This window comes from Streptomyces sp. NPDC058470 (genome assembly GCF_042721055.1).
GTDB lineage: Bacteria > Actinomycetota > Actinomycetes > Streptomycetales > Streptomycetaceae > Streptomyces.
In genome coordinates this window covers 1-57,671 of record NZ_JBHXMF010000049.1, presented here as the reverse complement: position 1 = coordinate 57,671, position 57,671 = coordinate 1, and the positions used below count along the sequence as shown (strand labels likewise).

The 57,671-nt window shown below is 69.8% G+C and carries 48 protein-coding genes and 1 pseudogene (1 of these 49 running past the window's edge); 31 read left to right on the top strand and 18 right to left on the bottom strand.

Features of this window, described 5'->3' with window-relative positions:
- On the bottom strand, positions 1 to 837 hold the 5' portion of the coding sequence (locus ACFWP7_RS30730; protein ID WP_384387891.1) for an ATP-dependent DNA ligase. 234 nt of this gene lie to the left of the window's left edge; only the first 837 of its 1,071 coding nucleotides appear in the window; its start codon is at positions 835 to 837; its stop codon lies off the left edge, out of view.
- 74 nt (positions 838 to 911) lie between these two features.
- Here ACFWP7_RS30730 and ligD point away from each other — a divergent pair, with 74 nt between their 5' ends.
- Positions 912 to 1,928, top strand: a complete 1,017-nt coding sequence (gene ligD, locus ACFWP7_RS30725; RefSeq protein ID WP_384387889.1) for a non-homologous end-joining DNA ligase — start codon at positions 912 to 914, stop codon at positions 1,926 to 1,928.
- A gap of 38 nt (positions 1,929 to 1,966) precedes the next feature.
- On the opposite strand, the gene ACFWP7_RS30720 is transcribed toward ligD, so the two are convergent.
- Both ACFWP7_RS30720 and ACFWP7_RS30715 read right to left on the bottom strand, forming a co-directional pair.
- Entirely contained in the window at positions 1,967 to 4,183 is a 2,217-nt protein-coding gene (locus ACFWP7_RS30720; RefSeq protein ID WP_384387886.1) for an OmpL47-type beta-barrel domain-containing protein, read from the bottom strand.
- Positions 4,183 to 6,702 carry a ThuA domain-containing protein gene (locus ACFWP7_RS30715; protein ID WP_384387883.1) on the bottom strand — a complete coding sequence of 840 codons (2,520 nt, stop codon included), beginning with the start codon at positions 6,700 to 6,702 and terminating at the stop codon, positions 4,183 to 4,185. Before ACFWP7_RS30715 ends, ACFWP7_RS30720 begins: the two co-directional genes overlap by 1 nt.
- 184 nt (positions 6,703 to 6,886) lie before the next feature.
- Between ACFWP7_RS30715 and ACFWP7_RS30710 the strand changes: the two genes are divergently transcribed.
- From ACFWP7_RS30710 to ACFWP7_RS30695, 4 genes are all read left to right on the top strand, one after another.
- Positions 6,887 to 7,840, top strand: a complete 954-nt coding sequence (locus ACFWP7_RS30710) for a multicopper oxidase domain-containing protein (protein ID WP_384387880.1) — start codon at positions 6,887 to 6,889, stop codon at positions 7,838 to 7,840.
- 234 nt (positions 7,841 to 8,074) lie between these two features.
- A complete protein-coding gene (locus ACFWP7_RS30705; protein WP_384387877.1) occupies positions 8,075 to 9,121 on the top strand; it encodes a LacI family DNA-binding transcriptional regulator in 1,047 nt (348 codons plus the stop codon).
- 268 nt (positions 9,122 to 9,389) lie between these two features.
- Positions 9,390 to 10,181, top strand: a complete 792-nt coding sequence (locus ACFWP7_RS30700; protein WP_384387874.1) for a VOC family protein — start codon at positions 9,390 to 9,392, stop codon at positions 10,179 to 10,181.
- Positions 10,182 to 10,391: 210 nt separating this feature from the next.
- Positions 10,392 to 10,652: a WhiB family transcriptional regulator gene (locus ACFWP7_RS30695; protein WP_384387871.1), complete on the top strand. Its 261-nt coding sequence runs from the start codon at positions 10,392 to 10,394 to the stop codon at positions 10,650 to 10,652.
- A gap of 313 nt (positions 10,653 to 10,965) precedes the next feature.
- On the opposite strand, the gene ACFWP7_RS30690 is transcribed toward ACFWP7_RS30695, so the two are convergent.
- From ACFWP7_RS30690 to ACFWP7_RS30680, 3 genes are all read right to left on the bottom strand, one after another.
- The gene (locus tag ACFWP7_RS30690) at positions 10,966 to 11,943 is read right to left on the bottom strand and encodes an acyl-ACP desaturase (RefSeq protein WP_384387868.1); all 978 of its coding nucleotides are present in this window, start codon (positions 11,941 to 11,943) and stop codon (positions 10,966 to 10,968) included.
- Positions 11,944 to 12,190: 247 nt separating this feature from the next.
- A complete protein-coding gene (gene ddaH, locus ACFWP7_RS30685; RefSeq protein WP_384387866.1) occupies positions 12,191 to 12,967 on the bottom strand; it encodes a dimethylargininase in 777 nt (258 codons plus the stop codon).
- 151 nt (positions 12,968 to 13,118) lie between these two features.
- Positions 13,119 to 14,753 carry an ABC-F family ATP-binding cassette domain-containing protein gene (locus tag ACFWP7_RS30680; RefSeq protein WP_384387863.1) on the bottom strand — a complete coding sequence of 545 codons (1,635 nt, stop codon included), beginning with the start codon at positions 14,751 to 14,753 and terminating at the stop codon, positions 13,119 to 13,121.
- A 356-nt stretch (positions 14,754 to 15,109) separates the two neighbouring features.
- On the opposite strand from ACFWP7_RS30680, the gene ACFWP7_RS30675 reads away from it, so the two are divergent.
- Positions 15,110 to 15,790: a GPP34 family phosphoprotein gene (locus ACFWP7_RS30675; RefSeq protein WP_384387861.1), complete on the top strand. Its 681-nt coding sequence runs from the start codon at positions 15,110 to 15,112 to the stop codon at positions 15,788 to 15,790.
- Between the two features lie 259 nt (positions 15,791 to 16,049).
- Here ACFWP7_RS30675 and ACFWP7_RS30670 read toward each other — a convergent pair whose 3' ends face one another.
- Positions 16,050 to 16,466, bottom strand: a complete 417-nt coding sequence (locus ACFWP7_RS30670; protein ID WP_384387858.1) for an SsgA family sporulation/cell division regulator — start codon at positions 16,464 to 16,466, stop codon at positions 16,050 to 16,052.
- Positions 16,467 to 16,717: 251 nt separating this feature from the next.
- Between ACFWP7_RS30670 and ACFWP7_RS30665 the strand changes: the two genes are divergently transcribed.
- The 4 genes from ACFWP7_RS30665 (at position 16,718) to mmpA (ending at position 19,312) form a co-directional block, all read left to right on the top strand.
- Complete coding sequence (locus ACFWP7_RS30665; protein WP_384387855.1) at positions 16,718 to 17,842, top strand: WD40/YVTN/BNR-like repeat-containing protein; 1,125 nt, start codon at positions 16,718 to 16,720, stop codon at positions 17,840 to 17,842.
- Positions 17,843 to 17,933: 91 nt separating this feature from the next.
- Positions 17,934 to 18,263, top strand: a complete 330-nt coding sequence (locus tag ACFWP7_RS30660; protein WP_384387852.1) for a plasmid stabilization protein — start codon at positions 17,934 to 17,936, stop codon at positions 18,261 to 18,263.
- 129 nt (positions 18,264 to 18,392) lie between these two features.
- On the top strand, positions 18,393 to 19,082 hold the full coding sequence (locus ACFWP7_RS30655) for an endonuclease V (RefSeq protein ID WP_384387850.1): 690 nt from the start codon (positions 18,393 to 18,395) through the stop codon (positions 19,080 to 19,082).
- Positions 19,083 to 19,165: 83 nt separating this feature from the next.
- Positions 19,166 to 19,312 carry a morphogenic membrane protein MmpA gene (gene mmpA, locus ACFWP7_RS30650; RefSeq protein ID WP_384387847.1) on the top strand — a complete coding sequence of 49 codons (147 nt, stop codon included), beginning with the start codon at positions 19,166 to 19,168 and terminating at the stop codon, positions 19,310 to 19,312.
- Between the two features lie 16 nt (positions 19,313 to 19,328).
- Here mmpA and ACFWP7_RS30645 read toward each other — a convergent pair whose 3' ends face one another.
- Complete coding sequence (locus ACFWP7_RS30645) at positions 19,329 to 20,573, bottom strand: saccharopine dehydrogenase family protein (protein ID WP_384387845.1); 1,245 nt, start codon at positions 20,571 to 20,573, stop codon at positions 19,329 to 19,331.
- 343 nt (positions 20,574 to 20,916) lie between these two features.
- Here ACFWP7_RS30645 and ACFWP7_RS30640 point away from each other — a divergent pair, with 343 nt between their 5' ends.
- From ACFWP7_RS30640 to ACFWP7_RS30625, 4 genes are all read left to right on the top strand, one after another.
- Entirely contained in the window at positions 20,917 to 22,056 is a 1,140-nt protein-coding gene (locus tag ACFWP7_RS30640) for a CaiB/BaiF CoA transferase family protein (RefSeq protein ID WP_384387842.1), read from the top strand.
- Positions 22,053 to 23,195: an acyl-CoA dehydrogenase family protein gene (locus ACFWP7_RS30635; protein ID WP_384387840.1), complete on the top strand. Its 1,143-nt coding sequence runs from the start codon at positions 22,053 to 22,055 to the stop codon at positions 23,193 to 23,195. The genes ACFWP7_RS30640 and ACFWP7_RS30635 overlap by 4 nt, the downstream gene beginning before the upstream one ends.
- 21 nt (positions 23,196 to 23,216) lie before the next feature.
- Positions 23,217 to 24,431, top strand: coding sequence for an acetyl-CoA C-acetyltransferase (locus tag ACFWP7_RS30630; protein WP_384387837.1), 1,215 nt, complete (start codon positions 23,217 to 23,219; stop codon positions 24,429 to 24,431).
- 115 nt (positions 24,432 to 24,546) lie between these two features.
- Positions 24,547 to 26,778, top strand: a complete 2,232-nt coding sequence (locus tag ACFWP7_RS30625; RefSeq protein WP_384387835.1) for a 3-hydroxyacyl-CoA dehydrogenase NAD-binding domain-containing protein — start codon at positions 24,547 to 24,549, stop codon at positions 26,776 to 26,778.
- A 294-nt stretch (positions 26,779 to 27,072) separates the two neighbouring features.
- Here ACFWP7_RS30625 and ACFWP7_RS30620 read toward each other — a convergent pair whose 3' ends face one another.
- Positions 27,073 to 27,768: a MerR family transcriptional regulator gene (locus ACFWP7_RS30620; protein WP_384387833.1), complete on the bottom strand. Its 696-nt coding sequence runs from the start codon at positions 27,766 to 27,768 to the stop codon at positions 27,073 to 27,075.
- A gap of 138 nt (positions 27,769 to 27,906) precedes the next feature.
- Between ACFWP7_RS30620 and ACFWP7_RS30615 the strand changes: the two are divergent.
- A pseudogene (locus tag ACFWP7_RS30615) lies at positions 27,907 to 28,389 on the top strand (Appr-1-p processing protein).
- 192 nt (positions 28,390 to 28,581) lie between these two features.
- Positions 28,582 to 29,523 carry an adenosine kinase gene (locus tag ACFWP7_RS30610; protein WP_384387831.1) on the top strand — a complete coding sequence of 314 codons (942 nt, stop codon included), beginning with the start codon at positions 28,582 to 28,584 and terminating at the stop codon, positions 29,521 to 29,523.
- Here the strand turns inward: ACFWP7_RS30610 and ACFWP7_RS30605 are convergent.
- Entirely contained in the window at positions 29,517 to 31,028 is a 1,512-nt protein-coding gene (locus ACFWP7_RS30605; RefSeq protein ID WP_384387829.1) for a M1 family metallopeptidase, read from the bottom strand. The two genes, ACFWP7_RS30610 and ACFWP7_RS30605, sit on opposite strands and share 7 nt — an antisense overlap.
- Positions 31,029 to 31,211: 183 nt before the next feature.
- Here ACFWP7_RS30605 and ACFWP7_RS30600 point away from each other — a divergent pair, with 183 nt between their 5' ends.
- The 3 genes from ACFWP7_RS30600 (at position 31,212) to ACFWP7_RS30590 (ending at position 36,210) form a co-directional block, all read left to right on the top strand.
- Positions 31,212 to 33,173: a Xaa-Pro dipeptidyl-peptidase gene (locus ACFWP7_RS30600; RefSeq protein ID WP_384387826.1), complete on the top strand. Its 1,962-nt coding sequence runs from the start codon at positions 31,212 to 31,214 to the stop codon at positions 33,171 to 33,173.
- Positions 33,170 to 34,453, top strand: a complete 1,284-nt coding sequence (locus tag ACFWP7_RS30595) for a M14 family metallocarboxypeptidase (protein WP_384387823.1) — start codon at positions 33,170 to 33,172, stop codon at positions 34,451 to 34,453. The genes ACFWP7_RS30600 and ACFWP7_RS30595 overlap by 4 nt, the downstream gene beginning before the upstream one ends.
- Positions 34,454 to 34,533: 80 nt before the next feature.
- Positions 34,534 to 36,210, top strand: coding sequence for a BCCT family transporter (locus tag ACFWP7_RS30590; RefSeq protein WP_384387821.1), 1,677 nt, complete (start codon positions 34,534 to 34,536; stop codon positions 36,208 to 36,210).
- A 100-nt stretch (positions 36,211 to 36,310) separates the two neighbouring features.
- On the opposite strand, the gene ACFWP7_RS30585 is transcribed toward ACFWP7_RS30590, so the two are convergent.
- Positions 36,311 to 37,261, bottom strand: a complete 951-nt coding sequence (locus ACFWP7_RS30585) for an FAD-dependent oxidoreductase (protein WP_384387818.1) — start codon at positions 37,259 to 37,261, stop codon at positions 36,311 to 36,313.
- A gap of 66 nt (positions 37,262 to 37,327) precedes the next feature.
- Between ACFWP7_RS30585 and ACFWP7_RS30580 the strand changes: the two genes are divergently transcribed.
- Together ACFWP7_RS30580 and ACFWP7_RS30575 are read left to right on the top strand one after the other, a co-directional pair.
- Positions 37,328 to 38,347, top strand: a complete 1,020-nt coding sequence (locus tag ACFWP7_RS30580; RefSeq protein WP_384387815.1) for an oxidoreductase — start codon at positions 37,328 to 37,330, stop codon at positions 38,345 to 38,347.
- A gap of 85 nt (positions 38,348 to 38,432) precedes the next feature.
- Positions 38,433 to 40,073 (top strand): ABC-F family ATP-binding cassette domain-containing protein, encoded by a 1,641-nt coding sequence (locus ACFWP7_RS30575; protein WP_384387812.1) that lies wholly within the window; start codon positions 38,433 to 38,435, stop codon positions 40,071 to 40,073.
- Between the two features lie 163 nt (positions 40,074 to 40,236).
- Here the strand turns inward: ACFWP7_RS30575 and ACFWP7_RS30570 are convergent, their stop codons facing one another.
- The 3 genes from ACFWP7_RS30570 to ACFWP7_RS30560 form a co-directional block, all read right to left on the bottom strand.
- Positions 40,237 to 42,630, bottom strand: coding sequence for a Tex family protein (locus tag ACFWP7_RS30570; RefSeq protein ID WP_384387809.1), 2,394 nt, complete (start codon positions 42,628 to 42,630; stop codon positions 40,237 to 40,239).
- Positions 42,631 to 42,752: 122 nt separating this feature from the next.
- A complete protein-coding gene (locus tag ACFWP7_RS30565; RefSeq protein ID WP_383688820.1) occupies positions 42,753 to 42,884 on the bottom strand; it encodes an LPFR motif small protein in 132 nt (43 codons plus the stop codon).
- 52 nt (positions 42,885 to 42,936) lie between these two features.
- Positions 42,937 to 43,803: a hypothetical protein gene (locus tag ACFWP7_RS30560; protein WP_384387805.1), complete on the bottom strand. Its 867-nt coding sequence runs from the start codon at positions 43,801 to 43,803 to the stop codon at positions 42,937 to 42,939.
- Between the two features lie 113 nt (positions 43,804 to 43,916).
- Here ACFWP7_RS30560 and ACFWP7_RS30555 point away from each other — a divergent pair, with 113 nt between their 5' ends.
- Both ACFWP7_RS30555 and ACFWP7_RS30550 read left to right on the top strand, forming a co-directional pair.
- Entirely contained in the window at positions 43,917 to 44,870 is a 954-nt protein-coding gene (locus ACFWP7_RS30555; protein ID WP_384387803.1) for a GlxA family transcriptional regulator, read from the top strand.
- 11 nt (positions 44,871 to 44,881) lie between these two features.
- Positions 44,882 to 45,517 (top strand): DJ-1/PfpI family protein, encoded by a 636-nt coding sequence (locus tag ACFWP7_RS30550; protein WP_384387800.1) that lies wholly within the window; start codon positions 44,882 to 44,884, stop codon positions 45,515 to 45,517.
- On the opposite strand, the gene ACFWP7_RS30545 is transcribed toward ACFWP7_RS30550, so the two are convergent.
- On the bottom strand, positions 45,504 to 46,259 hold the full coding sequence (locus tag ACFWP7_RS30545) for an enoyl-CoA hydratase/isomerase family protein (protein WP_384387797.1): 756 nt from the start codon (positions 46,257 to 46,259) through the stop codon (positions 45,504 to 45,506). The genes ACFWP7_RS30550 and ACFWP7_RS30545 overlap by 14 nt on opposite strands.
- Before the next feature lie 259 nt (positions 46,260 to 46,518).
- Here ACFWP7_RS30545 and ACFWP7_RS30540 point away from each other — a divergent pair, with 259 nt between their 5' ends.
- The gene (locus tag ACFWP7_RS30540; protein ID WP_384387922.1) at positions 46,519 to 47,040 is read left to right on the top strand and encodes an ATP-binding protein; all 522 of its coding nucleotides are present in this window, start codon (positions 46,519 to 46,521) and stop codon (positions 47,038 to 47,040) included.
- Positions 47,041 to 47,100: 60 nt separating this feature from the next.
- On the opposite strand, the gene idi is transcribed toward ACFWP7_RS30540, so the two are convergent.
- The 3 genes from idi to galE all read right to left on the bottom strand — a co-directional run bounded on the left by idi (position 47,101) and on the right by galE (position 50,145).
- Complete coding sequence (gene idi / locus ACFWP7_RS30535; protein WP_384387794.1) at positions 47,101 to 47,694, bottom strand: isopentenyl-diphosphate Delta-isomerase; 594 nt, start codon at positions 47,692 to 47,694, stop codon at positions 47,101 to 47,103.
- 371 nt (positions 47,695 to 48,065) lie between these two features.
- On the bottom strand, positions 48,066 to 49,004 hold the full coding sequence (locus ACFWP7_RS30530) for a cation diffusion facilitator family transporter (protein WP_384387792.1): 939 nt from the start codon (positions 49,002 to 49,004) through the stop codon (positions 48,066 to 48,068).
- Positions 49,005 to 49,164: 160 nt separating this feature from the next.
- Complete coding sequence (gene galE, locus ACFWP7_RS30525; protein ID WP_384387790.1) at positions 49,165 to 50,145, bottom strand: UDP-glucose 4-epimerase GalE; 981 nt, start codon at positions 50,143 to 50,145, stop codon at positions 49,165 to 49,167.
- Between the two features lie 326 nt (positions 50,146 to 50,471).
- On the opposite strand from galE, the gene ACFWP7_RS30520 reads away from it, so the two are divergent.
- The 7 genes from ACFWP7_RS30520 (at position 50,472) to ACFWP7_RS30490 (ending at position 57,560) form a co-directional block, all read left to right on the top strand.
- Complete coding sequence (locus tag ACFWP7_RS30520) at positions 50,472 to 52,283, top strand: DUF5941 domain-containing protein (RefSeq protein ID WP_384387919.1); 1,812 nt, start codon at positions 50,472 to 50,474, stop codon at positions 52,281 to 52,283.
- Positions 52,280 to 53,032 (top strand): sugar phosphate nucleotidyltransferase, encoded by a 753-nt coding sequence (locus ACFWP7_RS30515; protein WP_384387787.1) that lies wholly within the window; start codon positions 52,280 to 52,282, stop codon positions 53,030 to 53,032. Before ACFWP7_RS30520 ends, ACFWP7_RS30515 begins: the two co-directional genes overlap by 4 nt.
- Positions 53,020 to 54,081, top strand: a complete 1,062-nt coding sequence (locus tag ACFWP7_RS30510; protein ID WP_384387784.1) for an iron-containing alcohol dehydrogenase family protein — start codon at positions 53,020 to 53,022, stop codon at positions 54,079 to 54,081. Before ACFWP7_RS30515 ends, ACFWP7_RS30510 begins: the two co-directional genes overlap by 13 nt.
- On the top strand, positions 54,059 to 54,841 hold the full coding sequence (locus ACFWP7_RS30505; protein WP_384387782.1) for a CDP-alcohol phosphatidyltransferase family protein: 783 nt from the start codon (positions 54,059 to 54,061) through the stop codon (positions 54,839 to 54,841). Before ACFWP7_RS30510 ends, ACFWP7_RS30505 begins: the two co-directional genes overlap by 23 nt.
- A 44-nt stretch (positions 54,842 to 54,885) precedes the next feature.
- Positions 54,886 to 55,758, top strand: a complete 873-nt coding sequence (locus ACFWP7_RS30500; RefSeq protein WP_384387916.1) for a glycosyltransferase family 2 protein — start codon at positions 54,886 to 54,888, stop codon at positions 55,756 to 55,758.
- A gap of 100 nt (positions 55,759 to 55,858) precedes the next feature.
- Entirely contained in the window at positions 55,859 to 56,788 is a 930-nt protein-coding gene (locus ACFWP7_RS30495; protein ID WP_384387779.1) for an ABC transporter permease, read from the top strand.
- Positions 56,781 to 57,560: an ABC transporter ATP-binding protein gene (locus tag ACFWP7_RS30490; protein WP_384387777.1), complete on the top strand. Its 780-nt coding sequence runs from the start codon at positions 56,781 to 56,783 to the stop codon at positions 57,558 to 57,560. The genes ACFWP7_RS30495 and ACFWP7_RS30490 overlap by 8 nt, the downstream gene beginning before the upstream one ends.
- Positions 57,561 to 57,671 lie beyond the last annotated feature (111 nt).

Below are 57,671 nucleotides of genomic sequence, written 5' to 3'. Positions count from 1 at the left end.
CCGTGCCGTCTCGTGCGCCGACTCGTCCGCCCAGGCCGCCCACGGATGCTTCCCGACGTCCGCAAGACGCAACGGTTCCAGCTCCTCCACCAGCTCCGCGCGCCGTTTCATCGGGAACGCGGCGCTCACCCCCACGTGCTGAAGGGTGCCCGTGTCGTCGTACAGCCCAAGGAGAAGTGAACCGACGATCGGCCCGCTCTTGTGGAAGCGGTAACCCGCGACGACGACATCCGCCGTCCGCTCGTGCTTGATCTTGAACATGGCGCGCTCGTCCTGCCGGTAGAGCAGGTTGATCGGCTTGGCGATCACGCCGTCAAGACCCGCGCCCTCGTACTGCTCGAACCACTGGCGCGCCACGTCGATGTCCGTCGTCGCCGGGGCGACATGCACCGGGGCGGTGGCGCCGGCCAGCGCCATCACCAGCAAGGCACGCCGGTCGCCGAGCTCGACGTCGAGCAGCGCCCTGTCGGCCAGCGCCAGCAGGTCGAAGGCCACGAAGGAGGCGGGCGTCCGCTCGGCCAGCGTCCGCACCCGCGAGTCCGCCGGATGGATCCGCTCGGTGAGCGCGTCGAAGTCGAGCCGCCCGTCCCGGGCGATCACGATCTCGCCGTCCATCACACAGCGCCCCGGCAGCCGCTCCCGCAGCGCCTCCACCAGCTCGGGGAAGTACCTGGTCAGCGTCTTCCCGGTGCGGCTGCCGATCTCGACCTCGTCGCCGTCGCGGAACACGATCGCCCGGAAGCCGTCCCACTTCGCCTCGTAGTGCATGTCGGGCGGGATCCTCGCCACGGACTTGGCGAGCATCGGCTTCACGGGTGGCATCACCGGCAGGTCCATGGTTCGATTCTGCGCGGTTCCCGGGCCGTCCGCCCGGTGTGCGCGGCAGGCATCTCGGGCCTACCGTGGCTCGCATGGCAGAAGCGGTGGAACTGGAAGCAGCCGGGAGGACCGTACGTCTGTCCAGCCCGGGCAAGGTCTTCTTCCCTGAGCGCGGCTTCACGAAGCTGGATCTCGCCCGGTACTACCTCGCCGTCGGCGACGGCATCCTCCGCGCACTGCGCAACCGCCCCACCACCCTGGAGCGGTACCCCGACGGCGTGACCGGCGAGAACTTCTTCCAGAAGCGGGCGCCCAAGAACATGCCCGACTGGATCCCCACCGCCCACATCACCTTCCCCAGCGGCCGCAGCGCCGACGAGATGTGCCCCACCGAACCCGCGGCCGTCCTGTGGGCGGCCCAGTTCGGCACGCTCACCTTCCATCCGTGGCCGGTACGCCGTGACGACGTCGACCATCCCGACGAGCTCCGTATCGACCTCGACCCGCAGCCCGGCACGGACTACGCCGACGCCGTCCGCGCCGCCCACGAACTGCGCGCCGTCCTCGACGAGTTCGGCGGCCTGCGCGGCTTTCCCAAGACCTCCGGCGGCCGGGGCTTGCACGTCTTCGTGCCGATCGAGCCACGCTGGACGTTCACGCAGGTTCGCCGGGCCGCCATCGCCGCCGGGCGCGAACTGGAACGCCGGATGCCCGACGGCGTGACCACGAAGTGGTGGAAGGAGGAGCGCGGTGAGCGGATCTTCGTCGACTACAACCAGACCGCCCGCGACCGGACCATCGCCTCCGCCTATTCCGTACGACCCCGCCCGCACGCCCCGGTCTCCGCGCCGCTGCGCTGGGACGAGGTGGACGACGCCGTGCCCCGCGACTTCGATCTCGCGACCATGCCGGCGCGCTTCGCCGAACTCGGCGACGTGCACGCCGACATGGACGACCACGCCTTCTCGCTGGAAGCGCTGCTGGAACTCGCCAACCGGGACGAGAAGGATCACGGCCTGGGCGACCTGCCGTACCCGCCGGAGTATCCGAAGATGCCGGGCGAGCCCAAGCGGGTGCAGCCGAGCCGGGCCAGGCACGAGGCCGACTGAACGGGGAGGCTCCGGAGCCTCCCCGTACAGAGCGTCGGCTACAACTCCTTGATCCGGATGTCCCGGTACGAGACCACATCCGTCGTGCCGTGTACCTGGAGCCCGACGTAGCCGGAGGCGAAGCGTCGCCCGTCCGTGCCCGGGTCGTCCGAGCGCGGCGGGGTGAAGGCCTGGCCGCCGGTGTTGTCGAACTCGTTGATCAGCACGCCGTTGCGGAACACCGAGTAGTGCTGGTCGACCACCCGGATCTCGTAGTCGTTCCAGGTGCCCTTCTGGGTGACACCCGCACCGGCGAGGCCCACCCGGTCGAAGCCGTAGACCGATCCCGTCTTGTACATGTCGCCGTCGGGCTTGTCGAACACCTGCACCTCGTGCCCGTACTTGATGGCGACCCACTCCGGACGCGACTCCTCCGGGTGGTCATGGACCCACGGGAACCGCACGAATACACCGGAGTTGGCGTTCCCGGTGCCCGGAGCGTCGTCACGCCACTGGAGCTTCAGTGAGAAGTCACCGTACTTGCGCTGCGGGAACCACAGCATGCCAAGGCCCTGGACCGTGCTGCCGCTGGTGATCGACCCGTCGGCGTTGAGACCGAACGAACCGCCGCCCACCTGCGACCACTTGGCGAACGACTCCGGAGAGCCGTCGAAGATCGTGCTGTAGCCGTCGGTCTGACCCGGCTTGCCGATGCCGGACTCCTTGGCCGCCTCGGTGACCGTGTCGTACTCGCGCTGGTCGATGACCCCTTCCTTGAAGAGCTTGTCCAGGACGGTCTTCACGTGCTTGAGGAAGAGGGCGTGGGAGGTCCAGTCCTTCTCGTCCTCGATCAACTCGTTGATACGGCAACGGCTGTTGGTCACCCGGTTCGGAACACCCGAGTCGACCGTGCCGACGATCACCGTCAACCGTTCGTCGTACTCGGGGCAGTTGGGTGCGGGCACGCCACCGCCCGACGCGACCGTGAAGCTCACGGTACGCGCGGCGGACGTGTTGCCCGCCTTGTCGCTGGCCCGGTACGCCACGGTGTGCGCACCGACGCGGTCGACCAACACCGGTGCGGTGTAGGCGAGATAGGGCCCGGCATCGAGTGAGTACTCGATCGCGGCGACTCCCGATCCGCCCTCGTCACTCGCGCTCACGGCCACCTTGGCGCTGTTCACATACGCACCGTTCGAGTTCTTCGTCCCGTCGACGGTCACCCCGGTCACCGGTGGTGTCGTGTCCTCCGTCGGTGGTGCCACCACGGTGAACGCGACGCTCTTCTCGGCGGCCGTGTTGCCCGCCTTGTCGGTGGCGCGGTAGCGCACCTGGTGGGCGCCGAGCGCGTGCACCATCACGGGTGCCGTGTACGGCTGCCAGGCGCCGGAATCCACCGCGTACTCGATGGTGTTGACGCCGGAACCGGTGTCGGAGGCGGAGACAGTGACAGTCGCCATGTCGATATAGGCACCCGCGGGATCGCGCTCACCGCTCACCGTCGCCGAGGTCTCCGGTGGTGTCGTGTCCTCCGTCGGCGGCGCCACCACGGTGAACGCGACGTCCTTCTCGGGCGCCGTGTTGCCCGCCTTGTCGATCGCACGGTAGCGGAGCCGGTGATCACCGACCTGGTCGACCACGACAGGCGTGGTGTACGGCTGCCAGGCACCCGTGTCACCGAGCGCGTACTCGACCCGCTCGACACCGGAGCCCGCGTCCGTCGCACTGACGGTGACCGTCGCCGAACCCACGTACGCGCCCTGCGAGTTCGGCGACCCGGTCACGGAGGCCGAGGTCTCGGGCGCGGTCGTGTCCTCGCCGCCGCCCTCGGTGACCACGAGGATGCCCTGCATCGAGCCATGGCCCGGAATCGTGCAGTGGTAGAAGTACCGGCCGGGCGTGAGCGTGACCTCGGCGGTGTGCAGGCCGCCCTGGTCGTCGAACGGGTTGGCCAGGATGTTGAGTTGGACGTCGTTGTTGAACTCGGGGTCGGAGGTCACGAACGTCAGCGTGTGCGGCATCCCGGTCGTGTTGCCGGTCGCCGCGCTGTTCTCGAAGACGATCGTGGTCGCTCCCGCCACGGCCGTCGTCGGCGTGGAGATGTACTTGGTGATGTCGTCGCCCGCCGTCCAGGTGAGCGTCTGGGCGGCCGCGGTGTTCTGGGGAGCGTCGTCCGTACGCCCGAACGCCGACGTCGACGTCAGCCCGAGCACCATCAGCAGGGACGCCAGCAGGGCCGTCCACAGGCGTTCTGTTCTTCGCCTTCGTCCGCGCATCACTCCGCCTTCCCGGCAAGCTCGGCGGCGGCGGGAGTCGGTCCGCCGCCCGTGTAAGTCACCTTCCACAGCGCCGACTTGGCGTCCGAGGTGAAGAAGCCGCGGCCGTAGTCGAGGACGTACAGCGCGCCGTCCGGCCCGAACTTCCAGTCCATGAGGTTCTTGATGCCGTCGTTGCCGATGGGCACGATCTTCTTCAGGGACTCCGAGTGGACCGGGAGCCCGCCGTCGCCGGCGGTCTTCGGGTCGGTGATCACGGCGTTGCGCGGCTGGTCGGCGTCGTAGAAGTCACCGACGAACCACTTGCCGTCCCAATAGGCGGGCCATTGACCGGAGTTGGTGGCCGCGGCGTCGTACCGGTAGACCGGCCCGTTCATCGCCGCCTGGCCCCCGCCCTTCAGCCACGGCAGCAGATAGGTGGCCTCCTCGTTCTTGTACGAAGGGATGCCGTTGGCGTTGCGCGGGAAGTCCGGGGCGCCGCCCTGGGGTGAGTACCAGATGTTGTTGCCGGTGACTGGCGGGATGTTGACGAGACCGTCGTTGTTCGGGGACTCGTTCTTCGGGTGGTCGCAGTCGTACCAGCCGAGCGGCTGCGTCGGGTCCGGCAGATTGCGGTCGCGGTAGGGCTGCTTGTTGCCCATGCAGTACGGCCAACCCCGGTTGCTCGCCTTGGTGATGACGGCGAAGGTGTCGTACTTGGCCGGGCCCCAGGTGGTCGAGGGCGTGCCTGCGTCGGGGCCGACCCATCCGGCGTACAGGGTGTCGGTGTTCTTGTCGACGGAGATGCGGGCGGGGTTCCTGACGCCCATCACATAGATCTCGCCGCGGGTCTTGCCGCCGCCCTCGGCGGTCTCCTTGCCGGTGAAGAGGTTGCCTTCCGGCAGTGTGTAGGTGCCGTCGGGCTCGGGGTGGATGCGCAGGATCTTGCCGTTGAGGTTGTTGGTGTTGCCGGCGGTGCGGCGGGCGTCCGCGAACGAGACGCCCTTGTAGTTGGGCTGGGGGTTGTTGCCCGAGTAACCGTCGCTGAAGCCACTGGAGTTGTTGTCGCCGGTCGCGATGTAGAGGTTGCCCTTGGAGTCCCAGGCCATTCCGCCGCCCGCGTGGCAGCAACTGTGGATCTGCACCGGCCAGTTGAGGAGCACCTTCTCGCTGCTCAGGTCCAGCTTGTTCGTGACGGGATCGAGCGTGAAGCGGGAGACGCGGCGCTCGGCCATCCGTGTGTCACGGTTGATCCGGGAGTGGGGTGTGTAGTGGAGATACACCCAGCCGTTCCGCGCGAAGTCCGGGTCCAACTCAACACCGAGCAGGCCCTCTTCGACCTTGACCAGTTCGTCGCCGCCGCCCTTGTTGCCGAACACGGTGAGCGCGCCGGCCAGGGTGACCTTCTTGGTCTTCGGGTCGTAGACGTGGATCTCGCCCCTGCCCTTGCCGATGTCCGGGTTGTTCCAGTCGGTGATCACGGGCTGGGAGGAGTCCATGCCGCCGCGGCCGATGTAGAGCACCCGTCCGTCGGGCGCGGTCACCAGACCGTGCGGCTCGCCGATCTGGTCGTTCTGGCCCGGCTGATTGGGCTGGGTCAGGCGTTCCGCCTTGTAGTTGGCGTTGATCGTGGCCTTGCAGTCGGCCTGCGCCAGCCGGGTCGTCCAGAGCAGGGCGCCGCGCAGATGTGCACGGAAGTCCGTCTCGTCGTACGAGGAGACCGTGCCGCCCATGCCGGTGTAGAAGGACCGCCCGCCGTCGTAGTCACGGCACCAGCTCACCGGGTGGTCCGCGCCGTTCCTGCTCGCGCCCGGCTGATACGTCGACTCGCGCACCCGCGCCACGGTGTGCACATCGCCCGACGGGTTCTTCACCCAGTTGAGCCACTGGTCGGGGCGCTTCCACTCGGTGGGCAGGTCCTTGGCGGCGGGATGCTGCCGGTCGCCCACCTCAACGGTCGCCCGCTGTACGGCGGTTGGGCTGGTGCTCGCGGGGCGGGCACCGACGAGTCCGGTGAACCAGTCCGAGTAGGGCTCGGCGCGGACCGCGTCATGGATGCCGACGAAGCCGCCGCCCGCCTCCATGTAGGACTCGAGGCCGGCCTCCTGCTCGGGGTCGAGGACATCCCCGCCGCCCGTCAGGAAGACGATGGCGTTGAAAGTGCCCAGCATCGTCTCGTCGGTGAAGACCGACGGGTCGTCCGTCGCCTCCACCGCGAACCGCTGGGCGGCCGGGCCCGACAGGCCGATCTTCTCGATCGCCTCGATCCCGGCGTTGACGACCGGCGACTCGTCACCGGCCGCGGCGGAGCCGTGGAAGAGCAGCACCCGTACGTTGGCGCCGCCCGGAGGCGACGTGATGGACATCGTTGTCAGGGTCGGATCCGGAGCCGGGCGCGCACTCGCGGACGGCGCGGAAAGCGCTCCGGCGGTGACAGCTCCGGCGGCCAGGGCGGCCGCCCAGGCGCGGCGGTGCCTGCTCCGTCTTCTCGCGCTCAATTCTCGTAAAACGGACGGTGTTTGATGCGATGTGAGCCGCATGTGGTCATCCACTCCTCGCCGGTCACAGACAGCGCATAGGAAGCTAGACCTCTTTTCGCGACTCGCCAATAGGTATGACCGGGATCAAACGAACTTTGTCCTGAGTGTGGATAAACGACGGCGGCGCGGCTACCGTCTCACAGGTTCGTCTCCGTACATTCCGTACCAGGGTGGGGAGTTCGCCATGGACAGACGCGGTTTCAACCGGCGGATGCTGCTGGGCGGGGCGGCGGTCGCGGCCGGTGCGACATCGTTGTCGTCGGCGACTCAGGCGGTGGGCGTCGATGTCCCGGCCAGGACCGCTCCCGCCGGCGGCGAGGTCCGGCACATCAAGCTGTACGCCGAGAAGTTCGCCGACGGGCAGATGGGCTACGGCTTCGAGAAGGGCAAAGCCTCGATTCCCGGACCGCTGATCGAACTCAACGAGGGCGACACACTGCACATCGAGTTCGAGAACACCATGGACGTGGCGGCGAGCCTGCACGTCCACGGCCTCGACTACGAAATCTCCAGCGACGGAACGAAGCTGAACAGGAGCGACGTCGAGCCGGGCGGCACCCGCACCTACACCTGGCGCACCCACGCGCCCGGCCGCCGGGCGGACGGCACCTGGCGGGCGGGCAGCGCCGGTTACTGGCACTACCACGACCACGTCGTCGGCACCGAACACGGCACCGGCGGCATCCGCAAAGGCCTCTACGGCCCGGTGATCGTGCGCCGCAAGGGCGACATCCTCCCCGACAGGACCTTCACCATCGTCTTCAACGACATGCTGATCAACAACAAGCCGGCCCACTCGGGCCCCAACTTCGAGGCCACGGTGGGCGATCGCGTCGAGATCGTGATGATCACCCACGGCGAGTACTACCACACCTTCCACATGCACGGTCACCGCTGGGCCGACAACCGCACGGGGATGCTGACCGGCCCCGACGACCCGAGCCAGGTCATCGACAACAAGATCGTCGGACCCGCCGACTCATTCGGCTTCCAGGTGATCGCGGGGGAGGGGGTCGGGGCCGGGGCGTGGATGTACCACTGCCACGTCCAGAGCCACTCCGACATGGGGATGGTCGGGTTGTTCCTGGTGAAGAAGACGGACGGGACGATTCCGGGGTACGAGCCGCACGAGCACTAGGTCGCGCTGACGCCGGACCGCCCCAGGTCCAGGAACGGATTCTCGCGTGATGTGCGGGTCCCCGGAGGCGGGGGACGGGTCCGTCAGCCCGCATGGGCCTTTCTCCTAGTCATACGGTGGTCATCGATGCGTCCGGCTTCTCGCCGTGACGGGATCGCGTGAACCGAGAGCGCTCTCACCCGGCGGCGGCGCGGCGGCTATTCTGATCCGCAACCGTCGAGGAGGTGCCCAGAGGTGACCGAGACAGCGTCCCGCCCCACGTTGGAGGCCGTGGCCGCGCGGGCCGGGGTCTCCCGGGCCACCGTGTCACGCGTCGTGAACGGGGGCGACGGGGTCCGCGAGCCGCTCGTCGAGCGGGTCAAGCGGGCCGTGGAGGAACTGGGCTACGTCCCCAACCAGGCTGCGCGCAGTCTCGTCACCCGGCGCCATGACGCGGTGGCCGTCGTGATCGCCGAACCGGAGACCAGGGTGTTCGCCGACCCTTTCTTCGGTCTCCAACTCCGCGGCATCAGCAAGGAGTTGACGGCGCACGACTCACAGCTCGTGCTGTTGCTCACGGAAGGCCGTGACGACCATGTGCGGGTCGGCCGCTATCTCGCCGGCGGCCACGTCGACGGCGCGCTCGTTTTCTCGCTGCACCTCGACGACCCGCTGCCCGGTCTGATCCACGGCGCGGGTGTCCCCACCGTCTTCGGCGGGCGCCCCGGCTGGGGCGACGGCCCCCGCAAGGCCGTGTCCGCCGTGTACGTCGACTCCGACAACCGGGGCGGCGCCCGCGAGGCCGTACGTCACCTCGTCGGACTCGGGCGTACCCGCATCGCCCACATCACCGGAGCCCTCGACCAGACGTCCGCGGTCGACCGGCTCGACGGGTTCCGGGACGTCATGGTCGACGGCGATCCGCGGCTCATCGCCGAGGGTGACTTCACTCCCGCGGGCGGCGAGCGCGCGATGCGGGAGCTTCTGGAGCGCCGCCCCGACATCGACGCGGTGTTCGTCGCGAACGATCTGTCGGCCTCCGGTGCGCTGCGCGTCCTGCGCGAGAACGGGCGGCGGGTGCCCGAGGACGTCGCCGTGATCGGCTTCGACGACATGCTGCCGGTCGCCGAGCAGACGGACCCGCCTCTCACGACGGTCCGTCAGGACATAGAGGAGATGGGCCGATTGATGGCACGGCTGCTGCTGCGCGGCCTTGACCGCCGGGGTGGCGAGGAGGGCCTTGGCGGCGCGCCGTCCAGTGTGGTGCTGCCGACGACGCTGGTGCGGCGGGCCTCGGCGTAGGACGCGGCGGTTCTGCGGGGACCGGTGAGCGGTGAAGGAGACCCACGGTGGCATGGGGGCCGGGACGGTCTTCTCGAACCTCGGTTTGACGACGTAGGCGTGGACGAAAGTGAAGGTGAAAGCGGCCGTCTCCGCCTCGATCACGGTGGCACCTCCGGCGCGCACCCCGGACATCCGGGAAGATCTGGTCGCGACTCCCGCAGCGGTTGTCAGTGGGCGGTGCAAGACTCGGCGGTGCAGGCAATGTGACGCCTCAAAGGAGGGCATCATGCTCACCACCCGTTTTGTCACCGGCGCTCCGAACTGGATCGATCTCGGCACACCCGACATCGACGGCGCCACCTCCTTCTACGGAGGCCTCTTCGGCTGGCAGTTCCAGTCCGCGGGGCCCGACTCCGGCGGCTACGGCTTCTTCCAGCTCGCCGGAAAGACCGCCGCGGGCGGCATGCAGACCACTCCCGAGCAGGGCCCGCCCTCCTGGACCGTGTACTTCCAGACCCCCGACGCGGAGTCCACGGCCAAGGCGGCCGAGCACGCCAAGGGCTCCGTGCTGATGCAGCCCATGGACGTGATGGACGAGGGCCGTATGGCGATCCTCGGCGACGAGGCCGGGGTGCCCTTCGGTATCTGGCAGCCGGGCCGCCTCAAGGGTATCGACGTGGCCGGCGACCCCGGCTCGCTGACCTGGGTCGAGCTCTACACCCGGGACATCCCCGCGGCTGCCGCGTTCTATTACACCGTGTTCGGCTGGGAGACCTCGGCCACGCCGTTCCCGGGCGGCACGTACACCTGTATCAACCCGGCGGGTGCCCAGGTGGAGGACATGTTCGGCGGTGTCGTCGCACTGGCCGACGACCCGATCGAGGCCGGGTCGGGCGCGTACTGGCTGCCGTACTTCGAGGTCAGCGACACCGACGCCACGGTCAGCAAGGCCCAGGTGCTGGGCGGCAAGGTCCGGATGCCGGCCACGGACGTGGCGGGCGTGGGCCGCATCGCCAAGCTCGCCGACCCGTACGGGGCACGCTTCGCGGTGATCAAGAGCGTGCCGCAGCAGAGCTGACGGCTGTCCCCAGGGCTTGGGGGCGGGCGGGCAGGCGCGATCGCCTGGAACAACCCGGCGATCGTGCCGCGCGCCGCCGTGCGGGCCGTGTGCCGACGGGCCATCATCACGGAGGTCATGGCGCCGGACGGGGACCCGATGGCGCCGGATTGACACGGCGTTGATCGGCCATTGATCGAACGTTTTTCATCAGGCGGCACGATCTTCGCCATGCACACCGACACCGACACGGACCCCGACACCTCGTCCGACATGGGCTGGCAGGACCAGGCGCTGTGCGCGCAGACCGGGGCCGAGTTCTTCTTTCCCGAGCCGGGCAGCTCGGTCCGGGAGGCGAAGCGCATCTGCGGTATGTGTGCGATGCGCTCCGCCTGCCTCGACTACGCACTCAACAACGACGAGCGCTTCGGAGTCTGGGGCGGCCTCTCCGAGAAGGAACGGCTCAGCCTCCGGCGTATGGACCGGGAGTGACCCGCCTGCCGCCTCAACTCCGCGACGGCTCAGGCGAGTTCGCACGGCCGACCCGAGCGGGCTGCTGAGGCGGCAGCTCACACTGGCCGGGCCTGCCCTCCACGGGAAGGCCTTGGCGGGGCGGGGCGTACTCCGTCGCCCGTGAACGCGGCACCCCGTGGGCCGCTGTACCGCTCACCGATTCTTTCCTGCCCGCTGACAGCACTGCGCCGCCACCTGGTGGCCGGCGTGTACGACGCGGCGTCGGACCAGGTGACGGCATACGAGCGAGGCAACTCCACAGGTCCCCGGAACTCGTCCGGAGGGCCGGGCGTCAGCCGGCGGCGCGGGCCGCCATGCGGGCCTTGCGGGCCGCGAGCTTCTCGTCGAACTTGGAGGCCTCCGCGTCGAGGCCGCCCATGTAGAGGCCGAGCTGCTCCTGGGCCTGCAGGCCGAGCGGGTCGAGGCCGTCGATGTCGAGGACCTTGAGGTGGCGCAGTACCGGCTGGAGCACGTCGTCGTGGTGGATGCGCATGTTGTAGACCTCGCCGATGGCCATCTGCGCGGCGGCACGCTCGAAGCCGGGCATGCCGTGGCCGGGCATCCGGAAGTTGACGACGACGTCACGCACGGCCTGCATGGTCAGGTCGGGGGCGAGCTCGAACGCGGCCTTCAGCAGGTTCCGGTAGAAGACCATGTGCAGGTTCTCGTCGGTCGCGATGCGGGCCAGCATGCGGTCGCAGACCGGGTCGCCCGACTGGTGGCCGGTGTTGCGGTGCGAGACACGGGTCGCCAGCTCCTGGAAGGCGACGTACGCGACGGAGTGCAGCATCGAGTGACGGTTGTCCGACTCGAAGCCCTCACTCATGTGCATCATGCGGAACGCTTCGAGCTGGTCGGGGTCGACGGCGCGCGAGGCGAGGAGGTAGTCGCGCATCACGATGCCGTGCCGGCCCTCCTCCGCGGTCCAGCGGTGCACCCAGGTGCCCCAGGCGCCGTCACGGCCGAAGAGCGAGGCGATCTCGTGGTGGTAGCTGGGGAGGTTGTCCTCGGTCAGCAGGTTGACGACGAGCGCGATGCGGCCGAGCTCGGTGACCTTGGACTGCTCCTTGCCCCAGGCCTCGCCGTCCTCGAAGAGGCCGGGGAAGTTGCGGGCGTCGCTCCACGGCACGTACTCGTGGGGCATCCAGTCCTTCGCCACTTTCAGGTGGCGGTTGAGCTCCGTCTCGACCACTTCCTCCAGCGCGAAAAGCAGCCGAGCGTCGGTCCAGTCGGAGGACGGGCTTGCGAGGTGGGGAGAGGTGATCGTCACAGGTGCTCCAGGGGGACGGGGCGGGAACGCGAATACTGAGGGGGGCGCAAGCGGGGACGCGAGCGAGGATGCAACCTACGGCATCGTAGGCTACGTATCCGTAGGTTACGAAACCGTAGGTTAAGCGCGGTGTAAAGACCCCCTGATCAGCAGGGGTGTCCCGGGTGGATCCAGTGCCTTCGGCAGTTGTCCGAACCCGCTCCGGAGGCCCAGGTCCCGGGGCCGAACGGGTGCCGTGATCACCCATTCAGACGTACAGCTCCCGAAGTCGGACCGAGAGGCATGTCACACAGCCTTCGAGCTTCTCGAACTCGCTGATGTCCACGAGGACGGGCTCATGGCCGAGGTCCGCGAACAGCTCGGCCGTCTTCGGGGCGCTCGACGCCATCAGCAGTCTTCCGCCGCCGAGCAGGACGACGTGCGAGCCGGACTCCTCCGGCACGGGTAGGAAGCGCGGGAACAGCGACGGCGTGTCCACGTCCGGGAGATGGCCGATCACCGTCCCGTCCGGCAGCGCCGTGACCGCGGACTTCAGGTGCAGGACCTTGCTCAGGGGTACGGCGACGACCTGCGCCCCGAGCGGTTCGAACGCCGCCCGCACCTGCTCGACCCCGGCCGCGTTGGTGCGCGCGCTCCGCCCCACGTACATCATGTCGCCGATTTTCAGAATGTCACCGCCGTCCATGGTGCCCGGTTCCCAGACCCAGTTCACCGAGCAGCCCAGGCGCGCCACGGCCTCCTCGACCCCGGCGGTCTCGCCGCGCCGGGACTCGGCGCCGGGGCGGGCGATCAGCGCGACATTGCGGAAGACGACCACGGTGTCCTCGACGAACACCGAGTCCGGGCAGTCGTCCGCCGGATCCACCTCGACGGTCTCCCAGCCGTGCGTACGCAGTGCCTCCGCGTACGCCTCCCACTGCTCGACCGCCAGGTCGACATCCACCGTCTGGCGCTCGACGTGGGTCACCAGCCCCTCGGCGAGGCGGGGGCTGGGCCGACGTATGAGAGCTTTCTGGCTGGGCACGTGCGGGTCTCCGAATCGGCAGGGGGCGTCGGCGCACATCATGCAGCGCCGATCCGCGCCGACAACAGCCCCCAGAGCCCGCGCGAGGCAGTCCGGGGGCCGCGCGAGGCGGTCCCTCCGATCGAAACTATGCGATTCGCCCTGCCTGGCGCTAGGAGGGATACCCGACAGCTTCCCGACCGATTTCTTTCAGTTCTCCTCCTTCCAAGAGCAATGTGCGCGTGATTCCGAGCGATTCCAGGAACGGCATGTCGTGGCTGGCGACGATCAGCGCTCCCTCGTACGACTCCAGCGCGGACGTGAGCTGCCGGACGCTCGCCATGTCGAGGTTGTTCGTCGGCTCGTCGAGCATCAGGAGCTGCGGCGCGGGCTCGGCCAGCATCAGCGCGGCGAGCGCCGCGCGGAAGCGTTCGCCGCCGGAGAGCGTTGCCGCGAGCTGGTCGGCCTTCGCCCCCTTGAACAGGAAGCGGGCCAGCCGCGCCCGGATCCGGTTGTTGGTGGCGGCGGGTGCGAAGCGTGCCACGTTCTCGACGACGCTCAGTTCGTCGTCGAGGATGTCGAGCCGCTGTGGCAGGAAGCGCGTCGGCACATGGGCCTGCACCTCACCGGACACGGCGTCCAGCTCCCCGGAGATCGTGCGCAGCAGCGTCGTCTTACCCGCGCCGTTGCGCCCGATCAGCGCGATCCGCTCGGGCCCGCGCAGGTCGAAGCCGCCGTCCACGCGCGCGCCGTACTTCAACTCCAGGTCCAGGAGGGTGAGTACGTTACGGCCCGGCGGTACCGCCGTGTACGGCAGGTCGATGCGGATCTCGTCGTCGTCCCGTACGGCGTCCACCGCGTCGTCGAGGCGTTCCTTGGCGTCGGCGAGCTTCTCCTCGTGCAGGATGCGGTACTTGCCGGCGGACACCTGCGCCGTGCGTTTGCGCATCCGCATGACAGCCCTCGGTTCGCGCTTCTGGTCGAACATCTTCTGCCCGTACCGCTTGCGTCGGGCCAAAGTGACCTGGGCGTCGACCAGTTCGCGCTTCTGCTTCTTCATGTCGGACTCGGCGACGCGCACCATGCGCTCAGCCGCCTCCTGCTCGACGGCGAGCGCCTCCTCGTACGCGGAGAAGTTGCCGCCGTACCAGGCGACCTCTCCCGAGCGCAGATCGGCGATCTGGTCGACCAGGTCGAGGAGTTCACGGTCGTGGCTGACCACGACCATGACGCCGCACCAGGCCCCGACGGCCGCGTAGAGCCGTCGGCGGGCGTACAGGTCGAGGTTGTTGGTCGGCTCGTCCAGCAGGAGTACGTCGGGGCGGCGCAGCAGGAGCGCGGCCAGACGCAGCAGCACCGACTCGCCGCCCGAGACCTCGCCGACGGTGCGGTCCAGGTCGATGTGGCCGAGCCCGAGTTCGCCGAGTGTCGCGAGCGTTCGCTCCTCGACGTCCCAGTCGTCTCCTACGACGTCGAAGTGCTCCTCGGTCGCGTCCCCGGCCTCGATGGCGTGCAGCGCGGCGCGGGTGGCGGCGACGCCGAGCGCTTCGTCGACACGCAGGCCGGTGTCGAGCGTGACGCTCTGCGGCAGGTAGCCGACCTCGCCCGCCACACGGACGGTGCCGTCGGCCGGCGTGAGTTCTCCGGCGATCAGCTTCAACAGGGTCGATTTTCCGGACCCGTTGACGCCGACGAGCCCGGTCCTGCCGGGTCCGAAGGCGACCTGGAGGTCGTCGAAGACGGCGGTGCCGTCCGGCCAGGCGAAGGAGAGGGAGGTGCAGGTGATGGAGGTGGGGAAGGTAGACAAAATGGCCTCGCGGTTTGCCGGGTGCGGTCGGGGGCACGTGTGGGGGACACCGCGAGATGGCGACGATCAAGGTACGAGGCAGATCAGGTCCGAGGACGGATCCGGTTCCGAAGGCGGATCCGATTCCGAGGGCAGCGAAAAGGCCCTGTACCGGAGGGACGGCTCGTACGCCGAGGTCGCACGCTGCGCACACGGACGCCAGAAAGTACTGGCTGTGTGTGACGCGGTGTCTCCGACCTCAGACGAGCAACGTCCTTCTCCATTCGACGGCAACAGGACCGCTTCACACCGTAGGAGCGGGCCTGACCCATGTCAAAGGAATTAGCGTGGCCCTCAGACGACGCAAAGGAGACCCCGTGCCCGACGGCTCGCTCTCGCTGCCCGCCCGGCTCTACCTGCTCTCCTGGGACACCACGAGGCTCAAGGTCACCGGCGCGACCCATCTCCACCACCTGGTGCGCGCCGGAGCACTCACGGAACTCGCGCAGCGCGGACTGCTCGCGGACGTGGAGGGCATCGCGACCCCTGTCGACCCCGACGCCCATACGGGGGACCTGGTCCTGGACGGGCTCCTGGAGCTTGTCGAGGAGTCCCGGCCGCGGAAGTGGAAGGCCTGGGTGACGCTGCGGGCCCGCGTCACCCTGGACGCCGTACGCGCGCAGCTTGCGGCCGACGGATACCTGAGGGCGGAGAAGAAGCGGGTGCTCGGGCTGTTCCCGTCCGTGGAGTACGAGCTGGAGCGGCTGGCCGCCGTGGACGCACTGCGTGAGGACGCGCGGCGGGTGCTGCTCGGGCCCGTGCCCGTCGCCGACGTATCCGACCGCGACGCGGCTCTCGTCGCCCTCGCGGCCGCGGCCGAACTGCGTACGCTCCTGCCGGGCAAGGACCGCAAACTCCACAAGGACCGCATCGAGGAGTTGACCGACCGCGGCGGCGCGGCGGCTCCGGCTCTGAAGAAGGTCATCCAGGAGGTACGTACCGCGGTCATCGTGGCGGTGACCACCGGGGCGGCGACGGGGGCGGCCGCGGGCGGCTGAGGGGCGCGGGGAAGACGGAGGGGGCCGCGGAACGGGCCCGCGCTCAACGTGAGGGCGGGACACCAGGGGCGCAGTCCATCGCGTGGAGGAGCCCGTACCGGCGCGGGATGGGCATCGCGCAGGTCGCGCACGCCGCGGTCTCTCGCGCCGCGCGGGAGCCGCAGGGCACGGGAACCCACGACCGGGCGGCCGAAGGCGCGACCACGCCGAGTTCAACGCGCTGAAGAGTGGTGGTCGCCGAGGAGGGGCGGGGAGCCGCTCAGCAGGGGCCGCGCATGAGCTCCGCGAGGTCGTGGTCCAGGTCCACCTGGAGGTGCTCAAGCCCGGTGGGCACGAGCTCCGTCGTCCGCGACAGGAAGCTCCGCACCTCACCCGAGCGCACATGCACCACCGCGGTGCCCTCGGGGGCGTGGAACTCCAGAACGGTGCGGTCGTAACCGTACGGCCGCACTCGTACGTCCCCATGGCCCACCTCGTCCTCCAGCCCGGACACGAGCAGCTCGCGGGCGAAGGTCCAGCACACCTCCACGCCTTCGAGCGTGGCGGGGGCGGGGAAGGTCATGCGGACGGCGAAGGGATCGCTTCGGTCGTAGTGGAGGGTTGCGGGAATACTCGGCATCCTCGGCGCGGCGGCGACGAGGCGGGCCTCTACGGGCTGCTCGATGACGATGGACAACGCCTTGCTCCCTTGTGACAGCTGAACGAACTCGGGTCGGATGAGGCCGGTCAATAGAAGAGACGAAGGAACAGGCCAATCCGTGCACATGAAACCTGAGTGACCTGTGTCACCGCTTTCATTCGCTGTGGTGATCCTCTTTCTCGTCCTGCTGTTCCCCGGACAACCGAGAGGACACTCGGTGGGGGTCCCGGGGTTCCCGGAAGAGGCCATCTGGACGCCACTGGGGGAGTGGGCTAGCTTCGCCCGCCATGAGGGGCTTGGGAAAGACGCGACGCACGAGACGTACGAGCCGGATGGTCACCGTGGGGCTGTGCGCGGGAGCGCTCGCCGCCGCGCTGACAGCACCCGCACAGGCGCAGGGGGCGGCACAGGCGCAAGGGACGGCACAGGTGGCGGCCAGGGCGCCCCATTGGGAGCTGAAGGACAGCGGCACGGACGTACGCTTCCGCGGACTGTCGGCCGTCAGCAGGAACACCGCCTGGGTGGCCGGTTCCGGCGGCACCGTGCTGCGTACCGGCGACGGCGGCGCGAGCTGGCGGAACGTCTCGCCACCCGGCGCCCAGGACCTGCAGTTCCGCGACATCGAGGCCTTCGACGCCAGGCGTGCCGTGGTCCTGGCCATCGGTGAGGGCGAGGCCTCCCGCGTGTTCAGGACCGAGGACGGCGGCGCGACCTGGACCGAGTCGTTCCGCAACACCGACGCCAGGGCTTTCTACGACTGCATCACCTTCTTCGACAGTAGCCACGGCCTGGCGATGAGCGACCCGGTGGACGGCAGGTTCCGCATCCTGTCCACCGGAGACGGCGGCCGCTCCTGGACGGTACTGCCCGACGAGGGCATGCCCGCGGCCCTGGCCGGCGAGGCGGGCTTCGCGGCGGGCGGGCAGTGTCTGGTGAGCTCGGGGCCGCGTGACGTGTGGCTGGCCACCGGTGGGGGCGCACGCGCGCGTGTGCTGCACTCCGCCGACCGGGGCCTGACCTGGACGGCCACCGACACACCCATACCGGCGGGCGACTCGGCACGCGGTGTCTTCGCCCTCGCCTTCCGGGACCGTATCCACGGCCTCGCGGTCGGCGGTGACTACAACCCCGACCAGCCCTCCCCGAAGGCGGCGGCGGTCACCCCTGACGGCGGCCGCACCTGGACGCCTGCGGCACAGCCGCCGCCCGCGTACCGCTCCGGCGTCACCTGGTTCCCGCACAGCCGTACGTCCGCGCTCGCGGTGGGGCCGACCGGCACCGACCTGACGACCGACGGCGGCCGCACCTGGCACACGCTGGACACCGGCTCGTACGACACCGTGGACTGCGCCCCCGACCTCGGTTGCTGGGCGTCCGGCGAGAAGGGCCGGGTGGCACGCCTGGAGCGTTGACCTGTGCGGTGTCCGTCGGGAAGCGGGGTACCCGTGTCACGAACGGAAGTGACACGGAACTGCCTCGAAGCCCGAAAGCGAGTGATCAGAGATGCCACGCGGTTCGAGCCCCAAGCGGGAACGCCAGTACGAACACATCAAGGAGAGCGCCCGCGACCGGGGCGACAGCGAGAAGCGCGCAGAGGAGATCGCCGCCCGGACCGTCAACAAGGAACGCGCCCGCGTCGGCGAGTCGAAGACCGCGAGCCGGACCTCTGTCGAGGACATGTCGTCCGCCAAGCGCGGCGGTCAGCGCTCGCACAAGGGCGCCCAGGGGCCCACGTACGACCAGCTGTACGAGGAGGCCAGGCGGCGCGGCGTCCACGGCCGCTCGGACATGAACAAGCAGCAACTGCGCCGCGCGCTGGGCGACAAGGACTGACGGCGGTCGAACCGGACGTGTCGACGCCTGCCCGGTCGGGTCGTTTCCAGGAGGACTGACGGCGGCCCGACCGGACGTACCCACCCCCGGCCTGCCGACCCGCTCGCTCGTCGTACGCTCGTGCCCACCATGACGACCGTGAGGATCCCCGCGGGCTGGCCCGCCACCGAAGAGCAAGCACGCGCCGTGCAGGACGAGTTGCGGGGGCGGGTGGTCCTCGGAGACGCGGGACCGCCACCCGGCACGGGCCGGGTGACAGGCGTCGACGTGGCGTACGACGACGCGCGGGACGTCGTCGTGGCCGCGGCCGTCGTGCTCGACGCGGCGACGCTGGACGTCGTCGCCGAGGCCACCGCCGTCGGCCAGGTCTCCTTCCCGTACGTTCCCGGGCTCCTCGCCTTCCGCGAGATCCCGACCGTCCTGGCCGCACTCGACGCCCTGCCCTGCGCACCGGGTCTGGTCGTCTGCGACGGCTACGGCCTGGCCCATCCGCGCCGCTTCGGGCTCGCCAGCCACCTCGGCGTGCTGACCGGGCTGCCCACGATCGGCGTCGCCAAGAACCCCTTCACCTTCGGTTACGAGGAGCCCGGCGCCCGGCGCGGCAGCGCGTCCCCGCTTGTCACGGGCCGGGACGAGGTGGGCCGTGCGCTGCGCACCCAGGACGGCGTGAAGCCGGTGTTCGTGTCCGTCGGCCACCGGGTGAGCCTTGACAACGCGTGCGCGCACACGCTCGTGCTCACTCCGAAGTACCGCCTCCCGGAGTCCACTCGACGCGCGGACTCCCTCTGCAGGCGGGCGCTCCAGGAGGCAACTCCCTGAGAGCTGCCCCACGATGACTGAGTACGTCTTCTGAGTACGAGTACGGATGTGGGCGCACCGTCGTGATCGGCAGGCTGTGCAGCATGACGACGCACCGCGCCCCGAAGGCCGAAGCCACGCCCACCCAGCCCGTCGAGCGTGCCGTGATGGCCGCGCTGTTCCTCGCCGTGATCGCCGGAGTCGCCTGGATAGGCGGGATGGTCTACACGGTCACCGGGTGGACGTTCTGAGTCCCTGGAAGGTCCGCTAAAGGGCGGCCGCCACCCGGAACGTGATCCCCGCCCCACGGAGCCGCGCCGTCAGTGCGTCCCCCATCGCCACCGCCGTCGTGACCTGCCCAGCCGTCTCCGGCAGCTCGTCGAAGGCCAGCGACAACGCGGACTCCGCGAACATCTTGGCGGTCTCGCCGTAGCCGGGGTCGCCACCCGCGACCTCCGTGAAGACGCGGCGCCCGCCGCCCTCGCCCACGAACCGCACCGAGAACCAGCTCTTCGCGCGCACCGCCGCGCTCGGTCCCTCCCCGGGCTTGAACCGGTCGGACAGCCAGCGGCGGGCGGGCGGCAGCTGGGCTGCCGCGAAAAGCGCACCCGTCGCGGCGACGCCGCCCAGTGCGATGGGCAGCCGTTCGACGGCCGCGTAGTGGCGGTAGCGGAAGTCGGGCCCGTACCGCTCCAGGGCCCGTGCGGACCGCCGCACCACCTGAGGGTCGATCGTGGGGAGCGGGAGGGCCCACGCACCGATCTCCTTGGCGAACCGCGGAGCGCTCTGGGGTGCCTCCGCCCGCCGTCCCACCAGCCGAGGCTCGTGCCGCCCGCGGTCGCGGGCCGCGGCCCGCAGCTGTCGTCCGCGCGAGAACTGGCCGAGCGCCGAGGCGAACGTGCCGCCCGAGAACATCGCCTGGGCGCGCACGAACCCGTCCACCCGCAACGGAACGCCCTCCGGAAGCTGTTGCACGGTGAAGTACACGCCCAGGTCGTGCGGAATCGAGTCGAAACCGCAGGCGTGCACGAGCCGCGCGCCGGTCTCCCGCGCGCGCGTGTCGTGCCGGACGTACGTCAGGTCGACGAACTCGGGCTCACCGGAGAGGTCTACGTAGTCCGTACCGGCGTCGGCGCAGGCGGCCACCAGTTCCTCGCCGTAGGTGACGTACGGTCCGACCGTCGTGGCGACCACGCGCGCGTGGCGGGCGAGTTCACGCAGCGACTCCGGATCGGACACGTCCGCGCGAAGGACGTCCGGGGCGTCGGGGACTCCTGAAGCACCGGGCGCATCGGAGGCACCGGGCGCGTCGTGTACCTCGGCAGTGCCGGCCAGCCGCTCCCGCAGCCGGTCCAGTTTCTCCTGGCTCCGCCCCGCGATCGCCCACCGCAGCCCCTTGGGCGCGTGCGAGGCGAGGTACTCCGCGGTGAGTTCCCCGACGAACCCCGTGGCTCCGAAGAGCACGATGTCGTACGCGCGATCCGCGCGATCCGTCCCGTTCGGCCTGCTCATGACACTCCTGCTCCTGAACCGCGCAGCCGTGCGCGAAGCGCCGTTGTCGGTGGCTGAGGCTAGCGTGAGGTACGAGCAGCCGGACAACGAGGTCGGACGAAGAGGTCGGAGGTGGCCGTGGCCGTGCCGAAGGACGCCCTGAAAAAGTGGGAGAAGGCGCGCCGGTCCTCCCATGTGCTGCCCGGCGCCACCGAGGAGTTCCCCGGCCCGCCGAGAAGTCCCGCTCGCCCGTCGACGCCCCGGAATTTAACTAAGCGCTTGCTCGTTGAGGGCTTGCCCGATGTGGAACACGTTCTTAACATCGCTGATGTCACATCAGTGGTGTCACAGCGCTGGGGGCTTGATGGCAGTGACGGGTACGGCAGGGCATGGCCCGCTCGCCGGAGTGCGCGTCGTCGAACTGGCAGGGATCGGCCCCGGCCCGTTCGCTGCGATGCTCCTTGCCGACCTCGGTGCTGACGTGGTCCGCGTGGACCGCCCCGGTGGCGCCGGGCTCGCGATCAATCCCGAGTACGACGTCACCAACCGCAACAAGCGGTCGGTGGTGATCGACCTCAAGGCCGAGGACGGGCCCGCCCGCGTCCTCGACCTGGTCGACCGCGCGGACATCCTCATCGAGGGCTATCGCCCGGGCGTCGCCGAGCGCCTCGGCGTGGGCCCGGTGACCTGTCACGCCCGCAACCCGGGGCTCGTCTACGGCCGGATGACCGGCTGGGGACAGGAGGGCCCGCTGGCCCCGCGCGCAGGGCACGACATCGCGTACATCGCCCTGACCGGCACACTCGGGATGATCGGCAAGCCGGACGAGCCGCCGGTGGCCCCCGCGAACCTCCTCGGCGACTACGCGGGCGGCTCGCTCTACCTCGTCGTCGGCGTCCTCGCGGCGCTCCACCACGCGCGCGCTACCGGCGCCGGACAGGTCGTGGACGCGGCCATCGTCGACGGCGCGGCGCACCTGTCCGCGATGATCCACGGCATGCTCGCCGCCGGCGGCTGGCAGGACCGGCGCGGCGCCAACCTGCTGGACGGCGGCTGCCCGTACTACGGGACGTACGAGACGTCGGACGGGCAGTACATGGCCGTGGGCCCCCTTGAGCAGCAGTTCTACGACGAGTTCGTGCAACTTCTCGGCGTCGAGGACCAGGCACCGGCCCGCAAGGACCTGTCGCGCTGGGGCGAGCTGCGCGAGACGGTCGCGGCCCGCTTCAGGACCCGTACGAGGGACGAGTGGACGGCCGTCTTCGAGGGCTCCGACGCGTGCGTGGCGCCGGTCCTCTCGCTGCGCGAGGCCCCCGCTCACCCGCACCTTGCCGCCCGCGGCACCTTCACCGACCACGGAGGCATCACCCAGCCCGCCCCCGCACCCCGTTTCTCCGCCACCCCGACCTCCGTCCGCAGCGGGCCCGCCCAGCCGGGCGCCGACACGGCGGAGGTGGCCCGCGACTGGGATGTACCCGACCTCCTGAAGGGTGACCCCGAATGAAGCGGCAGATCTTCGCGCCCGAGCACGACGCCTTCCGCGAGACGGTGCGCACCTTCCTCGCCAAGGAGGTGCTGCCGTACTACGAACAGTGGGAGAGGGACGGCATCGTCTCGCGCGACGCCTGGCGGGCGGCCGGAAAGCAGGGGCTCCTCGGGTTGGCGGTGCCCGAGGAGCACGGGGGCGGCGGCAACGCCGACTTCCGCTACAGCGCCGTACTGGCCGAGGAGTTCACGCGCGCGGGGGCCCCCGGAATCGCGCTCGGACTGCACAACGACATCATCGGGCCGTATCTGACGGGCCTCGCCACCGAGCAGCAGAAGCGGCGCTGGCTGCCCGGGTTCTGCGACGGCTCGCTGATCACGGCGATCGCCATGACCGAACCCGGCGCCGGATCCGACCTCCAGGGCATCACGACCCACGCCGAGGACCGGGGCGACCACTGGCTGCTCAACGGCTCCAAGACCTTCATCTCGAACGGGATCCTCGCCGATCTGGTGATCGTGGTGGCGAGGACCACCCCCGAAGGCGGTGCCAAGGGGCTGTCCCTGCTCGTCGTCGAGCGAGGCATGGCGGGCTTCGAGCGCGGGCGCAACCTCGACAAGATCGGCCAGAAGGCCCAGGACACGGCCGAGTTGTTCTTCAACGACGTCGCCGTGCCCAAGGAGAACCTGCTCGGCGAGCTGAACGGCGCCTTCGTCCATCTGATGACCAACCTCGCGCAGGAGCGCATGGGTATCGCCGTCGCCGGGATCGCCGCCGCCGAATACCTGCTCGAAATCACCACGGAGTACGTCAAGGAGCGCGAGGCCTTCGGGCGGCCGCTGTCCAAGCTCCAGCACATCCGCTTCGAGATAGCAGAGATGGCCACCGAGTGCGCCGTCACCCGGACCTTCCTCGACCGCTGCATCGTCGATCACTCGAACGGGGAACTCGACGCCGTACACGCCTCGATGGCCAAGTGGTGGGCCACCGAGCTGCAGAAGCGGGTCGCGGACCGCTGCCTCCAACTGCACGGCGGCTACGGCTACATGACCGAGTACCGCGTCGCCAGGGCCTTCACCGACGGCCGCATCCAGACCATCTACGGCGGGACCACCGAGATCATGAAGGAGATCATCGGCCGTTCCCTCCTTGGTTAACCCTCCTGAAAGGCTTGATCAGTGAGCACCGAAGCGTATGTGTACGACGCGATCCGCACCCCGCGCGGCCGCGGCAAGGCGAACGGCGCCCTGCACGGCACCAAGCCCATCGACCTCGTCGTCGGGCTCATCCACGAGGTACAGCGCCGCTTCCCGGGCCTCGACCCGGCCGCGATCGACGACATCGTGCTCGGTGTGGTGGGCCCGGTCGGCGACCAGGGCTCCGACATCGCCCGGATCGCCGCGATCGCCGCCGGACTCCCCGACACGGTCGCCGGAGTCCAGGAGAACCGCTTCTGTGCCTCGGGCCTGGAGGCCGTCAACCTGGCCGCGATGAAGGTCCGTTCGGGCTGGGAGGACCTGGTGCTCGCGGGCGGCGTCGAGTCGATGTCGCGGGTGCCGATGGGCTCGGACGGTGGCGCCTGGTTCGCCGACCCGATGACCAACATGGCGACGAACTTCGCGCCGCAGGGCATCGGCGCGGACCTCATCGCCACCATCGAGGGCTTCACGCGGCGCGATGTCGACGAGTACGCCGCGCTGTCCCAGGAGCGGGCCGCCGCAGCGTGGAAGGACGGGCGCTTCGAGAAGTCGGTCGTCCCGGTGAAGGACCGCAACGGCCTCGTCGTCCTCGACCACGACGAGCACCTGCGCCCCGGCACCACCGCCGACTCGCTCGCCAGGCTGAAGCCGTCGTTCGCCGACATCGGCGACCTGGGCGGCTTCGACGCCGTGGCGCTGCAGAAGTACCACTGGGTGGAGGCGATCGACCACGTCCACCACGCGGGCAACTCCTCCGGCATCGTGGACGGCGCCTCGCTCGTTGCCGTCGGCTCCAAGGAGGTCGGCGAGCGCTACGGGCTCACCCCGCGCGCGCGGATCGTCTCCGCGGCCGTCTCCGGCTCCGAGCCCACCATCATGCTCACCGGACCTGCTCCGGCGACCCGCAAGGCGCTCGCCAAGGCCGGTCTGACCATCGACGACATCGACCTCGTCGAGATCAACGAGGCCTTCGCGGCGGTCGTCCTGCGCTTCGCCAAGGACATGGGCCTGTCCCTGGACAAGGTCAACGTCAACGGCGGCGCGATCGCGCTGGGCCACCCGCTCGGCGCCACCGGCGCCATGATCCTCGGCACCCTCGTCGACGAACTGGAGCGCCAGGACAAGCGCTACGGCCTCGCCACGCTGTGCGTGGGCGGCGGCATGGGTATCGCCACGATCGTCGAGCGCGTCTGACCTTTCCCAGCGGATCAACGGACATCGGATCCAGGGACATCGGATCCACGGTCTACAGATCTACGGACAACGGATCCAGGGACAACGGATCCACGGATCAACGGAGCAACTCCTGATGAGCACTGAGCCCACCACCATCCGCTGGGAACAGGACGAGACCGGCGTCGTCACCCTCGTCCTCGACGACCCCAACCAGTCCGCCAACACCATGAACCAGGCCTTCCAGGCCTCGATCGCGGCGATCGCGGAACGCGCCGAGGCCGAAAAGGACTCCATCCGCGGAATCATCTACGCCTCCGCCAAGAAGACCTTCTTCGCGGGCGGCGACCTCAAGGAGATGATGGGGGTCGGTCCGGAGAACGCCCAGCAGGCGTTCGAGACCGGTACAGCCATCAAGTCCTCCCTGCGCCGCATCGAGACCCTCGGCAAGCCGGTCGTCGCCGCCATCAACGGCGCGGCACTCGGCGGCGGTTACGAGATCGCCCTCGCCTCCCACCACCGCGTCGCCCTCGACGCCCCCGGCACGAAGATCGGCCTGCCCGAGGTCACCCTCGGACTGCTCCCGGCGGGCGGCGGCGTCACCCGCACGGTCCGGCTGATGGGCATCGCGGACGCGCTGCTGAAGGTCCTGCTCCAGGGCACCCAGTACTCCGCGCAGCGGGCGCTGGAGCACGGTCTCGTCCACGAAGTGGCGGCCACGCCCGAGGAGTTGCTCGCCAAGGCGCGCGCCTTCATCGACGCCAACCCCCAGTCGCAACAGCCGTGGGACAAGCCGGGCTACCGGATCCCGGGCGGTACGCCGTCCAACCCGAAGTTCGCCGCCAACCTGCCCGCGTTCCCGGCCAACCTGAAGAAGCAGCTGAACGGCGCCCCCTACCCGGCCCCGCGCAACATCCTCGCGGCCGCCGTGGAGGGCTCACAGGTCGACTTCGAGACCGCGCTGGTCATTGAGGCGCGCTACTTCACCGAGCTGGTCACCGGGCAGACCGCCAAGAACATGATCCAGGCGTTCTTCTTCGACCTCCAGGCGGTCAACTCCGGTGCCAACCGGCCCAAGGACATCGCACCGCGCCAGGTCCGCAAGGTCGCCGTCCTCGGCGCCGGGATGATGGGCGCGGGCATCGCGTACTCGTGTGCTCGCGCGGGCATCGACGTCGTCCTCAAGGACGTGACCGCCGAGGCGGCGGCCAAGGGCAGGGCGTACTCCGAGAAGCTCTGCGCGAAGGCCGTCTCCAGGGGACGTACGACGCAGCAGAAGGCCGACGCGCTGCTCGCCCGCATCACCCCCACGGCGGACCCTCAGGACCTGGCCGGCTGCGACGCCGTGATCGAGGCCGTCTTCGAGGACACCGCGCTCAAACACAAGGTGTTCCAGGAGATCCAACACCTCGTCGAGCCCGACGCGCTGCTCTGCTCCAACACCTCGACCCTGCCGATCACCGTGCTCGCCGAGGGCGTCGAGCGGCAGCGCGACTTCATCGGGCTGCACTTCTTCTCGCCGGTCGACAAGATGCCGCTCGTCGAGATCATCAAGGGCGAGCGGAGCGGCGACGAGGCCCTGGCCCGCGCCTTCGATCTCGTACGCCAGATCAACAAGACCCCGATCGTCGTCAACGACTCGCGAGGGTTCTTCACCTCCCGCGTCATCGGGCAGTTCATCAACGAGGGTGTCGCGATGGTCGGCGAGGGCATCGAGCCCGCGTCCGTCGAGCAGGCGGCCGCCCAGGCGGGCTACCCGGCCAAGGTCCTGTCCCTCATGGACGAGCTGACACTCACCCTGCCGCGCAAGATCCGCAAGGAGTCCAAGCAGGCCGTCGAGGAGGCGGGCGGCACCTGGGTGACGCACCCCGCCGAGGCGGTCATCGACCGTATGGTCGACGAGTTCGGCCGGACGGGCCGCAGCGGTGGCGCGGGCTTCTACGAGTACGGCGCGGACGGCAAGCGCGGCAAGCTGTGGCCCGGCCTGCGCGAGCACTTCACCAAGCCCGGATCCGGGATCCCGTTCGCCACTGTGCCGTTTAAAGACATGCAGGAGCGCATGCTCTTCTCCGAGGCGCTGGACACCGTCCGCCTCCTTGAGGAGGGCGTACTGACGTCCGTCGCGGACGCCAACATCGGCTCCATCTTCGGGATCGGCTTCCCGGGCTGGACCGGCGGTGTCCTGCAGTACATCAACGGGTACGGCGGCGGTGCCGGGGCGGGTTCCGGCACCGGCGAAGCCGGGGGTCTGCCCGCGTTCGTGGCACGCGCGCGTGAACTCGCCGAGCGCTACGGGGAGCGGTTCACGCCTCCGGCGCTGCTGGTCGAGAAGGCGGAGAAGGGGGAGCGGTTCACCGACGCCCGATGACGACGGCGTATCGCTGAGCGACACGCCGTCCACGCTCGCGGTGGTACGGGGACCCGACGCTGACCGCGAACCGGTCCCCGCCCCCCGCCGACGGAGTTCTCCTGGACCGGCGTCCCGCCCTCGCCCTGCTGGAGTTCCTGCGCGGCGAGGGCACGCCCGGACCTGCCACTCGCGGTGCCTTCGCCCTCGCCGTACGACCGTCCGCGGGACCGGTGTTCCTCGCCGTACCCATGGACCCGCTCACCGAGGACCACCGAGGTCGAAAGCCGCTTGTGGAGCCGGTCGGCTCAGGGCTCACTCCTTGAGCCACTCCCGGAGTTCCTCCTTCAGCGAGCGCTGGAACGTCGTCAGCAGCGCCTGCACCACCAGCGGCTGCATATGCGCCGACAGCGACTTCACGGCCGCCACGGACTCGCGCTCGCCCACCGCGTCACGCAGCAGCGTGGACAACTCGTGGGCCGCCGCGCGCGAGTGCTCCAGCAGGACGGTCCGCGCCGCGAGGATCGTCTCGTGCGCGATGGGCACGTCGAGAAGCTGTACGCCGAGCCGCAGCAGCCCCGGGTCCACGCGGAAGGAGTCCGTGGTCCGCGTGATGACGCCCATCGCGGTGAGCCGGTCCAGCTCCTCCTCGCCCAGCGAGCGCCCCGCCCGCCGATCCAGCTCCTCGCGCGCCACGTACTCCGCCGCATCGGGCGCCCAGGAAGCCACCACCGCACGGTGGATGGCGAGATCGTGGGCGCTCAGATCGGGCGGCAACTGCCGAAGATGCCGCTCGATCGCCGCCAACGTCATGCCCTGGTGCTGCAACTCCTCGATGAGGGCGAGCCGGGCAAGATGCTCCTGGCTGTAGTGGCCCACCCGCCGGGGACCGATCACCGGCGGTGGCAGCAGACCCTTGGTGCTGTAGAAGCGCACCGTACGGACCGTGACGCCGGCCCGCGCGGCCAACTCGTCGACCGTGAGCACCGGCTCCTCGGTGTCGGTCGTCATGGCGGAACCCGCCTCTCCGGGTTGTGCAGCGATCTGGTGCACCAGTATTGCTGTCTCACCGGTGTTGCGAAAGCGCCGCCCGACGGGCTACGTACTGCGCCTGCCGCCACTGTCAGTGCCGGCGCCTACGGTGGCGTCATGTCCGAGATCGCGTACGTCAGAGGCGACGCCACCGCTCCGTTGGGGAAGGGCGTCAAGGTGATCGCCCATGTCTGCAACGACATCGGGGGATGGGGGAAGGGCTTCGTACTCGCCGTCTCGCGCCGCCGGCCGGAGTCGGAAGCTTCGTATCGCGCCTGGCACCGGGGCCGCGCGCACAACGACTTCGGCCTGGGCGCGGCCCAGTTCGTCCAGGTGGCGCGGTAGGTGTGGGTGGCGAATCTGGTCGGCCGGCGGGGGATACGCACGGGCAGCAAAGAGGTGCCCGTGCGCTACGAGGCCATTGACGAGGCCCTCGGGCTGCTGGCCGGCAAAGCCGCCGAGCTTGGCGCCTCCGTTCACATGCCCCGCATCGGCTGCGGTCTCGCGGGCGGCAAGTGGCGGCCGCGTGTGGAGCCGCTCATCGCGGAGCGCCTGGTGAAGCCGGGGATAGCCGTGACGGTTTACGACCACGGGGGCTGACCATCGCCCACGGTCGACGAGCGCAGCAGCAACAACTTGCGGAAAGGCTCCGCAAGTCATTGCCGATGCCTCCAAGACCTTGCTTGACTCACCTGCCGACAGGCGCAGTCGCGAAGATGCGATCGCGGCGCTCCCGTACAAAGGCGCTCGGCGACCGCTCTCGGGAGTTGGCCGGAGGCGAGAGGAACCCCCATGACCAGCGAGATCGACGTCCTCGTCCTTGGCGGCGCGGGTGTGGACACGATCGTGTACGTCCCCGGGCTGCCGCTCCCGTTCGCCGACAGCTACCTGATCCGGCCCGGTATCGAGACGCGGGCAGGCCAGAGCGGGGACTTCGTCGCTCTTGGCGTGCACGCGCTGGGTCTGCGCACGCACCACCTCGACATGATCGGCGACGACCACGAGGGTGAGCTGGTCCGCGCCCTGCACCGGGACCGGGGTATCCCGTTCACGGATGTCCGCCAGTCCGGTGGCACCAAGCGCGCGGTCAACCTCGTCGACCCGGAAGGGCGGCGGTTGTCGCTGTACGACGCGAGCCGCTCGCGGGAGGACGACCGGCTGCCGGAGGAGAGCGTCCGGGCGCTGGCCGGAGCGAGCCGCCACGCGCACGTCGTCATCACCCACCCGTGCGCCCACACCCTGCCCACGCTGCGGGAGGCCGGGGTGACCCTCTCGACAGACCTGCACGACTGGGACGGCGAGAATCCCTACCACGAGCCGTTCGCCCACGCCGCCGACCTCGTGTTCCTGTCCACCACCGCGCTTCCCGACCCGGAGCGGACGATGCGGCAGATCGTCGAGCGGGGCCGGGCGGAGGCGGTCGTCGCCACCGCCGGAGCCGACGGCGCGTATCTGCTGGCGGACGACGAGGTGACCCACATCCCGGCGGTCACACCTCCGGCGGCGATCGTGGACTCGAATGGCGCCGGCGACGCCTTCGCCGCTGGCTTCCTCCTCGGATGGCTGGCCGGTGAACCGCCACACCGTTGCGCCCTGTACGGTGCGGTCGCCGGCGCCCATGCCTGCACGGTGCCGGCGACGCGGGCGGACGCCATCAGCCGCGACGAACTCCTGACTAGGGTCAAGGAGTGGGAACGCGACGGCGCCCGCCCGCCGTACGGCACACCTCAGTGATCGTGAACCGAATCGGTCGCGGCGATCTTCTTCCACGACTTCGGCTGGGCAGAAACCCCGGAAGAAGTCCCGTCCGTCCCCGCGGCCCGGGCGATCGACGCGCCCTGCGCCGCAGGCACCCCCGGCTTCGAGGGCTCGAACAGCCACGTGTCGAAGAACGAGCCGAGCGACTGGCCCGACACCTCCTCCGCGTACTTCTGGAAGTCGGCGACCGATGCGTTCCCGTACGCGTGCTCGCTCGGCCACCCCTTCAGGATGGCGAAGAACGCGTCGTCCCCGATCTCGTTGCGCAGCGCCTGAATGGCCAGCGCCCCTCGGTCGTAGACCGCGATGTCGAACTGGTTCTCCGGTCCCGGATCGCCGGGCGCGACCGTCCAGAAGGCGTCGTCCGCCGGGTGCAGCGCGTACACGTAGTCCGCGAGCTCCTGCGCCGTCCCCTCACCCTCGTGCTCCGACCACAGCCACTGCGCGTAGCGGGCGAAGCCCTCGTTGATCCAGATGTCCTTCCACCCGGCGACGGACACCTCGTCCCCGTACCACTGGTGGGCCAGCTCGTGGACGACGACGGACACGTTCGAGCCGTTCGCGAACTGGCGCGGGCTGTAGAACGGCCGCGTCTGCGTCTCCAGCGCGTACCCGGTGTTGGTGTTCGGGACGTACCCACCGAGCGCGTTGAAGGGGTACGGACCGAAGTACTCGGTGAGGAAGTCGGCGACCTCACCGGTGCGCTCGACGCTCGCCCGGACCGCCCCGTCGTTGTCGCCCAGGTCCTTGCTGTACGCGTTGATGATCGGGATGCCGCTCTCGGTCGTCCCGGTCGTGATGTCGAACCTGCCGATCGCGAGCGTCGCGAGATACGTGGCCTGCGGCTTGTTGGACCGCCAGTTGTAGCGCGTCCAGCCGAGCTTCGAACTGGTCGACTGGAGCGTGCCGTTGGAGATCGCCTGCGTGCCGTCGGGGACGTTGACCGACACGTCGTACGTCGCCTTGTCGAGCGGGTGGTCGTTGCTGGGGAACCACCACGCCGCCGACTCGGGCTCGTTCGCGCCGACGCCGCCGTCCGGAGTGCGGTGCCAGCTGGTGAAGCCGTACGCGGTCTTCGACGACGGCACACCGCTGTAGCGCACCACGATGGTGACGGACTTGCCCTTGGCCAGCGGGGTCTTCGGGGTGACCTCCAGCTCCTCCTCGCCTGAGGTGGCGAACGACGCCTTCACGCCGTTGACCCGCACCTCGCTCACGTCGAGCAGAAAGTCCAGATCGAAGCGCGAGAGATCCTGCGTGGTGGTCGCCAGGAGGGTTGCCGTGCCCTCCAGTTCATCGGTCTGCGGCTGGTACTGGAGGCGCAGATCGTAGTGCGAGACGTCATAGCCGCCGTTGCCGTAGTCCGGGTAGTAGGGGTCGCCGATGCCCGGCGCTCCGGGGGAGTAGCTGGCCGCCGATGCCGGGATCGCCAGCAGGAAGGAGGCCGCGAGAGCGCCCGGGGCGATGAGTCTGCGGTGCACGTCAAGCTCCAAGTCGTAGGGCCGTGAAGTCTGTTCGGAGCCTATTCAGTCGCTATGGCCCCGGTCATGTCCACGGCCACTCCTGTCACACGATCGCCATTCGGCCGTCATGAGCAATCCCGTCCCAGAGACCTTTCACGAACCCTCTTTTGCACGGGAGTTGACCCGGGGTACCTTCCGCCCATGCCGATACGTGCGCGCCGTATGCGCTTCACGACCTGGAGATCGCTCGCGACGGCGGCCACGGCCGCCCTGATGGCAACCCTGCTCACCCCTGTCGTTGCACACAGCGCCCCACGGGAGAGCACCCCGATCTACTCGTACGACAACGCGATCCGCGAATCCGTGTGGGTGGACACCGGCCTCGACGGCGACAGCGACGGGAAGACCGACCGCGTCGCCGTCGACATCGTCCGCCCCCGCGAACTCGCCGCGTCGGGCCGCAAGATACCCGTGATCATGGACGCCAGCCCGTACTACTCCTGCTGCGGACGCGGCAACGAGAGCCAGAAGAAGACGTACGACGCGAACGGCAACGTCGTCCAGATGCCGCTGTTCTACGACAACTACTTCGTGCCCCGCGGCTACGCCTTCGTCGGCGTCGATCTGGCCGGGACCAACCGCTCCGACGGCTGCGTGGACGTGGGAGGCCGCTCCGACATCCAGTCCGCGAAGGCGGTCGTCGACTGGCTGAACGGCCGGGCCAAGGCGTACACGACCCGTACGGGCACCGCCACGTCCAAGGCCACCTGGACCAACGGCAAGACCGGCATGATCGGCAAGAGCTGGGACGGCACCATCGCCAACGGCGTCGCCGCAACCGGCGTCAAGGGCCTTGAGACCATCGTGCCGATCAGCGCGATCTCCTCCTGGTACGACTACTACTTCAGCGAGGGCGCCCCGCTGTACGACTCCGGCCCGGACTGGCTGTCCGACTACGTCGACAGCCCCGACGCCCGAGCCAAGTGCGCCGCGGTCCAGCAGAAGATCGTCGACGGCGCACCGCGCACCGGCGACTGGACCTCGTTCTGGACCGAGCGTGACTATGTGAAGGACGCGAGCAAGGTCAAGGCGAGCGTCTTCCTGATCCATGGCGCCCAGGACCTCAACGTCCGTACCCAGCACGTCGGTCCGTGGTGGGACGCGCTCGCCGAGAACGGCGTCGACCGCAAGATCTGGATCTCGCAGACCGGCCATGTCGACCCCTTCGACTTCCGCCGCGCCGAGTGGGTCGACACCCTGCACCGCTGGTTCGACCACGAACTCCTCGGCTACGACAACGGCATCGACGACGAGCCGATGGCCGACATCGAGCGCCAGCCCGACCAGTGGGTGACCTCCAGCGTCTGGCCGCCCCGCGCCACCGACACGACGACCCTCCGCCCGGCCACAGGTGACACGGCGGGCGTCGGCACCCTCGGACTGGCCAAGGGCTCCGGCACCGAGTCCTTCACCGACAACCCACAGCTGAGCGAGACCGACTGGGCGGCGTACATCGATCAGTCGACCCCTGAGAAGGCCGGCTTCGTCACGCAGCCGCTGACCAAGGATCTGCGCCTGTCCGGCTCGTCGAAAGTGACGGTCACCGCCACCCCGACCACGTCGACGGCCCATCTCACCGCGGTACTTGTCGATCTCGGCCCGGACACCATCCGGGACTACGCCGCCTCCGGTGAGGGCATCAGCACGCTCACCGACCGCACCTGCTGGGGTCCGAGCACGACCGGCGACAGCTCCTGCTTCAAGGTGACCCAGTCGAAGAACGCGGACGTCGACTACACGGTCTTCAGCCGCGGCTGGGCCGACCTCGGCACCTACGCCTCGGCGACGAAGGGCGTCCCGCTCACCCCCGGCAAGGCGTACACGATCACCCTCGACCTCGCCGCCACCGACCACGTCGTCCCCAAGGGCCACCGGCTCGCCCTCATCGTCGCGGGCACCGACAAGGACCTCATCGACCCGCCGTCCACCACCCCGACCCTGACGCTCGACCTGGCCCGCACCTCGGCCAAGGTCCCGCTGGTCGGCGGTGCCAAGGCCTTCACCACGGCGACGACCGGGTCCGCCGCGGCTCCGAGCGCTGCCGTCCTCGACGGCGTACGCGACCCGCGCACCGCCCTCCGAGTCCCGGGAGAGAGCAGTTGACCGGCTTACTCATCCGTGCCCTGGCCGTGGCGGTCACCGCCACGGCCCTGGCCGCGCCGCTGCTGACCGCACCCGCGTACGCGGCGGAGAACCCGCCGCGCACCGGCTTCGAGCAGACCAACGGCGCCCGCTGGACCAGCCAGAGCGAGGAACAGGACTTCCTGGCAGCCCTCGACAAGGCGAGCGACCGCGTCTCGGTGACGGGGATCGGCACGACCAAGCAGGGCCGCCCGCTCCAGCTCGTCCGCGTCGGCGCACCCCGCGCCGCCACCACCGTGCTCCTCATGTGCAGCCAGCACGGCGACGAGCCATCCGGGCGCGAGGCCTGCCTCACCACGATCCGCGACCTGGCGTACACGAAGGACCAGCGCACGCTGCGCTTCCTGAAGACCACCACCCTGCTCGTCGTGCCCACCGCCAACCCGGACGGCCGCGCCGCCGACACCCGAGGCAACAGCGACGGCGTCGACATCAACCGCGACCACCTCGCCCTGCAGACCGCCGAGGCCCGCGCGACGGCCGCGGTCCTGCGCGACCGCACACCCGACATCGTCTACGACCTGCACGAGTACGGCGCCACACCCCCGTACTACGACAAGGACCTCTTCGACCTCTGGCCGCGCAACCTCAACACGGCCACGGCCGTGCACGACGAGGCGCAGACCCTGTCGCTGGACTACGTACGGCCCGCCGCCCAGGACGAGGGGTACTCGACGGGCACGTACGGCATCTGGACCGACCCCGTGACCGGCGATCCGATCCAGCAGGTGGCGGGGGACGGGCAGGAACGCATCCTGCGGAACATGTCGGGCGTCAAGCACTCCGCGGGACTCCTCATCGAGAGCCGGGTCGACCCCCTCACGGACGCCGAACAGGCGGACCCGGCCCTGAGTCACCGCCGCCGCGTCGACTCCCAACTGGCCGCGCTCGGGGGCCTGTTCACCTTCACCGGTGAGCGCCGTGAGCAGGTCGAGAGGGCTACCTCGGCGGCCCGGCTCACGGGCTACCTGGACACCGGCCCGGTCTACCTCGGCGGCGCCGACAACGACCCGGCCGAACCGTCCGAGGTGATCCAGGACCCGCCCTGCGGCTACCGGCTCACGGCGGACCAGTACACGGAACTGCGCGACGAGTTGAGCCTGCACGGCGTCCGCGTACAACGCGAGGGCGACGGCGTACTCGTACCGCTGCGGCAGTCCCTGCGCGCTCTCGTCCCGCTGCTCCTCGACGAGCGCGCGCCGTACCACCTCACGGCCGGGGAGCCCGACACCGACTGCTGAGACGCTGAGCGGGAGCGCACCTGTGATAGGGCGTATGGGGGCAAAAACTCCCATACGCCCTCACGCGAAAGGTGCCGCCCATGACGGGGCAAGAAGAAGAGACGGCTCACGGCGGGCGAACCGATCGCGTGGTGTTCGGCGTCACCGCCGTGCTCACCGTGGCGTTCGTGATCTGGGGCTCGGTCGCGACCGACTCCCTGGAGAGCGCTTCCACCACGATGCTCAACGGCCTGATCCATAACGGCGGTTGGGCCTTCATGCTGGCCGCCTCCTGCTTCGTGGTCTTCGCGCTCTGGTTGGCGATCAGCCGCTATGGCAGGATCCACCTGGGAGCCGAGGGCGAGGAGCCCGAGTTCCACACGGTGTCCTGGGTCGCGATGATGTTCAGCGCCGGAATGGGAATCGGCCTGATGTTCTACGGCGTGAGCGAGCCGCTGGCGCACTACATCACGCCCCCGCCGGGCACCACCCCCGCCGACTCCGGTGAACGCATGGAGACGGCGATGGCCACGACCCTCTTCCACTGGACGCTGCACCCCTGGGCGATCTACGCGGTGGTCGGCCTCGGCATCGCCTACAGCACCTTCCGCAAGCGCCGGCGCCAGACGATCAGCGCGGTCTTCACACCGCTCATCGGCGAGCGGCACGCGAACGGCGCCTGGGGCCGGGTGATCGACATCCTCGCGATCGTCGCCACCGTCTTCGGCTCCGCCGCCTCACTGGGCCTGGGCGCGCTGCAGATCGGCTCCGGGTTCAAGGAGCTGGACTGGATGGACAAGGTGAGCAACGGCCTGCTCGTGACGATCATCGCCGTGCTGACGGTGGCGTTCGTGGCCTCGGCGGTCTCCGGCGTCGACAAGGGCATCCAGTGGCTGTCCAACATCAACATGGTCCTTGCGCTGGTCCTCGCCGTCTTCGTGTTCATCGCGGGACCGACCATCATCGTCCTCGACCTGCTGCCCACCTCGATCTTCGCCTACCTCGGTGACCTGCCCCAGCTCGCCGGCCGCACCGAGGCCAGCGGTGGCGAGGGCGTCGCGGAGTGGCTGGGCAGCTGGACCGTCTTCTACTGGGCGTGGTGGATCTCCTGGACACCGTTCGTCGGCATGTTCATCGCCCGCATCAGCCGCGGCCGCACCATCCGCCAGTTCGTCGGCGGCGTGATCCTCGTCCCCAGCAGTGTCAGCCTGGTCTGGTTCGCGATCTTCGGCGGTACGGCGATGAAGCTCAAGGAGACCGGGCACCTCGGGGGCGACTCGACACCCGAGGGTCAACTCTTCGGTGTGCTGGCCGAGTTCCCCATCGCCACCGCCACCAGCCTCCTCGTGATGATCCTGGTCGGCATCTTCTTCGTCTCGGGAGCGGACGCGGCGTCCATCGTGATGGGCACGCTCTCCCAGAAGGGCGCGCTCGAACCGGGCCGCTTCGTCGTGGTGTTCTGGGGTGTCCTGACCGGCGCGGTCGCCGCCATCATGCTGCTCGTCGGCAGCGGCCAGGGCGACGCCCTCACCGGCCTGCAGAACCTCACGATCCTCGCCGCCGCACCTTTCGTCATCGTCATGATCGGCATGTGTGTCGCGCTCCTGCGCGACCTGCGCAAGGACCCGCTCATCGTGCGGGGGGAGATGGCCTCCGAGGCCGTCGAACTCGCCGTGATCGAGGGGCACAAGCAGTACGACGGCGAGTTCGAGATCACCATCGGTCCGGGGCCCGGTACGGACACGGAGGGGGACCCGCTCGGGCACGACCACGGGTGACCGTCAGCGGAAACGGATGATCCTCCGTGGGCCGTGGGCCGTGGGCCGGGGACCCGGTCCGGCCCGACCACGGAGGACCCTCCGCGGGGACTGATGAGCGTCAGCGGGAGGCGAGCGCCGCCGCCTCCCGCGCGCATCCCCACGCCACCGTGACACCCGCACCGCCGTGACCATAGTTGTGCACCAACACCCGCCCGTCCGGCAGCGGTTCACGCTCCAGACGGACCGCACCGCGCACCGGCCGCAGACCCACCCGGTGGCCGAGCACCCGCGCCCCGGCGACCTCGGGGCGCAGTGCCGCACACCGCTCGACGATCTCGGCAGCCGCGGCCGGGTCGGGCGTCAGCGACCAGTCGTCCTCGTCGGTCGTGCCGCCGAGGATCAGCCGATCGGGCAGCGGGAAGAGGTACGTCGTCGTCCCGGCGTCCGCGTCGGTCGACACCAGCCAGGTGGTGACGCCGGGGTTCTCCACGATCACGAGCTGCCCGCGCACGGGCCGTACGGCCGGATCCGGTACGAGTTCGCGGGCGCCGAGCCCCGTGCAGTTGACGACGACCGGTGCCGCCGTCTCCGCGAGGTCGGTCACCGTGCGCACCTCGAACACCCCGCCGGCCCGCAGGAACCGCTCACGCAGCCACCGCAGATGCACCGGCATGTCAAGGAGCGGCAGCCGGGCCCACATGCCCGTCCCCGCGTATTCCTCGGCCGTCGAGACGCGCAGTCCCGGTAGCCGGGCGGCCACCCACGTGGCCTCGTCCAGCCGGGACTCGCCCATTACACCCTCGACCGTGCGTACGCCCGACTCCTCGGGCCACGCCGCCAACTCCTCGTACACGGAGAGTGATTGGAGGGCCCAGTCGCGGGCGCGCGCCTCCGGTTCGACGCGGTACGGCCACCACAGCGCGCCCGCAACCGCCGAGGTGGTCCGCTCGGCGGGCTCCCGCGTCCACACCCGTACGCGTCTGCCGCTCTCGGCCAGGACAACGGCCGTCGTCAGCCCGATGACGCCGCTGCCGACCACGATCACATCGTCGCCTCGCTCGGTCTTCACGCGGCGACGGTAGCGGAATATGTCATGCCGTGCTCAGATCACTCCCACTCTGGGGATACTCACAGCATGTCTGCCGAGTACGCGACCTTTGGCCTGGCACCGGCGATGCGTGCCGGTGGAGTCCTCGCCAACGGTGACTACCAAGTGCACCGGGATTTCGTCGACTTCATCGTCGACGGCCGCCCGCTGCTTTTCCAGCTCTCCGACCTCGACGCCGTCTCACCGCTCGCCTCCGACGTACCACCCGCGATCTTCACCGCCCAGGTGCGCAGCCTCCTGCTGGAGGCCGACGCTCCGCTCGTGGGCGGCCGGTACGTCATCTACGGCTGCCCAGAATGCGAGGGCCTCGAATGCGGCGCCGTCACGGCCGTCATCGAGAAGGCCGGCGACGACTATGTGTGGCGCGACTTCGCCTGGCAGACCGACGAGCGGCCCGACCTGGAGCTCAACGGCTACCACGGGATAGGCCCGTTCCGCTTCCACGGCGCCGAGTACCGCAGCGCCCTGAACTCCCTCCTGGACGGAGACTCCGGACCTCGCCGCCGGGTCCTCCTCATCGGCGCCCGCGTCGCCGTCCTCGCCAAGCTCGCCGCGGCCCTGCGCACCATCGGCATCGGCGCCGACATCACCCGGGACGCCACGGACGTCCTGCCCGACGAACTCCGCAACTATGGCGCGGTGGCCTTCGGCCGGGCCGTCGGCGAGGAGGAACGTGCCGCCGTACGCCGCTCCTTCGAACGCGCGAGCGTCGAGGTGGCGTACGTCGAAGGCCTCGCCCCGATCATTCCGCTCCTCGTCGCCCAGATGGAACACGCCCTGGATCGCAGTCCGCGTGAGCTGCGCCGGCTCACGCGCCTGGTCGCGGCCGACGGCGAGGCGGGCATCGAGATCACCTCGACCTGCCGCGTCCAGCTGACGGCGTACCGCCTCGACCGCCTCTACCGCACCCACGAGCAGGAGGTCTTCGACGGCGTCCTGGAGGCGGGCCGGCACCGGCTCGCGCTGGACGCCAAGGCCGTGCGGGGGGAGTCCTTCATCGTCGCGCGTACGTCGGGGAGTGTGCTGGTGGAGGCGATGGTCCACTGACGGTGACTCACTGAAAACCGGGGGCGACGGCCCACCGAAACCGGGGCGGTGGGACGGCGGCCGGGCCGTTAGGATCGGCCATCTGATGACTGCCACCCTCGTCGCCAAGAATCTCGCCGCCGGACACGGCGACCGCTCCCTCTTCGCCGGGCTCGACCTCGTCGTCGCGCCCGGCGACGTGATCGGGCTGGTCGGTGCCAACGGCGCGGGCAAGTCCACCCTGCTCCGCCTGCTCGCCGGGCTCCTCGCGCCGGAACAGGGCGAGCTGCGGCTCTCCCCGCCGTCCGCGACCGTCGGACATCTGCCGCAGGAACCGGAGCGCCGGGAGGGCGAGTCCGTACGCGACTTCCTCGCGCGCCGCACGGGCGTGGCCGAGGCCCAGCGCGTGATGGACGAGGCAACCCAGGCGCTCGTCGACGGCGCGCCCGGTGCGGACGACGCGTACTCCACCAGCCTGGAGCGCTGGCTCGACCTCGGCGGCGCCGACCTCGACGAGCGCGCCGAGGAGGTCACCGACTCCCTCGGGCTCGGCGTCGGCCTCGACCAGCTGATGACCTCCCTGTCCGGTGGCCAGGCGGCCCGCGCCGGACTCGCCTCCCTCCTGCTCTCCCGCTACGACGTGTTCCTCCTCGACGAGCCGACGAACGACCTGGACCTGGACGGCCTGGAGAGGCTTGAGCGCTTCGTGAGCGGCCTGCGCGCGGGCACCGTCGTCGTCAGCCACGACCGCGAGTTCCTGACCCGCACGGTCACCAAGGTGCTCGAACTCGACCTGGTGCAACAGGAGATCACGTTGTACGGCGGCGGCTACGAGGCCTATCTGGAGGAGCGCGACACCGCCCGTCGACACGCCCGCGAGGACTTCGACGAGTACGCCGACAAGCGGTCGGCGCTGGAGGGGCGCGCCCAGATGCAGCGCGGCTGGATGGACAAGGGCGTGAAGAACGCCCGGCGCAAGGCGGCCAACGACAATGACAAGATCGGCCGTAAGTTCCGCAGCGAGGCCAGCGAGAAGCAGGCCTCGAAGGCGCGGCAGACCCAGCGCATGATCGAACGGCTCGATGTCGTCGACGAGCCGCGCAAGGAATGGGAACTGCGGATGGAGATCGCGTCGGCCCCGCGGTCCGGCGCGGTCGTCGCCACGATGCGTGACGCTCAGGTGCGCCGTGGTGACTTCACCTTCGGTCCGGCGACGCTGCAGATCGACTGGGCGGACCGCGTCGCGGTCACCGGTGCGAACGGCGCGGGCAAGTCGACGCTCCTGGGCGCTCTGCTCGGCCGGGTCCCGCTGGACGCCGGCCAGGCCGCCCTTGGCCCCGGGGTCGTCGTCGGCGAGGTCGATCAGGCCCGAAAGCTCTTCCTCGGCGGCGAGTCCCTTCTCGACGCGTTCTGCGCGGCCGTCCCCGACACCGAGCCCGCCGAAGTCCGCACCCTTCTCGCCAAGTTCGGCCTCAAGTCCCACCATGTGCTGCGCCCCGCGGCCACCCTCTCCCCGGGCGAACGCACCCGCTCCGCCCTGGCCCTCCTCCAGGGCCGAGGCGTCAACCTCCTGGTCCTGGACGAGCCGACGAACCACCTCGACCTCCCCGCGATCGAGCAACTGGAGTCGGCCCTCGACTCCTACGAAGGCACGCTGCTCCTGGTCACGCACGACCGCCGGATGCTGGACGCGGTCCATACGACGCGACGCTTGGAGGTGGCGGGGGGCAAGGTGACGGAGCGATAGCTTTCAGCCCATCCGGCGTTTGAGGACGAGCGCGTTCAGCGCGATACGGCGGCCTGGGGGCGGAGCCCCCAGGGACAAGGGGCGGAGGGGGCGAGAACTCCCAAGCACAGCCCCGGTGCCGGGTTCCCTGTCGGTAGGGGACCCGGCACCGGACGCCACAAGGTCAGCCCCGCCCCCGCTTGGGATCCGTCAACCCGGCCCGCCGCAACGCATCCGCCATCGCACTGTTGGCAGGCGCCGCCGCCTGCCGCGTCCCACCACCCTGACCGGCACGCCCCTGACGCGGCTGCTGCTCACGCTGCTGCCGCTGCTGAGGCGGCCGCCCCCCACGCTGGGGCCTCCCGCCCCCCTGCTGCTCCCCTTGGGGCACCGCCTCGTCATCCAACCGGAGCGACAGCGAAACCCGCTTCCGCGGAATGTCGACCTCAAGCACCTTCACCTTGACGATGTCCCCGGGCTTCACCACATCCCGAGGGTCCTTGACGAAGGTCTTGGACATCGCGGACACATGCACAAGCCCGTCCTGGTGGACACCCACATCCACGAACGCCCCGAAGGCGGCGACATTCGTGACGACCCCTTCGAGCACCATCCCGGACACCAGGTCGGAGAGCTTCTCGACACCGTCCTTGAAGGTCGCCGTCTTGAACGCGGGCCGGGGGTCACGCCCGGGCTTCTCCAGCTCCTTCAGGATGTCGGTCACGGTCGGCAGACCGAACGTCTCGTCCACGAAGTCGACCGGCTTGAGCGAGCGCAGCACACCGGTGTTGCCGATCAGCGAAGCGACTTCGTTGCCCGCCGTCTTCACCATGCGCCGCACCACGGGGTAGGCCTCGGGGTGCACGCTGGACGCGTCCAGCGGATCGTCCCCGCCCCGGATCCGCAGGAAGCCCGCGCACTGCTCGTACGCCTTGGGGCCGAGCCGGGCCACCTTCTTGAGGGCGGTACGGGACCGGAAGGGCCCGTTCGCGTCGCGGTGGGACACGATGTTCTCGGCGAGCCCGGAGGTGATGCCGGAGACACGGGAGAGCAGCGGCGCCGACGCGGTGTTCACGTCCACACCCACGCCGTTCACACAGTCCTCGACCACCGTGTCCAGCGACCGGGACAGCTTCACCTCGGACAGGTCGTGCTGGTACTGCCCGACCCCGATGGACTTCGGGTCGATCTTCACCAGCTCGGCCAGCGGGTCCTGGAGCCGGCGCGCGATGGACACGGCGCCGCGCAGCGTCACGTCCATGTCGGGCAGCTCCTGCGAGGCGAACGCGGACGCCGAGTACACCGACGCCCCGGCCTCGGAGACCATCACCTTGGTGAGGTTCAACTCCGGGTGCTTGGTGATGAGTTCACCGGCGAGCTTGTCCGTCTCGCGGGACGCCGTGCCGTTGCCGATCGCGATCAGCTCGACCGCGTGCTCCTTGGCGAGCCGCGCGATCTTGGCGATGGCCTCGTCCCATTTGTTGGCCGGGACGTGCGGGTGGATGACATCCGTGGCGACGACCTTGCCGGTCGCGTCGACCACGGCGACCTTCACTCCGGTACGGAATCCGGGGTCGAGACCCAGCGTCGCGCGCGTGCCCGCCGGAGCGGCCAGCAGCAGGTCCCGCAGGTTCGACGCGAACACGTTGACCGCCTCGTCCTCCGCGGCCGTCCGCAGCCGCAGCCGGAGGTCGATGCCGAGGTGCACGAGAAGGCGGGTCCGCCAGGCCCAACGGACGGTGTCCGTGAGCCACTTGTCGGCGGGGCGGCCGCGGTCGGCGATCTGGAAACGGTGGGCGACGATCCCCTCGTACGAGGAAGGACCGGGCTGCTCGGACGGCTCCTCGGGCTCCAGGACGAGCTCGAGGACGTCCTCCTTCTCGCCGCGCAGCATGGCGAGGACGCGGTGCGAGGGCAGTGCCTTGAAGGGCTCGGCGAAGTCGAAGTAGTCGGCGAACTTCGCGCCGGCCTCCTCCTTGCCGTCCCGCACCTTGGCGATGAGCCGTCCGCGCACCCACATGCGCTCGCGCAGCTCGCCGACCAGGTCGGCGTCCTCGGAGAACCGCTCGGTGAGGATCGACCGGGCGCCGTCCAGGGCGGCCTGCGGATCGGCGACGCCCTTGTCGGCGTCGACGAAGGCCGCCGCGGCGGCGAGCGGATCGACCGACGCGTCGCTGAGCAGCCCCTCGGCCAGCGGCTCCAGGCCCGCCTCACGCGCGATCTGCGCCTTCGTGCGGCGCTTCGGCTTGAACGGCAGGTAGATGTCCTCAAGACGCGCCTTCGTCTCGGCGCCCCGGATCTGTGCCTCGATCTCCGCGGTGAGCTTGTCCTGCTCGCGGACCGATTCGAGGATCGCGGTGCGCCGCTCCTCCAGCTCCCGCAGATAGCGCAGCCGCTCCTCGAGGGTGCGCAGCTGCGCATCGTCGAGCATCTCGGTCGCTTCCTTGCGGTAGCGGGCGATGAAGGGCACCGTCGATCCGCCGTCGAGCAAGTCGACGGCGGCCTTGACCTGCCGCTCCCGTACGCCGAGCTCCTCGGCGATCCTGCCTTCGATGGACCCTACGAGGGGTGTCGTCACGATCCCGTACCGCCTTCTCCACTGGGTTGCGCGGCAATTGTGGCAGGTGACACCGACAACGGTGGATCAGGGCGGCACCGGAACCGGGATCGGGGCCCGAGACCAACCCCCGAACGGGATCCTCAGGTCCTGCGGGTCCGCCCGGAGTGGGACGCGCCCCCGAACAGCCGTGCCAGTGCACGGAACGGCAGCGTGACGACCGTGGCGATGGCCGAGCCGATCTGCCGCAGGACGTCTGCGATCGCGCGGAACATGTGACTCCCCTTTCGTCTCCCGACCCGTATGGCCAGGAGACTTACGGGTACCTCATGCCTTGCCGATCATGCCTTCCGGGAACGCACCGGCGGCGAAGGCTGTCAGCAGCGGCTTCTTGGCCAGCTCCGTGAGCCGTTCCACGCCCGCCGCGCCGAGATGCTCGTACGGCGCACGGTCCAGCCGGTCCGTCCGCGCCTCGATCTCCTTGCGGAAGGCCTCTCCCGCCTCGGTCAACTCACCCTCGGCGTCGAGCAGCCCGCGCTCCCGCAGCCGCAGGACCGCCGCCTCCCAGTCCGTACGCGACCAGCCGCGCGTGCCCAGCGCCCACTTCGGGGTCATGCCCCTGCCGGTCGCGGTGTGGCTCACCAGGGCCTCGACCGGACCGAGTTCGGCTTCGAGCAGCGCCGCGAGGTGGCCGTCGCCGCGGTGCTCACGCAGCAGTGTGGCCGCGTGGTAGAGGGCGAGGTGCGGCTCCTCGGGGACCGGCAGGTCCGCGTGGGCGGCGTACAGCGGGCGCGCGCTCCTGGTGCAGGCCTCGGCCGCCCTCAGGCCGAGCTCCGCCGCCTCGGCCAGCTCCTTGGACGCGACGGCCTCGTCGCCGAGCAGCCGACGCAGCGTCGCGTCGATGGCACGCTCGCGCGCCGCGAGCACGGTCTGCGGAGAGGCCGTCTGCCACACCGCGGGCACGTGCTTGGCCACCAGGTCGTGGCTGAAGTTGTAGAACGTCGCCGTCACGGTGCCGGGGCCCACCGCGCCCATGGCCGCCGCCCGCGTCGCGAAGTACGCGCCGTCGCTGTCCTCGATCCCGACCGAGCCCAGTTCCCGGCCCAGATCGGGCGAGAAGTACAGCGTCGCCGCGATCGAATTGAGGACGTTGTGGCAGCGCCGCCCGGCGCGTTCCGGCAGGGGAGTGGTCATACCCGGCACATTACCGACTGGTTGGTACGGCGGGAATGGTGGGATCTCGTATGGCAGGAAAGGTGGGCTGTTCGTCATTGCGGACATCGCCCGGCACGCCAACAATCGAGGACATGCGAACTGTCCTGGTCGTTCTCTTCGACGCTGTGCAGAGCCTTGACGTCACGGGCCCCGTGGAGGTCTTCGCGGGCGCGGAGACCCAGCGGCCCGGCTCCTACCGCATCCGCACCGCCTCCCTGGACGGCGCCCCCGTGCGCACCTCCAGCGGCCTCACCCTCGTCCCGGACCACGCACTCGCCGACGCGCCTTCCCCGCACACCCTGCTCGTCCCCGGTGGCGCGGGCAGCCGACACCCCGACCCGCGCCTGACCGACTGGCTGCGCGAGTACGGGCCGCAGGCCGAGCGCCTGGTCTCCGTCTGCACCGGAGCCATCCTGCTCGCCGCGGCGGGGCTCCTGGACGGCCGCCGCGCCACCACCCACTGGGCCTACTGCGACAAGCTCGCCCGCGATCACCCGGCCGTCGATGTCGACCCGGAACCCATCTACGTACGCGACGGCCATGTCGCCACCTCGGCCGGTGTCACCTCCGGTATCGACCTGGCCCTCGCGCTCGTCGAGGAGGACCTCGACCGCGAGGTCGCGCTCACCGTCGCGCGCCACCTGGTCGTCTTCCTCCGGCGCCCGGGCAACCAGGCCCAGTTCAGCGCCCAACTGGCCGCCCAGACCGCCCAGCGTGAACCCCTGCGCGAGGTCCAGCAGTGGGTCACCGAGCACCCCGGCGCCGATCTGAGCGTCGAATCCCTTGCCGCTCGAGCCCGGCTCTCGCCCCGCCACTTCGCCCGCGCCTTCCAGACCGAAACCGGCATGACGCCTGGCCGGTACGTGGAACGGGTCCGCCTCGAACACGCCAGACGCCTCCTGGAGGACACCAGCGACGGCATCGAGGAGATCTCCCGCACCTGCGGCTACGGCACCCCGGAGGGGATGCGCCGCGCCTTCCTCAGAACCCTCGGTGCGGCACCGGCCGAGTACCGCCGCCGCTTCCGCCCGGCGACCGCCCACTGAAGGGAATCTCCATGCAGATCGCCATCGTGCTCTTCGAACGCTTCACCGCCCTCGACGCTGTCGGTCCGTACGAGATGCTCAGCGGCCTTCCGGATGCGCGGACCGTCTTCGTCGCCGAGCGGACCGGCCCCGTCCGCGCGGACACCGGATTCCTCGCGATCACCGCGGACAGGACCCTCGCAGACGTGCCCCGCCCCGACATCGTGGTCGTCCCCGGCGGTCCGGGCCAGCACGGGCAGATGGAGAACGAGCCCCTCCTGGACTGGCTGCGCACTGCCGACGCGACCAGCACCTGGACGACGTCCGTGTGCACCGGCTCCCTGCTGCTCGCCGCCGCCGGACTGCTCAAGGGGCGCCGCGCGAGTTCGCACTGGCTGGCCCTCGACCAGCTCGCGCGCTTCGACGCCGAGCCCACCGGTGAACGAGTCGTCTTCGACGGCAAGTACGTCACCGCCGCCGGCGTCTCCGCCGGGATCGACATGGCCCTCACCCTGGTCGGTCGGATCGCGGGAGACGATCACGCCAGGACCGTACAGCTCGCGTCGGAGTACGACCCGCAGCCGCCCTATGACGCCGGGGCCCCGCAGAAGGCGCCCGTGCACCTCGTCGAGAAGCTCCGCTCCAGAAGCCGCTTCATCCTGAGGTAGACACGGTCCAGGAGAAGTGCGGCGCGCGGCGCTCAAGGAAGGCGGCGACCCCCTCCGCGGTGTCGCCGCTGCCCCGCGCCCGCTCCGTCCAGTACGCGTCCCGGTCCAGGTGCCCGTTGGCGAACTCCTTGGCCGCCGCCTGCGTCAGCAGTGACCGGGTGGCCAGCAGACGGGTGAACTCCCCGACGCGCTTGTCGAGTTCGCCCCCGGGCAGCACCTCGTCCACGAAACCCGTGCGCAGGGCCCGCACCGCGTCGATCAACTCGCCTGAGAACAGCAGGTACTTGGCAGTCGCCGGACCCACCAGTGACACCAACCGCCGAGTGGAGGACGACGGATAGACGATCCCGAGCTTCGCCGGAGTCACCCCGAACCGCGCCCCTTCCTCCGCGAACCGCAGATCGCAGGCCGCCGCGAGCTGGGACCCGCCGCCCACGCAGTATCCGCGGACCGCCGCGAGCGTCGGCTTCGGGAACGCCGCGAGCGCCTCCTCGGCGAGCACGGTCAGCCCCTGTGCCTCGTCCGGCGAGCTCCGCAGCGTCGAGATGTCGGCCCCGGCACAGAACGTGTCACCCTCACCGGTGAGCACCAGCGCGTGCACATCGGCGTCATGGGCCAACTCGTCGAGCAGAGACGGCAACGCCCGCCACATGCCGGCCGTCATGGCGTTGCGCTTGGCCGGGTGGTGGATGACAACGGTGGCGACCCCGTCGGTGACGCTGTGCTGCAGCTGCGGCTCCATGAACCGGATGCTATCCACACCGGGTCACCGCACCCTGCGGAACGAATCGGACGAGCCCGGTGTCAAACCCGTACAACCCGAACAGATCCCGAAGTTGGCACAACAGGGACAGGAACAGTCCTTCAACTGACCGTGTCATACGCCGACGATCAGAAGCCGTCGATAGTCGCTGACTTCTGTTCAGTTATCCGGTACGGACCTGCCCTCTATCAACACTCATTGCGTGGTGACAATCGAGCGCAAGGGCGGCGACCGGACGATGGACAACCCCGGGCGGGGGTCCGACCCGAGCCCCGGGGGCGGCGGGGAGATGCCTCCCGACGGGAGACCTCCGGGCCCGCTTCCGTACGAGGGGGTGTGGCGGTTCACCGCCCCGGCTGTCGACGCCTCGGTTCCGCAGGCGAGGCATGCCGTGCGTGATCTGCTGGTCCGCCAAGGGGTGCCCGTCACGGACGAGCTCGTCCAGGGGCTCCTGCTGATCGTTTCCGAACTGGTCACCAACGCGGTCCGGCACGCGGCGCTCCTCTCGCCGGTGCTGGCCGTGGAGGTCGCCGTCGGCGCCGAGTGGGTGCGGGTCTCCGTGGAGGACAACCACCCCTACCGCCCGACCGCGCTGGAGGCCGACCACGGGCAGACCGGTGGCCGTGGTCTGCTGCTCGTACGGGAGGTCACCCGGGAGTCGGGCGGGGTGTGCGACGTCGAGCACACGTCGAGCGGCGGCAAGGTGATCTGGGCCGCCCTGCCGCTCACTACGAGCGTGGTTCAGCCAGGGCCTGTCTGACTTTCCCGCCCGCCCCGCGGGCGACGCCGGGAATGGTCGGGCAGGCCCTGGGTGGACCGTTCACCAGTCGGCGGACGGGCCTGTCAGCTCCCTGACCGCCGGACGCGCCGCGTCCAGGACCGTCATGAACCACGAGGAGAAGGTCTCCTTGGCGTGGCGCTCCGCCAGCTCGGCGGCGCTCACGAATGCCGTCGCCTCGACCTCCTCCGGGTCGGGGCGCAGCGGCGACTGCACCATTCCGACGAAGAGGTGGTTGTACTCCTGCTCCACCAGGCCCGAGTCCGGGTCCGGGTGGTTGTACCGGACCGTGCCGGCCTCGGCGAGCAGCGACGGGGAGACGCCCAGCTCCTCGTACGTCCGCCGGGCGGCCGCCGCGAAGGGCGCCTCGCCGGGGTAGGGGTGGCCGCAGCAGGTGTTGGACCAGACGCCGGGGGAGTGGTACTTGCCGAGGGCGCGCTGCTGGAGCAGCATCCGCCCGCGCTCGTCGAAGAGGAACACCGAGAACGCCCGGTGCAACTGGCCCGGCGCCTGGTGGGCGGCGAGCTTCTCCGCCGTACCGATCGTGTTGCCGTCCTCGTCGACCAGTTCCAGCAGGATCGCTTCAACGGTGCCGTTCGACGAACTGTGCGTCGCGGTGGCAGGTGTGATCGGCATACCCATCCTTCGCATCGGTTTTCAAGCCTCAAGTCTGCCGTACGAAACCGGCACTCCCGGCACTTCGCGGCTCCCCGCATGTCCCGCTCCGGTAGCCCGGAACAGGACGCGCGGGCCGACGTATGTCACGCACCGAAAGCGCCGGATACCAGATCGTGCCCGGTGTCACGGACCAGGAACCGTCCGGGGCGGGTGTCGTCAGGTGTTCGGGCGGCACGTCGAATCCGGGCCGGATGCGTTACGCCGAAGCGGGCGGACGGCGTACCGCGTGTACCACCCGTACGGCGGCCGGTCCGGCTCACCACGGTCGTGCGGTGACGGGTCGGCGACGCCGAAAGGTGACGGGGTCAGTGACGCCGAAAGGCGAGGGGTCAGTGGCACAGCTTCGCCTCGTGCTCCGCGTGTCCGCTCGGCTCCAGCTGGAAGGTGCAGTGTTCGACGTCGAAGTGGTCGCCGAGGCAGACCTGGAGTTCGTGGAGCATCTTCTCGTGGCCGATGGCGTTCAGGACGTCCGAGCTGACGACCACGTGGACGGAGAGCACCGGCATACCGGACGTGATGGTCCAGGCGTGCAGGTCGTGGATGTCCTCCACGCCGGGCAGCGCCAGGAGGTGCGCGCGCACCTCCGCCATGTCGACGTCCTTGGGAGCCGCCTCCAGGAGCACGTTGAGCGTCTCCTGGAGCAGCTTCCAGGTACGCGGGACGATCATGAGGCTGATGGCGATGGAGGCGATCGGGTCGGCGGCCTGCCAGCCCGAGGTCATGATGACGACGGCGGAGATCAGCACCGCCACCGAACCCAGGGCGTCCGCCGCCACCTCCAGGAACGCGCCGCGCACGTTCAGGCTGTCCTTCTGCCCGCGCATCAGCAGCGTGAGCGAGATCATGTTCGCGACCAGACCGATCAGACCGAACACGATGGTCAGACCGCCCGAGGTGTCGGCGGGCGTCATGAAGCGCTGGATCGCCTCGTACAGGACGTAGCCGCCGACGCCGAGCAGCAGCAGGCAGTTCGCGAGGGCGGCGAGGATCTCGGCCCGCGCGTACCCGAAGGTGCGGTTTCCGGTGGGCGGGAGGTTGGCGAAGTGGATGGCGAGCAGGGCCATGCCGAGGCCCAGGGCGTCCGTCGCCATGTGGGCCGAGTCCGCGATCAGCGCGAGCGAATCGGCGAGCAGACCGCCCACGATCTCGACGACCATGACGGTGAGCGTGATCGACAGCGCGATGCGCAGCCTTCCGCGGTACGCCGCTGCCGCCGTACCCGTGGTGGGAGCGGCATGCGCGTGCCCGTGATCGTGCCCAACTCCCATGGAAGCCGCCTCCCTTTTCGCTGCCCTGAATCGCAGTGAATCCCGCTGCCCGGAATCACAGTGAACTACGGGCAGGTGGCATCAGGCAACGCGGCACTGAACACCGTTGTCATATGCTCTGACCTGCGGAAACGATGCGCAGGTCAGAGCGTCGGCAAGATCACTGGGCCGGTGTCCGGGAATGCTGCGCCTGCCACCCCTGCCACGCCGACTCCACCATCTCGCGTGTCCCGCGCCGCGCGGCCCAGCCCAGCTCCCGCGCGGCCCGCTCGGCCGAGGCGACCGCACGCGGCGCGTCACCGGGGCGCCGCGGCCCGACGGCCGCGGATGTGGTGTCGCCGCTCACTTCCGCGATGAGCGTGATCAGTTCGCGCACCGAAACGCCTTCCCCGCGGCCGATGTTGACCGTCAGGTCGCCGGTCGATCCCTCGGTGAGGCGCCGGGCGGCCGTCAGATGGGCCTCGGCGAGGTCGGCGACATGGATGTAGTCGCGTATGCAGGTGCCGTCCGGCGTCGGATAGTCATCGCCGAAGATCCGCGGGGCCTCGCCGCGGGTGAGGCGGTCGAAGACCATCGGGATGACGTTGTAGACGCCGGTGTCGGCCAGCTCGGGTGTGGCCGCGCCCGCCACGTTGAAGTAGCGCAGGCAGACGGTCGCGATGCCGTGCGCCCGGCCCGCCGCCCGGACCAGCCACTCCCCGGCGAGCTTGGTCTCGCCGTACGGGCTCATCGGGGCGCGGGGAGTGTCCTCCGTGATGAGATCCACATCCGGGTTGCCGTAGACGGCCGCCGAGGAAGAGAAGAGGAAGCGCTTCACGCCCGCCTCGGCGACCGCCTCCAGGAGCGTCGCGAGAGCGCCCACGTTCTCCTGGTAGTAGTACGCCGGCCGCTCCACGGACTCGCCGACCTGCTTGCGTGCGGCGAGATGCACCACCCCCGTCACCGCGTGCTCCGCGAGGACCTTCTTCACCAGGTCCCCGTCCCGCGTCGAGCCCTGAACGAGCGGGATGTTCTCCGGGAGCCGGTCCGCAACGCCGGCCGAGAGGTCGTCCAGCGCGACGACACGCTCCCCGGCCCCGGCCATCGCCCGCGCCACGTGAGCGCCGATGTATCCGGCTCCGCCTGTGATCAGCCATGTCATGGGCGCCAACCCTATGCCGGTGCTCCAGTCCGGCGGCCCTGCGCCGGTGCCGGTCGGTGCAGAGGGGCGCCCGAAGGTCCGTACCAGGATGCCGGAAATCAGATGATATGGCGGTCCGGTTTGTGACGCGGACCCTGGATCCCTGATGATGATCGCGGCGGAGGCGACTAGGCAGATCTGGTTGATCGGGCCTGAACGATCGGTGAACAGCCGCTTCTGTTCATCCGATAGCCTCTGCCGACACGCCGCCCGGACCAGCCTCCGGGCGTCCACGTCACGTACACGCCCGGCGCCAGGCCGCGCCGGCCACCCAGGGAGTGAGTTCGCTGTCGACCGCCATCCTCACCGGTCAGCCGGTACCCGGATCGTCGCTCGAGGGCGATCTGCGGTCGCTCGGCTTCGACGTGCGGTTCGCCCACGACGCCGGTGACGCCGGGACACTCCTGGCCGCCGTGCCGGCCGACCAACGGGTCGCCGTCGTCGACGCCCGCTTCGTCGGACACGTGCACGCGCTGCGCCTGGGCCTCACGGACCCCCGCTTCCCCGTCGCCGCACTGCCCGGCGCCGTCTCGGTGCAGCCCGCCGCACGCCGGGCGCTGACCGGGGCGGTCGCCCGCGAGAGCTCCACCGCGGGCGGCCTCGCCATAGCCACGGAGAACCTCGCCGACCGCATCACCACGGCTCTCGACGCCGACGGCGTGGACGTTCACCGCCCCGAGCTCGGCACGCTCGTCGCCGCCGTCCCGACCGACCCGCAGGAACGCAACGAGGCACGGCAGGCCGTCTCCGCCGTCGACGACGAGGCCGTACGACTGCGCAGCGCCGTCAAGGCCCGCGACGGCTTCTTCACGACGTACTGCATCAGCCCGTACTCGCGCTACATAGCCCGCTGGTGTGCCCGCCGCGGCCTCACCCCCAACCAGGTGACGACCGCCTCACTGCTCACCGCCCTGATAGCCGCCGGCTGCGCAGCCACCGGCACCCGCGCCGGCTTCGTCGCGGCCGGCCTGCTGCTCCTCTTCTCCTTCGTCCTGGACTGCACGGACGGACAGCTCGCCCGCTACTCCCTCCAGTACTCCACCCTCGGCGCCTGGCTCGACGCGACCTTCGACCGTGCCAAGGAGTACGCCTACTACGCAGGCCTCGCCCTCGGAGCGGCCCGAGGCGGCGGCAGTGACGACGTATGGGCGCTCGCGCTGGGCGCGATGGTCCTGCAGACCTGCCGCCATGTCGTCGACTTCTCCTTCAACGAGGCGAACCACGACGCCACCGCCAACACCAGCCCCACCGCGGCCCTCTCGGACAGGCTCGACAGCGTCGGCTGGACGGTCTGGCTGCGCCGCATGATCGTCCTGCCCATCGGCGAACGCTGGGCCATGATCGCCGTCCTCACCGCGCTGACGACACCGCGCATCACCTTCTACGCGCTGCTCATCGGCTGCGCCTTCGCGGCGACGTACACCACGGCGGGCCGCGTGCTCCGCTCCCTCACCCGTAGGGCCCAACGCACCGACCGCGCGGCCAAGGCCCTCGCCGACCTCACCGACTCGGGCCCGCTCGCGGAGCTGCTGACCCGCTTCACGCGCGGGGCCCTGAGCCGTGGTCCGGCGTACGTCGCGCTCCTCGCCGGAGTCCTCGTCGTGCTCGGCGCCGCGCTTGCCCCGTACGGCAGTTGGTGGCCCGTCCTCCTTGCCGTGATCTACGTACTGCTGTCACCCGTGGCCCTCGCCCGCCCCCTCAAAGGCGCCCTCGACTGGCTGGTCCCGCCGATCTACCGCGCGGCCGAATACGGCACCGTTCTGGTGCTCGCGGCCAAAGCGGAGGTGAACGGAGCACTTCCCGCAGCTTTCGGCCTGGTGGCCGCTGTCGCCTACCATCACTACGACACGGTGTACCGCATTCGCGGCAACGCCGGCGCGCCGCCGCACTGGCTGGTGCGGGCGATCGGCGGGCACGAAGGCAGGACGCTGCTGGTCGTCGTTCTGGCCGCGCTGCTCACCGTCGTGCAGTTCAAGGTCGCGCTCACGGCTCTCGCCGTGGCCGTCGCCCTGCTGGTGCTCACTGAGAGCATCCGCTTCTGGGTGACCGCTCATTTGGGCGGCGCACCCGCCGTACACGATGAAGGAGAACCCGCATGATCGGCCTCGTGCTGGCGGCCGGCGCAGGCCGGCGTCTGCGCCCCTACACCGACAGCCTCCCCAAGGCTCTCGTGCCGGTGGGCCCGGCGGGTGTGGAGGACAGCATCACGGTTCTGGACCTGACCCTCGGCAACTTCGCGGAGATCGGTCTGACCGAGGTCGGCATCATCGTCGGCTACCGCAAGGAAGCCGTGTACGAGCGTCAGGCGGCCCTTGAGGAGAAGTACGGCCTCAAGCTCACCCTCATCGACAACGACAAGGCCGAGGAGTGGAACAACGCCTACTCCCTGTGGTGCGGCCGTGACGCCCTCAAGGGCGGCGTGATCCTCGCCAACGGCGACACCGTGCACCCGGTCTCCGTCGAGAGGACACTGCTCGCCGCCCGCGGCGAGGGCAAGAAGATCATCCTCGCCGTCGACACGGTGAAGAAGCTCGCCGACGAGGAGATGAAGGTCGTCGTGGACCCCGACAAGGGCGTCCGGAAGATCACCAAGCTCATGGAGCCCAGCGAGGCCACCGGCGAGTACATAGGCGTCACCCTGATCGAGGGTGCGGCCGCCGACGAGCTGGCCGACGCGCTGAAGACGGTGTGGGAGACCGACCCGCAGCAGTTCTACGAGCACGGCTACCAGGAGCTCGTGAACCGCGGCTTCCAGATCGACGCCGCACCGATCGGGGACGTCCCGTGGGTCGAGATCGACAACCACGAGGACCTTGCCAAGGGACGTGAGATCGCGTGCCGGTACTGACGAGGCTCATCCCCTCGCCAGTCGTCGTCGACATCCGTCCGGGTGCCCTGGACGACCTGGCGGGGGTGCTCTCCGACCAGCGGATCTCGCACTCGGGGAAGCTGGCCGTCGCGGTGAGCGGCGGTTCCGGGGCCAGGCTGCGCGAACGGATCGCCCCGGATCTGCCCGGCGCCACCTGGTACGAGGTCGGCGGCGGCACCCTCGACGACGCGATCGAACTGGCCGGGGCCATGAAGGCCGGGCACTACGACGCGGTCGTGGGCCTGGGCGGCGGCAAGATCATCGACTGTGCGAAGTTCGCCGCGGCACGCATCGGCCTCCCGCTGGTCGCGGTGCCCACGAACCTGGCGCACGACGGCCTGTGCTCGCCGGTCGCGACACTCGACAACGACGCCGGGCGCGGCTCGTACGGTGTGCCGAACCCCATCGCGGTGGTCATCGATCTCGACGTGATCCGGGAGGCCCCCGCGCGCTTCGTGCGCGCCGGTATCGGCGACGCCGTTTCCAACATCTCCGCGATCGCGGACTGGGAACTGGCGAACCATGTCAACGGCGAGCGGATCGACGGCCTCGCCGCCGCGATGGCGCGCCAGGCCGGTGAGGCCGTGCTGCGGCACCCCGGCGGCATCGGCGACAACGGCTTCCTCCAGGTGCTCGCCGAGGCCCTGGTCCTCAGCGGTGTCGCCATGTCGGTGTCGGGCGACTCACGCCCCTCCTCCGGCGCCTGCCACGAGATCAACCACGCCTTCGACCTCCTCTTCCCCAAGCGCGCGGCGAGCCACGGCGAGCAGTGCGGCCTGGGCGCGGCCTTCGCGATGTACCTGCGCGGGGCGCACGAGGAGTCGGCGTACATGGCCGAGGTGCTCCACCGGCACGGGCTGCCGGTGACACCGGAGGAGATCGGCTTCACCGTCGACGAGTTCTGCCAGGTCGTGGAGTTCGCCCCGCAGACCAGGCCGGGCCGCTACACGATCCTCGAACACCTAGACCTGAAAACCCACCAGATCAAGGACATCTACGCCGACTATGCCAAGGCCATCAGTAGCTGAACTCCGCCCCGTCGTTCACCCCGAAGGGGTGAAGGACCGGCGCAGCGGTGAGCACTGGGCGGGACGCCTGTACATGCGAGAGATCTCGCTGCGGGTGGACCCGTTCCTGGTCAACTCCAGGATCACGCCCAACCAGCTCACCTATCTGATGGTCGTCGCCGGTGTCCTTGCAGGTGCGGTGCTACTCGTGCCGGGTCTGACCGGGGCGCTGCTCGGCGCGGTCCTGATCCAGCTGTACCTGCTGCTCGACTGCGTCGACGGCGAGATAGCCCGCTGGCGCAGGCAGACCTCGATCACCGGCGTCTACCTGGACCGCATCGGCCACTACCTGTCCGAGGCGGCCCTCCTCGTGGGCTTCGGCCTGCGCGGCGCGGACCTGTGGGACGGCTCCGAGAGCCCTGAGTGGCTGTGGGCCTTCGTGGGCACCCTGGCCGCGCTCGGCGCGATCCTGATCAAGGCCGAGACCGACCTGGTCGACGTGGCGCGGGCCCGCAGCGGCCTGGCGGCGGTCAAGGACGAGGCATCCACGCCGCGCTCCTCGGGTCTCGCCCTGGCCCGCCGGGCGGCCGCGGCCCTGAAGTTCCACCGGCTGGTGGGCGGCGTCGAGGCCAGCCTCTTCATCCTCTTCGTCGCGGTCCTCGACCTGATCGGCGGCGACCTCTTCTGGACCCGCCTCGGCATCGCACTGCTGGCAGGCATCGCGATCCTGCAGACCCTGCTGCACCTCGTGTCCATCCTCGCCTCCAGCAGGCTGAAGTGAGCGCGGCGATGGAGGTGGACGCGGCGGTGAAGGCGGGCGCGGCGATGAAGGTCGGCGCGGTCATCATCACCATGGGCAACCGCCCCGAGGAACTCCGGGCCCTCCTCGACTCGGTCGCCAAGCAGGACGGCGACGCGGTCCAGGTGGTCGTGGTCGGCAACGGCTCGCCCCTGCCCGTCGTCCCCGACGGCATACGCACGGTCGAACTGCCCGAGAACCTCGGGATACCCGGCGGCCGAAACGTCGGCATAGAGGCGTTCGGCCCCGGTGGCAGCGAGGTCGACGTCCTCCTCTTCCTGGACGACGACGGCCTCCTCGCCCGCCACGACACCGCCGAAATGTGCCGCCGGGCCTTCACGGCCGATCCGCGGCTCGGCATCATCAGCTTCCGCATCGCCGACCCGAAGACGGGCGTGACCCAGCGCCGCCACGTCCCGCGGCTGCGGGCCTCCGACCCGATGCGCAATTCCCGGGTCACCACCTTCCTCGGCGGCGCCAACGCCGTCCGGACGAAAGTCTTCTCCGAAGTCGGCGAACTCCCGGACGAGTTCTTCTACGCACACGAGGAGACCGACCTGGCATGGCGGGCTCTCGACGCGGGCTGGATGATCGACTACCGGTCCGACATGGTGCTGAACCACCCCACGACCGAGCCTTCGCGGCACGCGGTCTACCACCGCATGGTGGCCCGCAACCGCGTCTGGCTCGCGCGCCGCAACCTCCCCGCCCCCCTCGTCCCGGTCTACCTGGGCGTGTGGATGCTCCTGACCCTGGCCCGCCGCCCCTCGAAGCCCGCCCTGCGGGCCTGGTTCGGCGGATTCCGGGAAGGCTGGACCAGTCCGTGCGGCCCCAGGCGTCCCATGAAGTGGCGTACGGTGTGGCGGCTGACCCGACTGGGCCGACCTCCTGTCATCTGACAAGCTCATTTCTGAGACCATTCGTGGCCGTACCCAGGTCCCTGGCTCATGCCTACGCCCGACCAGGCTGTGCGCATCTTGAAGACGAAAGTTTCCACTTGTGAGTGAGACAACGCATGACGGCGGAGTCGCGGTGAGCGAACGACCGTCGCCCGATGACGGGCTCTCCGCGGCCGAGGTCGCCGCCAAGTACGGGCTCGCGGTCAGCGGCGCCCGGCCGGGGCTCGCCGAGTACGTGCGTCAACTGTGGGGAAGACGGCACTTCATCCTCGCCTTCTCGCAGGCGAGACTGACCGCCCAGTACAGCCAGGCGAAGCTGGGCCAGCTCTGGCAGGTCGTGACGCCACTGCTCAACGCGTTCGTGTACTTCCTGATCTTCGGTCTGATCCTGCAGGCCGACCGCGGTATGTCGGTCGAGGTGTACATCCCGTTCCTGGTGACGGGTGTCTTCACCTTCACCTTCACCCAGAGCTCGGTGATGTCGGGAGTCCGGGCCATCTCCGGCAACCTCGGACTGGTCCGGGCGCTGCACTTCCCGCGCGCCGCCCTGCCCATCTCCTTCTCGCTGCAACAGCTCCAGCAGCTGCTGTTCTCGATGATCGTGCTGTTCGCCGTGGCGATCGGCTTCAGCAGCTATCCGAGCCCCTCGTGGCTGCTGATCGTCCCGGTCCTCGCACTGCAGTTCCTCTTCAACATCGGCCTCGCGCTGATCATGGCGCGGCTGGGCTCCAAGACCCCGGACCTGGCGCAGCTCATGCCGTTCGTGATGCGTACGTGGATGTACGCGTCCGGCGTCATGTACTCCATCCCTGTGATGCTCGCCGAAAAGCCCAAGTGGATCGCCGACATCCTGCAGTGGAACCCCGCCGCGATCTACATGGACCTGATGCGCTTCGCGCTCATCGACTCCTACGGCTCCGAGAACCTGCCCCCGCACGTCTGGACCGTCGCGGGCGGCTGGGCCGTCCTCGTCGCGGTCGGCGGGTTCGTGTACTTCTGGAAGGCGGAAGAGAGGTACGGACGTGGCTGAGCAGCGCACCGACTCGCACATCCCCACCGTCATCGCCGACGAACTGCACATCGTCTACCGCGTCAACGGCACCAAGACCGGAAAGGGCAGCGCCACCTCCGCGCTCAGCCGCATCCTCAGGCGCGGCGAGGAGCGCGGGGTGCGCAAGGTGCACGCCGTCCGTGGCGTCTCCTTCACCGCCTACCGGGGTGAGGCCGTCGGCCTGATCGGCTCGAACGGCTCAGGCAAGTCCACCCTCCTGCGCGCCATCGCCGGACTGCTGCCCGCGGAGAAGGGCAAGGTCTACACCGACGGCCAGCCCTCCCTGCTCGGCGTCAACGCCGCCCTCATGAACGATCTGACGGGCGAGCGGAACGTCATCCTGGGCGGGCTCGCGATGGGCATGTCCCGCGAGCAGATCAAGGAGCGCTACGAGGAGATCGTCGAGTTCTCGGGTATCAACGAGAAGGGTGACTTCATCACCCTCCCCATGCGCACCTACTCGTCCGGCATGGCGGCCCGCCTACGCTTCTCCATCGCGGCCGCCAAGGACCACGACGTGCTGATGATCGACGAGGCGCTGGCCACCGGCGACCGCAAGTTCCAGAGGCGCTCCGAGGAGCGCATCCGGGAGCTGCGCAAGAGCGCCGGCACGGTGTTTCTGGTCAGTCACAACAACAAGTCGATCCGGGATACCTGCGACCGAGTTCTCTGGCTGGAGCGCGGTGAGCTGCGGATGGACGGCCCCACCGAAGAGGTCCTCAAGGAGTACGAGAAGTTCACGGGCAAGTAGCCCATTTCGCCTGGGCCCTGTCGTCGGACTCCCGTCGTCCGCCGGAGGCGGGCCCTGCGGCGTCAGGTGCGTGCTCTCGGCGTGCCGGGCCCAGGCCCTCGTACTGGTTGT

Coding starts and splice junctions, on each gene's coding strand:
- ACFWP7_RS30710 (WP_384387880.1), top strand. CDS start 6,887: ATGGACAGACGCGGTTTCAACCGGCGGATGCTGCTGGGCGGGGCGGCG.
- ACFWP7_RS30600 (WP_384387826.1), top strand. CDS start 31,212: ATGCCGATACGTGCGCGCCGTATGCGCTTCACGACCTGGAGATCGCTC.
- ACFWP7_RS30660 (WP_384387852.1), top strand. CDS start 17,934: ATGCCACGCGGTTCGAGCCCCAAGCGGGAACGCCAGTACGAACACATC.
- ACFWP7_RS30550 (WP_384387800.1), top strand. CDS start 44,882: ATGCAGATCGCCATCGTGCTCTTCGAACGCTTCACCGCCCTCGACGCT.
- ACFWP7_RS30715 (WP_384387883.1), bottom strand. CDS start 6,702: ATGCGGCTCACATCGCATCAAACACCGTCCGTTTTACGAGAATTGAGC.
- ACFWP7_RS30635 (WP_384387840.1), top strand. CDS start 22,053: ATGAAGCGGCAGATCTTCGCGCCCGAGCACGACGCCTTCCGCGAGACG.
- ACFWP7_RS30640 (WP_384387842.1), top strand. CDS start 20,917: ATGGCAGTGACGGGTACGGCAGGGCATGGCCCGCTCGCCGGAGTGCGC.
- ACFWP7_RS30655 (WP_384387850.1), top strand. CDS start 18,393: ATGACGACCGTGAGGATCCCCGCGGGCTGGCCCGCCACCGAAGAGCAA.
- ACFWP7_RS30720 (WP_384387886.1), bottom strand. CDS start 4,183: ATGCGCGGACGAAGGCGAAGAACAGAACGCCTGTGGACGGCCCTGCTG.
- ligD (WP_384387889.1), top strand. CDS start 912: ATGGCAGAAGCGGTGGAACTGGAAGCAGCCGGGAGGACCGTACGTCTG.
- ACFWP7_RS30505 (WP_384387782.1), top strand. CDS start 54,059: ATGCCAAGGCCATCAGTAGCTGAACTCCGCCCCGTCGTTCACCCCGAA.
- ACFWP7_RS30560 (WP_384387805.1), bottom strand. CDS start 43,803: ATGACCACTCCCCTGCCGGAACGCGCCGGGCGGCGCTGCCACAACGTC.
- ACFWP7_RS30575 (WP_384387812.1), top strand. CDS start 38,433: ATGACTGCCACCCTCGTCGCCAAGAATCTCGCCGCCGGACACGGCGAC.
- ACFWP7_RS30580 (WP_384387815.1), top strand. CDS start 37,328: ATGTCTGCCGAGTACGCGACCTTTGGCCTGGCACCGGCGATGCGTGCC.
- ACFWP7_RS30665 (WP_384387855.1), top strand. CDS start 16,718: ATGAGGGGCTTGGGAAAGACGCGACGCACGAGACGTACGAGCCGGATG.
- ACFWP7_RS30610 (WP_384387831.1), top strand. CDS start 28,582: ATGACCAGCGAGATCGACGTCCTCGTCCTTGGCGGCGCGGGTGTGGAC.
- ACFWP7_RS30590 (WP_384387821.1), top strand. CDS start 34,534: ATGACGGGGCAAGAAGAAGAGACGGCTCACGGCGGGCGAACCGATCGC.
- idi (WP_384387794.1), bottom strand. CDS start 47,694: ATGCCGATCACACCTGCCACCGCGACGCACAGTTCGTCGAACGGCACC.
- galE (WP_384387790.1), bottom strand. CDS start 50,145: ATGACATGGCTGATCACAGGCGGAGCCGGATACATCGGCGCTCACGTG.
- ACFWP7_RS30625 (WP_384387835.1), top strand. CDS start 24,547: ATGAGCACTGAGCCCACCACCATCCGCTGGGAACAGGACGAGACCGGC.
- ACFWP7_RS30700 (WP_384387874.1), top strand. CDS start 9,390: ATGCTCACCACCCGTTTTGTCACCGGCGCTCCGAACTGGATCGATCTC.
- ACFWP7_RS30515 (WP_384387787.1), top strand. CDS start 52,280: ATGATCGGCCTCGTGCTGGCGGCCGGCGCAGGCCGGCGTCTGCGCCCC.
- ACFWP7_RS30645 (WP_384387845.1), bottom strand. CDS start 20,573: ATGAGCAGGCCGAACGGGACGGATCGCGCGGATCGCGCGTACGACATC.
- ACFWP7_RS30530 (WP_384387792.1), bottom strand. CDS start 49,004: ATGGGAGTTGGGCACGATCACGGGCACGCGCATGCCGCTCCCACCACG.
- ACFWP7_RS30695 (WP_384387871.1), top strand. CDS start 10,392: ATGCACACCGACACCGACACGGACCCCGACACCTCGTCCGACATGGGC.
- ACFWP7_RS30540 (WP_384387922.1), top strand. CDS start 46,519: ATGGACAACCCCGGGCGGGGGTCCGACCCGAGCCCCGGGGGCGGCGGG.
- ACFWP7_RS30565 (WP_383688820.1), bottom strand. CDS start 42,884: ATGTTCCGCGCGATCGCAGACGTCCTGCGGCAGATCGGCTCGGCCATC.
- ACFWP7_RS30500 (WP_384387916.1), top strand. CDS start 54,886: ATGAAGGTCGGCGCGGTCATCATCACCATGGGCAACCGCCCCGAGGAA.
- ACFWP7_RS30620 (WP_384387833.1), bottom strand. CDS start 27,768: ATGACGACCGACACCGAGGAGCCGGTGCTCACGGTCGACGAGTTGGCC.
- ACFWP7_RS30545 (WP_384387797.1), bottom strand. CDS start 46,259: ATGGAGCCGCAGCTGCAGCACAGCGTCACCGACGGGGTCGCCACCGTT.
- ACFWP7_RS30555 (WP_384387803.1), top strand. CDS start 43,917: ATGCGAACTGTCCTGGTCGTTCTCTTCGACGCTGTGCAGAGCCTTGAC.
- mmpA (WP_384387847.1), top strand. CDS start 19,166: ATGACGACGCACCGCGCCCCGAAGGCCGAAGCCACGCCCACCCAGCCC.